At 63.4% G+C, this 50,290-nt stretch carries 28 protein-coding genes; 10 read left to right on the forward strand and 18 right to left on the reverse strand.

Annotated elements, in window-relative coordinates; all coding sequences use genetic code 11:
* The coding region (locus AC1RRC_RS32210) for a condensation domain-containing protein (RefSeq protein ID WP_493059937.1) at positions 1-3,375 on the reverse strand (3,375 nt) is incomplete at its 3' end.
* Between the two features lie 502 nt (positions 3,376-3,877).
* Between AC1RRC_RS32210 and AC1RRC_RS32215 the strand changes: the two genes are divergently transcribed.
* The 3 genes from AC1RRC_RS32215 to AC1RRC_RS32225 are packed head-to-tail and all read left to right on the forward strand — an operon-like array spanning position 3,878 to position 6,622.
* On the forward strand, positions 3,878-4,912 hold the full coding sequence (locus AC1RRC_RS32215) for a PLP-dependent cysteine synthase family protein (RefSeq protein ID WP_493059938.1): 1,035 nt from the start codon (positions 3,878-3,880) through the stop codon (positions 4,910-4,912).
* A 58-nt stretch (positions 4,913-4,970) separates the two neighbouring features.
* Positions 4,971-5,669, forward strand: coding sequence for a GNAT family N-acetyltransferase (locus AC1RRC_RS32220; protein ID WP_493059940.1), 699 nt, complete (start codon positions 4,971-4,973; stop codon positions 5,667-5,669).
* A complete protein-coding gene (locus AC1RRC_RS32225) occupies positions 5,666-6,622 on the forward strand; it encodes an amidohydrolase family protein (RefSeq protein WP_493059941.1) in 957 nt (318 codons plus the stop codon). Before AC1RRC_RS32220 ends, AC1RRC_RS32225 begins: the two co-directional genes overlap by 4 nt.
* Before the next feature lie 37 nt (positions 6,623-6,659).
* On the opposite strand, the gene AC1RRC_RS32230 is transcribed toward AC1RRC_RS32225, so the two are convergent.
* Genes AC1RRC_RS32230 through AC1RRC_RS32250 form a run of 5 tightly spaced genes read right to left on the reverse strand, consistent with a single transcriptional unit; the run spans position 6,660 to position 10,812 of the window.
* Entirely contained in the window at positions 6,660-7,148 is a 489-nt protein-coding gene (locus AC1RRC_RS32230; RefSeq protein WP_493059943.1) for a transcriptional regulator, read from the reverse strand.
* A 37-nt stretch (positions 7,149-7,185) separates the two neighbouring features.
* Positions 7,186-7,467 carry an acyl carrier protein gene (locus AC1RRC_RS32235; RefSeq protein WP_493059944.1) on the reverse strand — a complete coding sequence of 94 codons (282 nt, stop codon included), beginning with the start codon at positions 7,465-7,467 and terminating at the stop codon, positions 7,186-7,188.
* Positions 7,464-9,038: an AMP-binding protein gene (locus AC1RRC_RS32240; RefSeq protein WP_493059946.1), complete on the reverse strand. Its 1,575-nt coding sequence runs from the start codon at positions 9,036-9,038 to the stop codon at positions 7,464-7,466. The genes AC1RRC_RS32235 and AC1RRC_RS32240 overlap by 4 nt, the downstream gene beginning before the upstream one ends.
* Positions 9,035-9,772: an iron-containing redox enzyme family protein gene (locus AC1RRC_RS32245; protein ID WP_493059950.1), complete on the reverse strand. Its 738-nt coding sequence runs from the start codon at positions 9,770-9,772 to the stop codon at positions 9,035-9,037. Before AC1RRC_RS32245 ends, AC1RRC_RS32240 begins: the two co-directional genes overlap by 4 nt.
* A 53-nt stretch (positions 9,773-9,825) precedes the next feature.
* Positions 9,826-10,812: a tetratricopeptide repeat protein gene (locus AC1RRC_RS32250; protein WP_493059951.1), complete on the reverse strand. Its 987-nt coding sequence runs from the start codon at positions 10,810-10,812 to the stop codon at positions 9,826-9,828.
* A gap of 179 nt (positions 10,813-10,991) precedes the next feature.
* On the opposite strand from AC1RRC_RS32250, the gene AC1RRC_RS32255 reads away from it, so the two are divergent.
* The 3 genes from AC1RRC_RS32255 to AC1RRC_RS32265 all read left to right on the forward strand — a co-directional run bounded on the left by AC1RRC_RS32255 (position 10,992) and on the right by AC1RRC_RS32265 (position 13,596).
* Positions 10,992-11,432 (forward strand): FixH family protein, encoded by a 441-nt coding sequence (locus AC1RRC_RS32255; protein WP_493059953.1) that lies wholly within the window; start codon positions 10,992-10,994, stop codon positions 11,430-11,432.
* Between the two features lie 98 nt (positions 11,433-11,530).
* Positions 11,531-12,817, forward strand: a complete 1,287-nt coding sequence (locus AC1RRC_RS32260; RefSeq protein ID WP_493059955.1) for a cytochrome-c peroxidase — start codon at positions 11,531-11,533, stop codon at positions 12,815-12,817.
* Positions 12,818-12,861: 44 nt separating this feature from the next.
* Positions 12,862-13,596, forward strand: coding sequence for a hypothetical protein (locus tag AC1RRC_RS32265; protein ID WP_493059957.1), 735 nt, complete (start codon positions 12,862-12,864; stop codon positions 13,594-13,596).
* Between the two features lie 67 nt (positions 13,597-13,663).
* On the opposite strand, the gene AC1RRC_RS32270 is transcribed toward AC1RRC_RS32265, so the two are convergent.
* The 12 genes from AC1RRC_RS32270 to AC1RRC_RS32325 form a co-directional block, all read right to left on the reverse strand.
* Positions 13,664-14,473 (reverse strand): helix-turn-helix transcriptional regulator, encoded by an 810-nt coding sequence (locus tag AC1RRC_RS32270; RefSeq protein WP_493059958.1) that lies wholly within the window; start codon positions 14,471-14,473, stop codon positions 13,664-13,666.
* A gap of 666 nt (positions 14,474-15,139) precedes the next feature.
* Entirely contained in the window at positions 15,140-15,862 is a 723-nt protein-coding gene (locus AC1RRC_RS32275; protein WP_493059959.1) for a hypothetical protein, read from the reverse strand.
* A gap of 64 nt (positions 15,863-15,926) precedes the next feature.
* Positions 15,927-16,679, reverse strand: coding sequence for a thioesterase II family protein (locus tag AC1RRC_RS32280; RefSeq protein WP_493059960.1), 753 nt, complete (start codon positions 16,677-16,679; stop codon positions 15,927-15,929).
* Complete coding sequence (locus AC1RRC_RS32285; protein ID WP_493059961.1) at positions 16,676-18,346, reverse strand: cyclic peptide export ABC transporter; 1,671 nt, start codon at positions 18,344-18,346, stop codon at positions 16,676-16,678. Before AC1RRC_RS32285 ends, AC1RRC_RS32280 begins: the two co-directional genes overlap by 4 nt.
* A gap of 43 nt (positions 18,347-18,389) precedes the next feature.
* Positions 18,390-20,258 carry an asparagine synthase (glutamine-hydrolyzing) gene (asnB, locus tag AC1RRC_RS32290; protein ID WP_493059963.1) on the reverse strand — a complete coding sequence of 623 codons (1,869 nt, stop codon included), beginning with the start codon at positions 20,256-20,258 and terminating at the stop codon, positions 18,390-18,392.
* A 57-nt stretch (positions 20,259-20,315) separates the two neighbouring features.
* Positions 20,316-21,074 (reverse strand): cysteate racemase, encoded by a 759-nt coding sequence (gene cuyB, locus AC1RRC_RS32295; RefSeq protein ID WP_493059965.1) that lies wholly within the window; start codon positions 21,072-21,074, stop codon positions 20,316-20,318.
* 21 nt (positions 21,075-21,095) lie between these two features.
* Positions 21,096-22,277, reverse strand: coding sequence for a serine hydrolase domain-containing protein (locus tag AC1RRC_RS32300; RefSeq protein ID WP_493059966.1), 1,182 nt, complete (start codon positions 22,275-22,277; stop codon positions 21,096-21,098).
* A gap of 57 nt (positions 22,278-22,334) precedes the next feature.
* Positions 22,335-23,435: a glycosyltransferase gene (locus tag AC1RRC_RS32305; RefSeq protein WP_493059968.1), complete on the reverse strand. Its 1,101-nt coding sequence runs from the start codon at positions 23,433-23,435 to the stop codon at positions 22,335-22,337.
* A gap of 72 nt (positions 23,436-23,507) precedes the next feature.
* On the reverse strand, positions 23,508-24,878 hold the full coding sequence (locus AC1RRC_RS32310; RefSeq protein ID WP_493059971.1) for a TolC family protein: 1,371 nt from the start codon (positions 24,876-24,878) through the stop codon (positions 23,508-23,510).
* A complete protein-coding gene (locus tag AC1RRC_RS32315) occupies positions 24,871-26,139 on the reverse strand; it encodes an ABC transporter permease (protein ID WP_493059972.1) in 1,269 nt (422 codons plus the stop codon). The genes AC1RRC_RS32310 and AC1RRC_RS32315 overlap by 8 nt, the downstream gene beginning before the upstream one ends.
* On the reverse strand, positions 26,136-26,804 hold the full coding sequence (locus AC1RRC_RS32320) for an ABC transporter ATP-binding protein (RefSeq protein WP_493059973.1): 669 nt from the start codon (positions 26,802-26,804) through the stop codon (positions 26,136-26,138). The genes AC1RRC_RS32315 and AC1RRC_RS32320 overlap by 4 nt, the downstream gene beginning before the upstream one ends.
* Positions 26,801-27,937, reverse strand: a complete 1,137-nt coding sequence (locus tag AC1RRC_RS32325) for an efflux RND transporter periplasmic adaptor subunit (RefSeq protein ID WP_493059975.1) — start codon at positions 27,935-27,937, stop codon at positions 26,801-26,803. The genes AC1RRC_RS32320 and AC1RRC_RS32325 overlap by 4 nt, the downstream gene beginning before the upstream one ends.
* Before the next feature lie 217 nt (positions 27,938-28,154).
* Here AC1RRC_RS32325 and AC1RRC_RS32330 point away from each other — a divergent pair, with 217 nt between their 5' ends.
* The 4 genes from AC1RRC_RS32330 to AC1RRC_RS32345 form a co-directional block, all read left to right on the forward strand.
* Entirely contained in the window at positions 28,155-28,382 is a 228-nt protein-coding gene (locus AC1RRC_RS32330; RefSeq protein ID WP_493059977.1) for an MbtH family protein, read from the forward strand.
* A gap of 128 nt (positions 28,383-28,510) precedes the next feature.
* Positions 28,511-41,590 carry an amino acid adenylation domain-containing protein gene (locus AC1RRC_RS32335; RefSeq protein WP_493059979.1) on the forward strand — a complete coding sequence of 4,360 codons (13,080 nt, stop codon included), beginning with the start codon at positions 28,511-28,513 and terminating at the stop codon, positions 41,588-41,590.
* A gap of 25 nt (positions 41,591-41,615) precedes the next feature.
* Entirely contained in the window at positions 41,616-48,449 is a 6,834-nt protein-coding gene (locus AC1RRC_RS32340; RefSeq protein ID WP_493059980.1) for an amino acid adenylation domain-containing protein, read from the forward strand.
* A 105-nt stretch (positions 48,450-48,554) separates the two neighbouring features.
* A partial coding sequence (locus tag AC1RRC_RS32345) for a condensation domain-containing protein (protein ID WP_493059981.1) occupies positions 48,555-50,290 on the forward strand: 1,736 nt, incomplete at its 3' end.

Consider the following 50,290-nt stretch of genomic DNA (forward strand, 5'->3'; position numbering starts at 1 on the left):
GCCGGCGGGACAGGCGGGATCGGCGCCGATGGCCGCCAGCAGGCCGCTGAAATGGCCGGCCATGCGGGCAATGGTGGTGGCGTCGAACAGCGTCTGATCGTACTCGAATTTGGCTTTGAGCTGCTCACCTTGCTCGACGATGTCCACGGCCAGGTCGAATCTGGAAATGATGTGGTCCACTGGCATCAATTCCGCACGAACGCCGGGCATCGACAATTGCGTGTCCGGGGTATTGCGCAGATTGAGCATGACCTGGAACAACGGCGTATGGCCTGCGTGGCGCTCGGCATGCATTGCTTCGACCACCTGTTCGAACGGTACGTCCTGATGGGCATAGGCATCCAGCGTGGTGGCACGTACCTGTTCCAGCAAGGTGGAAAAAGGCAAATCCAAATCGACCTGTGAGCGCAGCACCAGCGTATTGAGGAAGAAGCCGATCAGGGCCTCAACATCGGCGTGGCCGCGGTTGGCGATGAAGGTGCCAATACTGATGTCGCTTTGTCCACTGTGGCGCGCCAGCATGATCTTGAAGGCTGCGCTCAGGACCATGAACAAAGTGGCCTGCGCTTGCCGGGCGACCTGGCGCAGCGGTGCTACGGTCGCTGCGGGAATAGTGATGGCCAGGCTCGCGCCCTGGTAGTTGCGGCGCGGCGGCCGTGGCCGGTCGGTCGGCAGCGTCAGAAGGGCTGGCGCCCCCTGAAGCCGGGTGTGCCAGTATGCCAGTTGGCGCTCCAACAGTTCGCCGTGCAACCATTGTCGTTGCCAGTGCGCATAGTCGGCGTACTGGATGGCCAATGCAGGCAGTGGCGATGGGCGACCTCGCAGATAAGCTTCATACAGGACCGATATCTCCCGGCCCAGTACGCTCATCGACCAGCCATCGGCCACGATGTGGTGAATCGTCAGCAATGCCACGTGTTCCTCCCCGCCCAGCCGCAGCAGACGCAGGCGCAAGAGCGGGCCGTTTTCCAGATCGAAAGGAGTTAGGGCTTCTTCCTGAATCAATCGGCGGACATGGTTTGTGCGTTCCGGCGCCGGCACCTGCGCCAGGTCTTGCAGGAACTGCGGCAATTCACTGTGGGGAGATACTATTTGCCGAGGCGTACCGTCGGCTACGGTGAAGGTGGTGCGCAGCGCTTCGTGGCGGCGCACGACTTCAGTAACAGCGCGCTGGAAGACGTCCACATCGAAAGCGCCTAGCAGGTGGACTGCGACGGGAATATTGTAATGGGGGGTGCCTGGTTCAAACTGTTCCAGGAACCACAGGCGTTGTTGGGAAAATGAAAGGGCTGGCGCGTCATCGCGTTGCGCCGGCGCCAGCACCGGCAGGGCGGCGCCGGCATGTTGCTGGCGGATCAGGTCGAGTTGATCCGCCAGCAATTCAATGGTGGGGGCTTCAAACAAGGTTCGTAGCGGCAACTCGACGCCATATTCTTGCCGGATGCGGGCCATCATTTGGGTGGCCAGCAGGGAGTGCCCGCCTAGCGTATGGAAGTCAGTTGTGACAGAGACGCTCTCGAGGTCAAACAATTGCCGCCAAATTTTCGCCAGTTGGTGCTCCGACGGTGTGCGCGGCGCAACCATGGACTGCTGCGCGCCGGCCGCGACGGCACGGTGGGATGCGTTCCATGCCCATTGCGCATTGAACGCATCCTGCAGGAACAGTTCGCGGCAGCGCAGGCGTTGCAGCTTGCCGCTGGACGTGCGGGGGATATGCCCGGCCTTGACCAGCACGATGGCGACCACATCGAAAACCTGATGATGTTCGGATAATTCGGCGCGCAGCCGCTCGGCCAAGCCATCGACTGCGGGTGTCTTGCGCGATTCGATCTCCTGAATGACGACCAGCCGCGATGCCGACTGTTCCTCCAGTGAGAAAACAGCGCAACCGCTGGAACGGAAGGCGGGATCAAGCCTCTCGATGGTGGCTTCGATGTCCTGCGGATAGACATTGCGGCCATTGAAAATCATCATTTCCTTGATGCGGCCGGTAACATACAACTCGCCATCGCGGATAAAGCCCAGGTCGCCGGTGCGCAGGTAGCGCTGCTGGCTGTCGGTGCCGGCCACCAGCACGCCGAAGGTATGCGCGCTTTCTTCCACACGGTTCCAGTAGCCCTGCGCGACAGACGGTCCGCACACCCAGATTTCGCCGACCGCGCCGTCGGCCAGTTGGATCAGGGTGTCGGGGTCGGCGATCAATACACGATGATCGGCGTCGGAGGTGCACCCTGTCGACACCAAGGGGATGATGTCGGCGGCATCGGTGGCGGCACTCACCTGATGGGCGTACAGCTTGCTGCGGCTAACCTCCAAGACTGGCGGAAAGTGGCCTGACGGCGTATTTTTTTGCGCCGTCACCAGCAAGGTCGATTCGGCCAGGCCATAGACTGGAATGCAGGCGTCGGGCCGGAAGCCGCAGGCGGCGAATGATTCGGTAAAGCGCTGTACGGTTCCGGGCCGAATTGGTTCGGCGCCGTTGAGCGCGAATTCAAGCGCACTCAGGTCCAGCGTGCGCTTTTGCTCATCGGTGATCTTGCCGACGCACAGCTCGTAGGCGAAGTTGGGGGCAGCCGTGCCGCGCGCGCGGTAATCGGACATCAGCTTGAGCCAGCGGTAAGGGCGCAGCAGGAAGGCGGACGGTGGCAACTGGATGCAGTGGCAGCCGGCATAGACCGGGTAGAGGATTTTACCGATCAGGCCCATGTCATGATGGGGCGGCAGCCAGGAGACCAGCGTTTGCTCCGGCTGCATGTCGAAGGTGGCGTGCAACAGACGCGCATTGGCCAGGATGTTGGCGTGGCTGACCATCACTCCCTTTGGGGTTCCCGTCGAGCCCGACGTGTATTGCAGGAAGGTGATGGCCGACGACGAGAGCGCTGGCTCTTGCCAGCGTTCGACGGCATCCGCCAGCACGTCCGACGCCAGCCAGTTCAGCGCACCTAAGTTGCCCGCTTCCGCATCGGCACGCCATTGCGCCATGCGATTGGCGATGCTGGACAGCGTCAGCGCGATGCGGGGCGAGGCATCGTGGGCGATCAGTTGCAGCCGCGGCAGGGTCTTGGTGTTTGCCGGCGGCAGGGCGGGGACGGCGATCACGCCGGCATAGACGCAGGCGAAGAATGCAACGATGTACTCCAGGCCTGGCGGATAGACGAGCAACACGCGATCGCCAGGCTGGGTATTGGCCTGTAGATGGGCGGCGATCGAGCGGGCGCGGCGATCAAGTTCGGCATAGGTCAGCATGCCGCTGACTTGTTCGCCATCTTCCAGGTAAGTGAACGCGGGCTGGCTGGCTGTGCCGGATTGCGCCGATGCGCGGTAGCGCGCCAGTTCCAACAGCGTCGAGAAATGATTGCGGGCATGCGTATCCATAATAAGCCTAAGAGAAATTAACGTTGTGGGAACGGCGTCCACGCTCCAGCGGCGCAGAAGCAGGGAACGGGAGCCCATGCCATCGGTGGCACAGGTGTGGTTCGCTGCGGGAATGAACAGGCCAGGTGCCAGGCCGGCAGCCTCCCATTCAATTTAACGATGGACGGAAAATGCGATGCACGGCGTGGGTTTGTCGGGCGTAGCTGGACATAAATACTCTGATAAAAGGGCTGAAAAATTCGGGGGTGGGAGCGGCGTCCGGATCAATTCCGGCGGGCTGCCCACGGCGACGCCGAATGTATCAGATGTGCGCCTCGGCAGGACCTGTACCTTAGGCCATTTGAGCTTGTGTGGCGGCCATCTTTGAACGAATGGACAGGTTCCCGCCAGGACCGGATCTGATACTGTGCAGCGACTTTACAGCGTCCGACCAGGCGTCCGTCCGAGTGCGTAACAGGCGGAGGAACGGCCGGCCTTCGACTCTCTTCTAAGGAATATACCTATGCGGGCGAACAAGATCGATCAGCTGATCGGCGGAACACCACTGATCCGACTCGGCAGTGTCTCCAATGACAGCAAACATATCAACGTCTTCGGCAAGCTCGAATCGATGAATCCCGGCTATAGCGTCAAAGACCGCAGCGCCTTGCACATGTTGGAGCAGGCCCGCATCGAACATCAGCTGCAGCCGGGAGCGACGATCGTCGAATCGAGCTCGGGCAACATGGGCCATGCGCTGGCGATGCTGTGCGCGGCGCACAAATACCGTTTCATTTGCGTGCTGGACCCCAAGACGCCGAAAAGTAACATTACCTTGATCAAGGCTTATGGCGGCGAGGTGGAACTGGTTCAGACACCGGATGAGAACGGCAGTTTTCAGAAGAAGCGCATCGCGCTGGCCAAGGCCATCGCGCAGCGCAATCCCAACTGTGTGAATCTGGACCAGTACAGCAATCCAGCGGCGATCGAGGCCCATTTCAAATATACCGGTCCGGAAATCTACGCCCAGACCGGCGGCAAGATCGACGTGCTGATCGGTTCGGCCAGCACCGGTAGTCATCTCAGCGGCACAGCCAAGTATTTGAAATCGGTCCATCCCGACGTGCATGTGATCGGCGTCGAGCCGCAGGGCTCGGTGGTGTTCGGTGGCGAGTTCACGCCCTTCCTGCAAAATGGCACGGGGCTGAGCTTCACACCACGCAATATGCTGCATTCGTACGTGGACCAGGTCATCAAGGTTGCCGACCTCGATGCGTTTGCCGCCTGCCGCCACCTGGCGCGCAGCGACGGCTTGCTGCTGGGTGGGTCGTCCGGTTCCGTGATCCATGCAGCCCAGGAGTACATCGCCAGTGTCAACGGCCCATGCAATATCGTGCTGGTGTTGCCGGATGGCGGCCTGAAATACCTGGAAACGATTTATGACGATCAATGGCTGATCAAGAACAACCTGGGGGCGCTAGTGCAGGTGGCCGATGGCCGCGCGGAAATCAGCCAGCTGATCGACCGCCTGAGCGACCCGATGGCCGTACTTAACTAACAAAAAACGATGTCGCGCTGATCGGCGCGTGATGATGAATGGAAGAGAAACTGCAACAATGAATATGATTCGAAGCGTCGTGCAAGAGGAAGTCCGGTTCGCTGCGCCGGACGCGGGGGCGGGGGCGGGGGCGGGGGCGGGGGCGGGAGCGGGAGCGGACAGCTATATCGCCTATCGGTGGTCCCATGCTGTGGACCCGGAGTTGGCCGCGCAAATCATCACCCTGATGCGTGAGACCACGGAAAATGCACCCATCATCGGCTTCGGCAAGTCCATTGCCGACGCGGAAGCGGAGAAATATATTGCCGAGCTACGGGATAATCTGGCGGCCGGCAAGTGTCGCCTCCTGTGCATTTACCACAGTTCCGGCGAGTTGATCGGCCTGTGCACCTTGCGGCGCAATCTCAATCCGAACAACCGCCATATCTGCGATCTGGCCAAAGGCATGATCGCGGAGCGGCACCGCGGCGGGATGGTGCTGCCGTGCGCCTTCCTGGAAATCGTCGCGCGCTGCGAACTCGATGGCGTCGACTTGCTGACGCTCGATGTGCGGGCCGGCACGCCGGCGCATCGTACCTGGACCAAATTCGGTTTCGAAAGCTATGGCATGCTGCCTGACTATGCGCGCGCCGATGGCCAGGTCCATGCCGGTCATTACATGATGCAAAAGACGAGCGATCTCAGGGCGCGCGTGCTGGCACTGTTTGAAGGCAAGGGCGTGGCGCGGGCGGATAAGGCGGCGGGCGCCGCAGCATGAGCGACGCTGCTTCCGTTTATTCGGGCGAGATCATCGATGGGCATTGCCACATCGCGTCGACCCGTTTCACGCCAGAAGCCTTCCTGGAAGGCTTTTGCCGCAACATCCAGGTGAAGATGCAAGCCAGCGGCGTCAACAAGTCGCTGGCGGCCCTGCTGGACAGCTATATGGGCCAGAACCAGGATCATCAGGGCGATGCCCTGGTGCGCGAAATGGATAGCGCGGGCCTGAGCCGCGCGGTGCTATTGTTGCCTGACTTTACTTATACATTGAAGTGTCCTTTGACGATCGAGGAGATGTTCGCCGAACATGCCGCGATCCTGCAGCGCCACGCCGGCCGCTTCTTCGTATTTGCCGGTGTCGATCCCCGCTGGGGAAGCGATGGAGTGCGCTTGTTCGAACGCGGCGTCAAGGAATACGGTTTCAAGGGCTTGAAGCTGTATCCTCCTTGCGGCTACAGTCCCAGCGACCGTTCCCTGTATCCGTATTATGAGATTTGCCGCGAGCACAAGCTGCCGGTGCTATTGCATATCGGCCCCACCAGTCCATGCCTGGACTTCGCTTACGCCGCGCCTTATCTGATCGATGGCGCGGCGCGCGATTTCCCCGACGTGAATTTCATCCTGGCCCATGGCGCGGTTCATTTTGTCGACGATTGCGTTGCGCTGTGCGGGTATCGGCCCAATCTCTATCTCGATACCAGCGCGTTTCTTTCCTCGACCCATCCGGGCGGCTGGCAAGCGGCGTTGGCCGAGCTGTTCAAGAAGAATATCAACCACAAGATCCTGTTTGGCACCGACTGGCCGGTGTTCCGGTTTTCCGGCGGCCACAGGAAGGTCATGGCCAGCTTCCTGGCCGCCGACGGACCGCTCAGCCAAGTTTCCGCCGTCCAGCGTCAATGGTTGATGTCAGCCAATATGCTGCGTTTACTGGGGGAGGCGGGCAGGCCGTAAGGCTTGCTGCGCGCCAGCCCCGCCTGCTCGTCCGATTTCAGCCGCCGAGCAGGCTGAGCGCGATCTCCGTACTCGGCAGCACGGGATCAAACGAATGCCGTGTGGTCTTGTATGGAAAGATCTGGTTACCGAGTATGGTACGGCAGATCGTGTCGATGCAAAACGGCGCGCCGTCGTCCCAGTGCCGGACCGAGACGCGGTGATCCGAATACTCGAGCGGCACGCAAGGCAGATACTGCAATCCCAACAGTTTTGCCGCATGCACGCGGTGATTGCCATCCATAACGATGCCATGGTCGGCCACCACGGGGATCGGCGTGGTCCAGACCTGGGCTGCGCCGATCAAGGCCACCAAACGTTCCACATGGTCCGGGTCGACATGTTCCGAGGGACGGAAAAAAGCCAGCGGCTTGATGCTCACTTGATAATTGCGGGTTGCTATATTCTGCGCCGGAGTAATTGGCTCCAGCCGGCCCGGCGCCGCTGCTGGCGGCGGTGTTCGGCGTGTCCGCTTGTACGTTTCCATGAAAGTAAACCTTTGTAAAAAAACGGCTGGACCGGCTCTAACCGGCTGTCGCCACCGTGCTTCCCTCCCGGGCAGCAGCAATCAGTTGCAAGGCGTCGCCCACGGTGACCAGATCGGCAATCGCCTCCACGTTGGCCGACAGGTCGATTGCAAAGTGTTCCTCGCACAAAGTCACCAGCGACACCAGTGAAATGGAATCAAGTGCCAGATCGCCAGCGATGGTGGTGTCATTGCCGATGGTGGCCGCATCGACCTGGATCGAGATGACCTGGTTGATCAGGTGGACGAAGTCGGGCAGCAGCAGGGAAGGGGCGCTCATGCTGCCTGCTCCATGGTGGAGTGGCCTAGACCGATGCCATGTTGCAGGAACGCGCGATGGATGGATTTACGGTTCAGCTTCATGTTTTTTGTACGGAAGTCGTTGGCAATACTGAATTGCAGCGTTGTAAATTCAACCCGTTTAACTTGCTGGAACACCGGCAAATCCGCATTGATCGCTTCGATGTGCTGGCGAATGGCGGTGCAGGCGGCGTTATCCCCGGCCACGGAGGTGGAAATCAAGGCGGTAATGCCTGGCAAGCCATCACCACCCAGCACCACTGCCACCTCGACGGCTGGATGGGACTGGATCTGCGCTTCGATGGGTTCCGGATGGAATTTCTCGCCGGCCTTGGTGAGGATGGCATCTTTTTTGCGCCCGACGATCGTCAGATAGCCTTCATCGTCGAAACAGGCGATATCGCCGGTCGCCACCGAATTGGGGCCGACAAAGGTGCTGCGGACATCATCGTCGGCGGCATCGAAGTAGCCGAGCGAAAGCAAGGCATTGCGGGTAATGATGACTTCACCTTCCTCGCTGAGGCTGACGCTGCCGGGTTCTGCCGGCATACCGACCGTGCCGACTTTAACCCAGCCGGGTTTGTTCCAGGCGACCATGCCGGCTTCCGTGATGCCGAAGGCTTCGAACAGCTGGACGCCATGTTGCCAAAAGAAGTCCAGGGTGTGGCGCTTGATGGGCGCCATTCCCGTGATCAGGTAACGAATGCCTCCGCCCAGCAAGCCAGACAGGCGTGCGCCGATGTCGACTGGGGCGGCGTCCTGGCCGGGTTTGGGTAAAGGTACGCTTTGCGCCATCGCTTGCAGCGACTCATAGAAGACTGGCGGGGCGATGATGTAACTGGGGCGATATTTCTTGAGCCCGATGAACAGGCGCGGGAAGGGCAGATAAACGAAGTCGATGCCGTGGTAAAGACAGAAGTAATACGCCATTCGTTGCTGGTAGTTTGCAAACGGCAGGAAGGTCAGCATGCGCTCGTCCACTTCGACACCGAAGGCGCTGCCGTACAGGTTCAGCAGGTTTTCCGTGCCTGGGGCACTGATGATGAGGCCCTTGGTTTTGCCGGTCGTGCCGGAGCTGAAGACCATCGAATGGGTGCCCGGCGCATGGCCGACGTGCCCCTGGTCCAGCGCTGCTTTGCCTGCCGGCGGATCCATCTCGTCATATGCCAGCACATGCGGATGGTGCAGGGCGTCCGGGTCGACGAAAGCAGGGTCGACGGCGAGCAGTTGCAAGCGATGCCGCTGCACGGCTTCCTTCAGCGTGCCGGCCAGGCGCTCCTGCGGGAAGGCGACGGAGACGCATTGCAGGGCTGCAATCGCCAAATCCCATACTATCCAGTGATAGGAATTGGGGGCCAGGATGCCGATCCGCCCGCCAGGCTGTACGCCCATCTGCCGCAGCCGGGCAACCAGCGCTCGCGTGTCGTGATGCAGCTCGTCGAAACTGCGGACTGTTTCCTTGCCGTCATCGGCGACGAAGGACAGGGTCGCGCTCGCACCTGCCAGGCGCGGCAGGATGTCTTGCAAACGCATGTTGGTGTTCACGCTCATGCCGCCTCGCTGATGGCCGACTCGTCCGCTTTCATGGCCCAGTACCGCTGAGCGACACTTTCATACATGCCCCAGAACAGCTGGCAGGTGTGCGTCACGGCGGTCAGTGCTTGCTGTTGCATCTCTTCCGTCACGCACAGGTCCGCGACGAGGGCGATGCCTTCGCGCACATGGCCCTCGTCTTCCTTTTGGTGCACGGAGAAGAAACGGGTGCTCTCTTCACTCAGGCCATACACCTTGCCAAGGATGGAGTGGCGTGCTTCGCCGGCGCGGGTTTCCAGGCTCTGGCCTTCGCTGGCGATCATGACGGCGGCGGCGCCGATGTGGTAGGTGCCAACACCTTTGACATTGCGCAGGCGATAGTGAATCAGTTCCAGCGTTTGTGGCGAGGGCTGGTGCGCATCGCGCTCTTCATCGGAAATGCCTTGGGCCCGCAGGAAGTCTTCCATCAAGTGCACATGGTTCTTGGTTTTGGACAGGCGTCCCGTTTCCTCCTCAAACAGATTGAAGAGCAGGCGGCGCTTATGCATCGGAATCGGGCACAGGAAGAACAGGTGCTCGACATATTCCAGGAAATAGCGGGTAATCTGATAGCCTTCCAGGCTGATCATCTTCAGCAGTTTCCAGTTGCGCTCTTCGCGGAACAACTCTGCGAATATCGGGTGATCCAGCGTCAATTGCGCTTCAAGAACCTTGCGAAGCTCAAGCGCAAATGCTTCTTTTTCCATCAACATAGCTTCAATTCCTCAGTGGGTGTGGACTACTTGGGAGGGGCGCTCAGGGGCCTTCAGCGGGCGTCCCTGAGCTGTTTCAGTTGTGCTTCCGCATCGTCGCGCAACTTCTTGCTCAGCGCTGGCGGCAGGGACAACGCTTTGGTATAGGCGCTGATAGCCTTGGATTCGGATTTGATGGCTTGCAGCGCCTGCCCCATCCGGTAGTAGATAAAGGAACGCGGCTCCAGCGCGGCGGCCTTTTCGAAAAGAGCCAGCGATTCGCGGTTCTCGCCCTGTTCCTGCAGAACACGCGCCAAGCCATACGGCCCCAGTTCACTGTCAGGAAAGCGCGTTTGCAGCGTACGGTAGACCCTTCCGGCGTCGCTGTACTTTTTGTTTTGCATGTAAAACTGGCCGATGCTCCACCAGCCATCGCGCTGCTGGTCCGCCATTGTTTCCGAATCCGGCTGCGCCAGCGCCACCAGGACCGCCTCGGCCTTGCTGACATCTTCGTTCTTGACATCGATCAAGGCCAGCATCAGCTTTGCTGCTTCGGGGTGGAGCTTGCCAGTGTCGGCCGCCAATGCCTGGGCTTTCCCGCTACTGCCGCCCACGATGCCTGGTGCACTCAGGTAATACTGTTGCAGGGAGAATCTCGCTGACAGGTTTTTGGGGTCGAGGTCGACGGCGGTGCGGAAGGCATCACGTATCCTGCCCGCGTAACCCATTGCCGAAAAGATGCCGGCATTGATGGCTTTGGTGCCCAGCGCGTTGCCGAGCGCTTCATGGCAGAGGGACTGCCTGGGATGGCTGGCAACGCATTGCTCGGCCAGTTTGATCGCTTCGTCCAGGCGATTCTCGGCCGCCATGCCCAGCAAGGCATCGACTTTGGCGCGCAGGGCAACGGGGTCTCGTGCATTCAGGGCGAGTGCTGCATCAGCCTGGCGCTCGACATCCTGGAATCGTTTTGCTTTCAACGCTGCAGCATAGTCGTTGGCGTGGACGCTTGGCACACCAAGCAGCAGGCAGGTCGCTAGCGCAATGCTGGCGGGCTTGTTCATGAGTCGACATTCCTCTTAAATAAACGGGGGTGCGGCTTTGTCGAAGGCAAAGGCACTACGCACCGAGAAAATGATACAGAGGTCCGCGCCGTCTGCCACCTGTCCCCTCGCACAGCTAGGGAAGGCGGGCGATAGCGTTTACCATCCTGGACAGACTACTTTTTTATAAGGCAAATTTTATGTTCAGAAATATTTGGGGCGCGACCCTGGCGATGGCCAGCCTGTTCATATTGTCAGGCTGCATGGCGCACACGGAACCACCGGCCGGTTTGAATTTGTCGCTGGACCGGTCGAGCGCCCAAAAGATCTATGGTGTCGCGCTGCAGCCGTTGGCCCAGCCGGTAGCTGTCAACAAAATCCATTCCTGGAGCGTCAAACTGACGACGCCGGACGGCAAGCCAGTAGACGATGCCCGCATTGCCGTCGACGGCGGCATGCCGCAGCACGGGCATGGTTTGCCGACTCAACCCCAAGTGACCAAGGCGAATGGGGATGGCCAGTACCTGTTGGAGGGTATGAAGTTCAGCATGACAGGCTGGTGGGAGATTAAACTCGATATTCAATCGAGCCGGGGCAAAGACCAAATCACGTTCAATACCGTGGTCCCGAAAGCGCCCTGAGCGCGGCTGTTCATCGGTCGGTGAGGCGCAACCGGTGTTGCGCTTTGTCCTGTAACCAGTCCGGCGATGTTGCCGGCTGTCGTATATGTCGAGGGTTTATGGGGTTCAAAACATCCCTCCGGAGCCGGCTGCGCTGGCCGCTGCTGGTTGGAATACTGTTTGTTGGTAGTGCTGTACCGCTGGTTGCGGCCCGCGGCTTCGACCTGTTTGGCTGGGGGGACCGCTGGAACAAGGATGAACGCGCGGTTTTGGCCTCGCTGCAACTGAACAAGCTGGAGCCGGCGCCCGCAGACCCGAGCAATGCGGTCGAGGGACAGGCAGGCGCTGCCGCATTAGGTAAACGAATCTTTTTCGACAAACGTTTCAGTGCGAACGGCGCCGTCTCTTGTGCCAGTTGTCACGATCCTTCCAAGCAATTCCAGGATGGCCGTCCCCTCGGTGTTGGCATGGGCACGGGCACCCGGCGTTCGATGCCGGTGGTCGATGCCGGCCGCAGCCCCTTCCTGTTTTGGGATGGACGCAAGGACAGCCTGTGGGCCCAAGCCCTTGGGCCGCTGGAGGATCCGAACGAACACGGTACTAACCGGCTGCGCTTTGCGCAACTGCTGCGTCAGCATTACCGCACGGAGTACGAAAATGTCTTTGGCAATATGCCGGATTTGAGCCAGTTGCCTCAGAATGCGGGGCCGCTGGGGACGGCGTCCGAGCGCTCTGCCTGGAATGCCTTGGATGAAGCGCGGCGCCAGGCTGTGTCCACGGTATTTGCCAACGGCGGCAAAGCCTTGGCCGCGTATGAAAAAACACTTTCCTATGGCGAATCGCGGCTGGACCGTTATGTGAAGGCCGCGCTGAACGACGATGCCGCGGCGTCCGCCATGCTCAACGCGCAGGAGAAGCGCGGCTTGCGTTTGTTCATCAACAAGGCGCAATGCGTTACGTGCCATAACGGCCCCTTGCTGACCGATCAGCATTTTCATAATACTGGAGTGGCGCCGCGAGACCGCAGGCAGCCGGACCTGGGGCGCCAGCAGGCTGTATCCGTGGTGAAGGCGGACGAGTTCAATTGCTTGGGTAAATACAGCGCGGCCCCCGCGCAATGCAACGAATTGCGCTTCATCGCCAGCAACGACCCTGCCTTGCTCGGCGCATTCAAGACCCCGGGTTTGCGGAACGTCGCATTGCGGCCACCGTATATGCATGCCGGGACGCTGGAGTCGTTGACCGATGTGGTGCGGCACTATGCCGCAGCGCCGGCAGCCGTGGTTGGCAAGAATGAACGTGCGCCGCTGCGTTTATCGGAGCAGGAGGTCGCCGACCTGGTGGCTTTCCTGGGAACCTTGTCCGGCCCGGTCCTGGAAAACGGCCGCGAGCTTGAGCCACGATAGCTGCACAGTTGCGCAGAGTGGCGGCGCATGATTATATTGAGTTTATGAATAAATTAATTTCCCCCCTGTTAGCCTGCCTGCTGTCAGGCGTAATCTCTCCCGCTTGTGCCGATGAGGCTATCCCCACGGTCACGGTCAGCAGTGTCAAGAACCCCGAGCTTCGTTCCTATCGCACCTTGATGGCGGGCCTGGATGCGTTTGAAAAAAATCATGGACTTGCACCCGCTGCAGCGGAGTTGCGCTTCCGCCTGATTGGCAAGAGCAAGCGTGCGCGCGCCGGGCTGAATAGCCTGAGCCTGAAGATCGAGGCGGCGGAATTGAATATTCCGGTCGCACTGGCGCCTGACGGCAGCTTTACCCTGCCTCGTGACCAAGCCGCCTTGGATGCCGATGCCAAGCTGGTATTGAACCGGAGTAATGGGCAGTTCGAAGGCTTGCCTCAGGTACGCACTCCCGGCTTGCCTGCCAATGTCATGCGCCTTGGCGATTTGCGGCTAGAATGCAAGGTGCTGATCGCTGCCGTCAAGCATGAACTGGGCATCGTCGCCCGCGCCACGATCACCACCTTGTTGGGCGGCGCCGATTGGTGCGAGGCCAAGTCAGGCGATTTCTGGCACGCCTCACCCGGTACGCTGGATGGTGCGATGATCGTATCCGGCAGCCGCCGTGCCGCTTTGCCGGTAAAGGACGAGAGCTTCTTGCCGCCCTTGGCGGATCAAAGCTGGCCGGATGATGCGTTGATCGAGTTCGATATTGATGCAGAGGCGCCGCCGGGCTGACGGCGGATCATCGCCGCACGCATCACGCTATTCCGGGGCGCGGCGATTGCCGTGCCGGCCGGTACGGTTACGTCTTCGTCACCAAGCTGATTTCCTTGCTCATGCCTGGCGCGTTGCCGGCAATGTTCATGCGTCCGCTGGTTGCGACCGAGACCGCCTGTACGCGGTTCGTGACCTTGAACTTCGTATAGATATTGGCCAAGTGAAATTTGACAGTGCGTTCGGAGATCGACAGGATTTTGCCGATTTCCCATGAGGTTTTGCCCTTGATCGCCCACTGCATCACTTTGGATTCCTTGCTGGTCAAGTCTGCGAAACTTGGCATGTCCTCCGCGAAAGCGGGGTCGTTCAGCAAACTCAGATGCAGATGACCGACCACCACATCGATCATGGCCAGGTGCCGTTCCACAAAGGGCGCATCGTGGCATTGTAGCAATAGCGCCGTGGTACCTCTCTCTGCATTGCGCGGCTGATGGGAAATGCTTGCGCCGATACCCTGTCCAGCCGCCGGCGCCACTTTGGGGCCAATAGTGCCGCCATTCCATGCAAAAGGGGCCGGTGTCCAATAGAACGCATGTTGGAGAACGTCTTCCAGGTTGTGTTGCGCCAGGTATTGTTCAATGCTGAAATTTTCCTTGCCGGAATAATGAGGCGTTATTGAGCTGTCGCCCGCATCAATAAATTCATGGCGAAAAGTATTTACCCCATTGGCCAACGTGCGTTCGTGGAGTAACACGCAATGATTGAAGGGAATTATCTTCCGCAGCGAACTGAAAATATTAGATAAGCAACCTTCACTGATAGGATTGTCGGCCAGTTCAGCTGTAATTTTCAGTAACTCGCTTAATTCCTCAATTGTAATGGAGATATTATTCATGGACAAAATTTCCTAAATTTAGCTTAAAACTGTTCCAGTAAAGCAATTGTCTTATTAGTAACTGAAATTGTCGTAGACAATGACGTCCTTAATCCGCTGGTTTGGGCGAAAAGTGAATTTCTTGTTTTAAAAACCCTGAAACTTCCTCCGGGCGCAGCGGTCGCTTCGCGTATCAGCCACTTTGAATGCGGGGTTGCTCTCGCGAGGGGATGACGAAACTTTTTCTCTGCATTTGCCGCTGAATAGTGCTACTTCCCGCAACGGCTGGCTACCGTTGCACAGCCAAGCCGACTTGCTGCAATGGCGGCTTCGCCGTATAAATACTGTGTCATAGGGATGACTCCCCAAGTCACAATGTGAATTAATTATTAAGTAGTTAATGGTACTACATACTTGCATTTTGAAAACTATCAAAAAGTCACACTTGCTCAAATTTTTTATGCATCGGCGTAACTTTTTTCTCTTTTCTTCTGGCAATGGCGAGGCATGGGAATGCGGACATGGAATAAACCGCACCGGTACCTGCTCCAGCTGGCCGATAGCGGCAGGTTGAGCGTGAAGTTGGGACCGGAATAAATCTTTTCCTGGTTTTCAATGGCCGCCAGGTTGAAATAACCCCGCCGAAAAATAAAGTAGTGTCGTATCTTGTGGCGAGTGTGCGCGCCGTTATACCTTCACCCACCCGGCATCGGCGGGCGGACATTTCACTGTCCTGCGTTCATCGCGCTTGCCCATCGCGGCAGATGTACCGCTGGCGGGTGGGACGATGTGGCAAGTGACGCTGCTGGCGCGCGTGCGCCGGTAAATGGTGATGCCGTCCAGCGAGACGTAGCGGTGCAGGACGAAGCCGGAAGACTCCTGCCGTCCGGCGGCGGCGATGCCGCGCTCCAGGCGCGCCTGGAACGAATCAGGCCGATCTTCGGGAACGGCTGGCGCCGAACCGCGCAGTTCGCGGTCGATCTTGCTGATATCGCGTCTGATCTGATCGAAGCGGATGCCGCCATCAGGTTGGCCCTGCGGCGTGGTGAGGTCTGATGGGGCCGCCGGCGCTGGCTCGCTGACCGCAGTGACGGGCGCGCTTTCCGGGATTTCGGCGGCAGCCGTGGCGGGCGCGGCCTGTGTGCGGGGCAATGCCGTCGACTGTTGACGGTCAGGCTGCTTCTTGTGTATGGACTTGGTTGCCTGGCGCTGCGGCAGCAGCGCCAGGACCTGGACCACCACCGTCTGCGGCGCGCGGCCGGGCCGCTGCTGATGCCAACAGAAAGTAAACAACGCACCATGCGCGGCAACGAGCAGGGCGAACAGCACCGCGCGCCGGCCTGTTCGGCGGGGCGGTTGTACGCCGGCCAGGCATTGGCGCCCTGCCGCATGCAAGCCATGATCGTTCATACGGCCTCTCCCGGAATGTGCCTTTCGAATTCGTCCAGCCGATCTGCCGGCGCTCTCCTGCACCCTAACTGCAAGATCCCTTCAAGGGGCTCAGCGCTGCATTCAGGCAGGCAATCACGGCGTCCTGCTGCGGTTGAATGAAAAAGTGATCGCCGTCAAACCATTCGATGTGGCATGGCGCGGTGGTTTCGTTTTTCCATCCATGAACCTGCTGTGAAACCAGGTCATCGCTTCGTCCCGCCAATACCGTGATCGGGATGGCCAGTGGCGGCGCTGGATGGTACCGGTAGTCGGCAACGAGGCGGAAATCCGCGCGGATGGTGGGCAACATCAGCGCCATCAACTCCTGGTGCATCAGTACCGCGGACGGCGTGCCGTTATACTCTTTCAGGACGTCGATCAGCGCATGGTCTGGAAGCTCATGCAGCCGGCGCATGGGGCGGCGGTTCTGAGGCGCCGCACAACCGGAGATAAATAAATGCTCCGGCACGGGCAAATGGCGGGCTTTGCAGTATCGCGCCAATTCAAACGCAACCAGGCCGCCGAGACTGTGGCCGAAAAATGCGAACGGCAGCCCCCTTTCGCGCGCAATAACCTGGGCAAGGTCTGCAACCAGTGCGGGCAGGGTGGCATAGCAGGATTCCATCATACGCCTGCCGCGTCCCGGCAGTTCGACTGCGCAAATCTCGACCAATGGGTCGATTCCGGACTCCCAGGGCAGGAAGGCCGTGGCGCTGCCGCCCGCGTAGGAAAAGCAGTACAGGCGCTTTTGCCGGGGCGGGCCGGACTTGGTCATCAGCCATGGGTTGGTAATCATGCCGCCTCCTGCGATGCGGCGGCGTGGGCACCGTCGATATGCCCGGCCGGGGCATGGGTCCGTCCATCCTTCAAATGGCCATCCTCGAGCCGGATGATCCGGTCGGCAAAGCTGAAATAGGCGTCGTCATGGGTGATCACGATGACCGTCTTGCCGCGCGCCTTCAAGTCCGGCAGCAGCTTGGTGTAGAAGACACGCTTGAATGCCGGATCCTGGTCGGCCGCCCATTCATCGAACAGGTACACTGCGCGATCCTCGATGTAGGACGATACCAGCGCGAGGCGCTTGCGCTGGCCGGTCGACAAGTCGACCGTCGAAAACTGGCCGTCGACAAGTTTGACCTTGTGCGACATCTGCAGCAATTCGATATAGGCGTGTGCGCGGGCGCTGACATTGTCCTGCTCGCTGGTGAGCAATTGCTCGAACAAGTGGAAATCGGCAAACACGGCGGAGAAATACTGCCGGTAGTCGTCCCGGTTGGCGTCGGTCACCGGGATTCCGTTCAATTTCAGGATGCCCTGTTCAGCCTCGTAGAGGCCCAGCAGGACCATGGCGAGCGTGGTTTTTCCTGAACCGTTGCCGCCTACAATGAAGACAGTCTCTCCTTGGGTGATCGTCAGGTCGAGCGGGCCGATCATGAATTGGCTGTCCTCCGTGGCGGCAGCATAGTGATGGCCTACGCCGCACAATTCCAGCCGCAGCGGCGCGTCGCCAAATGGATTCATTCCCGGCACGCGCGGCGCGGCCGCCGGCAGGCTGTGGTTCAATTGTTCCGTCTTGTCCAGGGCAATGGCAGCCTGGCGCAGGACCGGCAGCACATTCATCAATTCGATGATGGGCCGTATCATATAAAGCAGGACCAGGGTGATGGTGACGAGGACGCCGGGCGCTTGCGGCATCGCCAGCGGCACAACGAACAGCAAGGCGCCGATGACCAGGTAGAAGATGCTGGTCCCCACATTCTGGACCCAGGTATAGGCCGACAGGGATTTGACGACCAGGTCCTTGAAGTGACGCGTGCTGGGCGTGATGACGCCGTCGATAAACGTGGTGCCGCGCGATGCGTTGAGCTGCAATTCCTTACTGCCCTCGATCAGGCTGCGGAAATGCTCGTACACGATATCCATTTGGTCCCGGATTTTGCGCAGCTGCGCCAGCGGACGGCGCTCGGCAAGCGCGTAACCCATCACGGAGACGACCAGGCACAGCGTGAACATGATGAAGAGCTGCCACGACAGCCAGGCCATATAGCCCATGCAAACCAGGATGATGATCACGTTGCCAAAGGCGAGCGGCAGCAGTTGGAATGCATTCATGAAGGTGTCGACATCCCGCGTGAGAATCACGTATAGGCCATCCTTGCCGAGCGACTGCAGTTTTTTCAGAGGCGTTGCCAATAATTTGCGGCATAGCGTTGTACGCAATTTGAAAATCGCTTCCTGGGTCACATGCAGCAAAGAAATTTCAGAACAGGATTTTGCTGCGAGGTGCAGGAGGCTGGCGCCGAAAAACATCAGCGCCAGCGTAGTGTGGTCGCCGGAGCCGCCAACCGCTTTACCAATGATGGCAACCAGGGCGGCGCCACTGACGCCGGAAATCAGGCTGGCGATCGAGGCAAGCAAGAGCAAACGTGCAGACTGGCGATAGAGAAACTTAATCAGGTTCATCGTGTGGTGGTGTTGTGGAGATAAAGGTGCGCGGCGCGCAATCTCACGCCATGTAATCGGGCATATCAAACGCTTCAAGAAAAATCCCGAATGTCAGGACCGTCATCAGCAAGTCGCTGTCAAATGGCAAATTGAGCTTGAAGTTCGGACGGGAATAAATCTTTTTCAGTTTTTCAATGGTCGTCGGGTTGAAATACCCCTGCCGCCGGATCCTTTCCGAGGACAGCATGTCGTTGATCCATTCGATGTTCTGCGCCAGCAGGGGGGGGCTGCCCGGCGCCACGAAAGCAAATTTCTCGCGGTCGCAAATGGCGGCGGGAAGGTATCGCCTCGCCGCCTGCTTGACAATGTACTTTTCAATCATGCCGTTGAGTTTCAGTCGTGGCGGCAGCCGCTTGGCAAACTCAATCAAGCGGATGTCGAGGAATGGATAGCGGGCTTCGATCGAGTTGGCGTAGGAAACGCGGTCGCCGTGGTCCGCCACCAGGTGGTCCGATAGCCGCAGCTTGAAATCGACATACGAGCGCTGGTGGATCGGATGCCGGCCGGCGAGCCTGGCTTTATTGACGACATTGGCGCGGACGGCGTTAAATTCAGGAAAACGTTCCGCCGCGGCCGCGCTATACAAGCTGAGCTTGGATTCCTTGAGCGCGGCGTAATTGGTCTCATACAGGAAATGACGGTTACCCCACAAGAGGTGGCGTTCCTCTTCTTCCAGCATGTCGGAAAAGTCGTCGCCCCGGGCTTGCGCCGCCCGCATCACATCGAACCGGTAGCCGACATAGCCGGCAAACAGCTCGTCCGATCCCTCGCCGGTAAGCACGACTTTCACGCCGCTGTCCCGCACGCATTCCGACAGGGCCAGCGAGCACGTGTTGTACGATTCCTTGAGCGGGGTTTCCGCGTGATAGACCGCTTTCTTGATGCGGTCGGCGACCTGTGCCCAGTCAAAAGGGATCTCGTGGTGATGGGTGGCGATTTCGCGGTTGAACGCGTGCTGGAACTGGCGCTCGTCGATATCCTGGTCGGCAAACACAACCGAGAACGAATGCCGCGCACGGTCCGGCGCAACGTTGTGGGTAATGGCGCCGATCAGCGACGAGTCAAGCCCGCCGCTCAGGTAAAAACCGACAGGCACGTCGGCATTGAGCCGGTCGGTCACGGCGCGCCGCAGGATTTCGTCGAATTCCTCAATGTACTCGTCGTCGCTGCATGGCTTCAGCGTGGCGGTCGGGTAGTCGAGGTCCCAATATTCATGCTCTTTGAGGTAGCCGTCCGGGCGTGCCAACAGGTAGTGTCCCGGACGTATCGAGTGTATGCCCTTGAACATGGTGACCGGGCTGACCACCCCGGGGAACGTGAGTACCTGGTCGAGCCCCTGCATGTCAACGGATTTGCTGACCAGTGGATGGGCGAGTATCGCCTTGATCTCGGAGCCGAAAATCAAGGTGTTGTTGGCGACGGTGTAAAACAGCGGACAAATGCCGACATGATCCCGCGCCAGCAGCAGGCGTTTCCTGTCATCGTCGAAGATCGCCAGCGCGAATTGCCCGTTTAACTTGTCGATGAACTCGACGCCGTATTCCTGATAGAGCGGAATCAGCACTTCAACGTCGCATTCCGTCTTGAATACATGGCCTTTGAGCTGCAAGTCGCGGCGCAATTCCTTGTAGTTGTAGATTTCGCCGTTGCAGATGGCGACAACCGATTTGTTCTCGCTGAAGAAGGGCTGGTTGCCGTTTGCCAGGTCGATGATGGACAGCCGGCGGAATGCCAGGCCGGCTTCATTCTTGATGCAATAGCCTGCGTCGTCGGGGCCGCGATGAATCAATTGGTCGGCCATGCGCACCAGGACGTCGGTCGTCACGGGCGCACGATGGCTCAGATTAAAGGTGCCTGCTATTCCGCACATAAGGATGTCTTGTTTGTTGATTGAAATCTGGACAAAGGAGGGCCGCCGGGGCACGGCTCATGCATATCGTGTGATTTCATGCAGCCGGGGCGCGTTGGCGGCCGTGAGCGCCAGGCAGGTTTGCGCCAGTACGGTCACCGGATCAATGATCTGGAAGTTTTCCCAGGTGGGGGAAGGGATCGCGAATGACAGTTCGGTGCAGCCAAGGATCAGGTGCTGGATGCCTGTTCTTTTGCGCAGGCCATGGGCCACGCCGGCCAGCATTTCACGGGGCGCATCGGCCGGGGTCAGGCCGGTGGCCTTGATGCCGGACTCGGCGCAGAAGATGGCCGACGAAACCAGCGCCTGCTCGTCATCGGACGGCACGACAACCTCAATCCCTGTCCCGTAAAAATAGCGCTGGTACAGGCCTGACTTCACCGTTGCCGTGGTGGCAAGAAGACCGATCTTCTGCCCTTTCAGACCTATCGCGCTGGCATGCCGGGCCACGTTGTCGACCATGTTGATCAGTGGCAGACGCACCTTGCCGGCAATTTCATCAAAATGGATGTGCGCGGTGTTACACACGATCACGCCATAATCCGCGCCCAACGATGCCAGTTTTTGCAGCGATTCGGTGAGCAGCGGAACGGGGGTCGTGGTTTGATTCAGGTACGAATCGACGCGACTGGGAATCTGGGGGTTGGAATACAGGATGAACGGCACATGGTCCGCATCCTTGCGCGCATTGGTGTTCAGGGAGATCAGTTTTTGCGCGAAGTAAAGTCCGGCCACAGGCCCCATCCCTCCGAGGATACCGATATTTGGGTAAGTCATGACGTCAAACTTCCTTGTGTCTCAAGGGCAGATGTCGAGCGTGTCGCACAGCAGGCTGTCAAGGCCGTCACGCAGCAGGGAAAAGCGGTACACCTGGTGCGGACCGGGAAAGACATCCGCGCCGAGCGGCTCCGCCAGCGACTGTCCCTTGTCGCTGTTGGTAAACATGACGAAACCATCGCCCGTGCGAGGAGAGGCCATGACAAACGCCTTGTAGCCGGCGTTGTTTCCCCAATGCCAAAGAAACACATCGCCGCGGTTCCCCTCCAGGCCCCATCCCTGTCCCCAGCTCAGGTCCAGCTTGGCGCTGACCGGTATCGGCGACTCGACGATCTGCTGCAGGGTGCGTTCGTCCTTCAACAGGGCCGCCAGGAATCGCCCATAGTCGCCGGCGCTGGTATAGAGCGAGAAGGCCGCCACGGCTTCGCGAAACGGGAAGGGCGTCAGGACATCGCCATAAAAGGTTGTTCCAGGCACGATGAATTTTTCTAATTCCGCTTTGCGCGTATAGGCACTGTGCGTCATGCCCAATGGCGCAAACACGGTGCGCTGCATGTAGTCACCGAGTTTTTCGCCCGTGACTGCTTCCACGGCGCGTTGCAGCAAGACGTAGCCTTCGCCGGAGTATTGCCACTTGCTCCCCGGCTTGCCAGCGAAGGCCAGCGGACCGTCGGACCAGTTCGGCAAGCCGGACGTATGATTGAGTGCCATGCGGACCGTCACGTCACGCAGCTTCGGATCGGCGACCTGGTCGACCGGGGACTCGGCAAGGTGGGCGAAATGGCGGTGCGCGTAACCTTGGGGAAGGTATTTGAGCACCGGCGCATCCAAGTCCATTTTTCCTTGCTGCACCAGTTTCAAGACGGCGTAGGCGAACACGGGCTTGCTGAGGGACGCCGCTTCGAACACGCTGTCGTTCGGCGACGCGATCGGCCAGTTGCAGCCATGGGCGGCATCGACGGCCTGCAGTTCGCGGTTCCGGACCACGGCCACGGCGACATCGCAGACGCCGTACCGGTCGAGCAGGTGCTGCACGCGGGCATGCAGCGCGGCCTGTTGCGGCGCGGCGCCCGGCAATGCCAGCGCGGTGTCGCGCTCCGGCACGGCGACGCAGCCGGCGCACGCCAGGGCGGTGGCGAACCAAAGACAGGTCCTGACGCCCCGCAATGAGGAAAGCGAAATGGAGGATATTGCTCGGAACATGGTTTCAGCAGCTTTCTGGTCGAAATTTACGTGGAGTGCAATCGTGGGCCGGCGTGCTCAGGGCGCCAGCGGCGCGGCCTTGGCGAGCGGCGGCGGCGCGGTGTCCGCCAGCAGGTTCCATATGCGGAAGCGATAGCGTTCCGGCGCCAGCGCGTAGCGCGCATATTGCAGCACCGCGTAAGGGCTCAGGACGACACCAGTCAGGAAGGCGCGCCAGCGGTACGAGGCGATCGTGTTCGCCAACAAGGTCATGATGAAATAGAACTCAAAGTACACGAAGATGAAGTAGTCCATCCGCCGGGCACTGGTCAGCTTGGTTTGGGTGACGTGGTCATGGCAGGCGATCCATTCGGCGAAGTGGGGCAGGTTGCCTTTGAAGACGTTCGGCCGCAGCGGGTTTTGCATGTGAACGATCGATGGTTTGAGCGTGGCGTATTGCCGGAACGCGCGCCACGACGAAGTCCAGTATGGCTCCGCGAACAGCCGGAAGTTCCATTCCGGCGGCAAGGCAGTGTAATGGCCGGCGCAATGGATGGAGATCGCTTCCTGGTCCGGGTTGTAGATGGTGGCGCGATGCCGGTGCAGCCAGTCGGCCAGCGCGGTGGGGACATCGCGTTCACGCATCTGCTTCAAGTCCAGCAACAGCACGCCGCCGTTGATGGGTTCGTTCGCTGCGCTGAACTGGATCGTGAATTCGTTGTTGTAGTTGCGCAGGCAGACATCATCGGATGGAACCAGGCAGGCCGCGGCGCCCAGCCAGTTGCCGCGCAAGTCGGTCTCCCACAGCTTGGCAATGTCATCCACCACCAGGATGTCGGAATCAAGGAACAGCGCACGGTCAAGGTGGGAGAGAATCTGTGCAAACCGGACCCTGAGCGTGAACAGCTCGAGCCGCCGTTGATCCGGGTCGGTGGCTGTCAGCGGGCAGTCGATGATTTCCGTTTCGACTTCCACCGTGTCGGAGGCGCTGGCGCGTTCCAGCAGCGCGCGGCTGGCCGGATTGAGTCCATGCGAAATGAAGGAAATCCTCAACCGGTAGACCTCGTTGTTGCGCGACTGCGCAAAAGCCGTGATCAACGAATGCATGGCAATGCCGGTCATCCATGCGTGTCCGTCGTCGGTTTGAAAGACGATGTTGATAGAAGGTTTGGACGACATGAGTGCTATCTCCCTGAAATAGAGCAGTTTGGATTCGGTATGGCCCCCCGGGCGCCGGCAGGAACAGGCATATCACGGCTCCTTGACGGTTCGGGTCGGGAATAAAACGGCCAGTTGGGCCAGCACGGCATCGAGTTGCGCGGCGTGCAACTCGTCGCGTGCGTCGAGTTCCTGTTCAATCCGTTCTTCCATGGCGCCGCTGCTGATCGTGTTCGCCTTCCATTGCTGGCGCGTCATCTCCGCCTGGGCGGTGGCCAGTTCCAGCCGTGAGCGCAGCAGGTCGATGCGGGTGTCGGCCGCGCGGGCGTTCAGTTCGCGGCGCCGCTTTTGCTGCTCGCGTTCCGCCGCGGCCAAGTCCGCATGCAGTGTTTGCTTGCGGTATTCGGCCTCGGCTTCGGAAACCCGCCGCGACGCCAATCCGTGGTCGAACAAGTTGATCGACACTTGCACGCCCAGGTTGAACTGGCGGTAGGAGAAGTTCGACAGGCTGTCGCGCATCGACGTGTCGCTGCGGCCAATGCCGGAATAGTTGCTGTATAAGGTGACCTGGGGTCCCAGTGCCGCGCGATTGAGCGCGATGCGTTCGCGCGCCGCCGCCACCTTCAGCGTTTCATACTGGTTGTCCAGCGTCTGGTTGCTCAGCTGGCGCACCTGCTCCAGGTCGGCCTCGACCGGACCGGCGAAGGCGCAGCGCTGTTCCGTCGCCGCTTCGTCTGGGATCATGTTCTGGGTGGACTCCCGGTAGCCGGCATTGGCCAGCTCAAGGTCTTCCTGCCGCGAGCGCCATGCGGACTGCTTTTCCGCCACGTTCAGCAGTGCCACGCGCTCTTCGATGGGCGCGATGCGGCCGTCGCGCAGGCGCTGACCGGCGACCTCGGCGGCCGCCTGGGCTCGCCGCAGCTGCCGCGTGGCGGACGACACCTGCATACATGCGCGGCGCAGCTTGAAGTAGGCGGACGATACGTCGAGCGCCACCTGTTGCAGCGCCACTTGGCGCGCCAGGTGCGCCGCCTGCAGGGTCAGTTCATCCTGCGCCAATTGTGCTTGCAAGCGGCCACCGGTGTACAGCTGGTAGCGGGCGCTGAGCGTGGCGGCATTCTGGTAGCGCGGCACGGTCTGCGTCACCGCCACCTTTGACGTCGTGTTCAGCTGTGGAATCTCCACCGACGCATTGACGCCGGTGAAGGTGTCGTGGTTTTCGATCCGGTCGGCGTTATAGGACAAATCCAGTGTTGGATAGAATTGCGCCCGGGCCTGCGCCACGCGGGCCGCCGCCATATCCACTTCCGCCGTCGCGATACGCACCGACAGGCGCGCCGACGTGGCTGCTTCATAGGCCTGTGTAAAGGTTTTTCCCTGGGCGGGGCGGTCGGCGGCGGCGCCCGCCGTGCACAGGGTCGCCAATACCGCGCCGGCAAGGCGCCTGGTTACCATCTTATTCATAACGCAGCGCCTCCACCGGGCGCAGGTGCGCCGCGCGATAGGCCGGATACAGGCCGGCCGCAAGGCCCACGCCTATGGCCACCAGCAGTGACACGCCGTTGAACAGCATGCCCGGTTCCAGTGGAACGTTGGCAATCCCGGCGATGGCCGCGCTGGCGCCGGCGCCCAGCAGCAGCCCCAGCACGCCGCCGAACAGGCTGATAAAGCCGGCTTCAATCAGGAATTGCAGCAGGATGTCGCGCTCGCTGCCGCCCATTGCTTTGCGCACGCCGATTTCACGCGTGCGTTCCAATACCGCAGTGCTCATGATGTTAAGGATTCCAAGGCCGGCGACGAATAAAGAGACCGAAGCGGCAACGATGCCGATGATGGCGACGCCGTCGAGAATGTTGTCGGCTGTGTGCGTGTATTGCTCCATGGTGTCAGTCCGGTAAGCGTAAGCGCCGCGGTGCCGGCGCTTGATGAAGTCGGCGGCCATCTGCGCGGCCACGGCGGCCGACACGCCATCGCGGACCTGGCCCTGCAGCACGTTGATCTGGTCGTTGTCGAGCATAGCCTGCATGCGGGTATAGGGCACCAGGACCCGCCCATTGGCATCCTGGCCGGAGCCTATGCTGGTCAGCAACGACCGGTCCTTGTTGGCAAGTACGCCGATCACCTCGAACGTGCGGTTGTCCAGGCGCAACTCGCGGCCGATCGGATCTACTGCCGGGCCGAACAGTTCATCACGGACCTTGGCCCCGATGATCGCGACCGGTCTCGCACGGTTGACGTCGAGCGGCGTGAGAGGGCGACCCAGGACCACATGGTCGTTGTTAATGGCGGTGTAGTGTTCATTCACGCCCTCGAGTTGCACCTGGCTGTAGTGCCGTCCGACCCGCGCGGCATGGCCGGCGCCCTGCGGGTCCAGCACCATCGGACTGATACGCGTGAACGCCGTGCAGCAGCTCGAGTTACGCAGGGCTTCGTAGTCGGCGTTGTCGATGCCGGTCCCGCTGCGCTGCTCCTGGTGCGGCGTCACCAGCTTCTGGTCGCGCGAAATCCATACCGAACGCAGGCCGAACGTCTGCAGCTCGGAGAAAATCATTTGCCGTCCGCCATGCGTGACCACGTCGATCAGGGTGACTGCGGCGATGCCGATCGCAATACCGCAGACGCTCAGCGCCGTGCGGAACTTGCGGTCGCCCAGGCTGTACCAGGCCTGCAGGCCAATATCCAGGCACAGCTGCCAGCGTTGGGGATTGATCGGTCCGGTCGTCATGCGGCCTCGCTGATACGGCCGTCACGCAGCCGGATTATGCGCTGAGCATGGGCCGCCACGTCATCCTCGTGCGTGACCATCAGGATGGTCTTGCCCTGCCGGTGCAGTTCGCCGAAGAGCTTCATGATCTCTTCGCTGGAATGGGAGTCGAGGCTGCCGGTCGGTTCGTCCGCAATGATGATGTCGGGATCGTTCGTCACCGCGCGGGCGATGGCTACCCGCTGCTGCTGGCCACCGGACAGGCGCGACGGCACGTGATCGTAGCGGTCGGCCAGCCCCACGCGCTCGAGCGAGGCCATGGCGCGCCGCCGCCGTTCGGCCGGCGGTATGCAGCCGTAGACCATCGGCAGCTCGACGTTGCGTAGCGCGTCCAGGCGCGGCACCAGGTTGAACAGCTGGAATACAAAGCCGAACTTGCGGTTGCGCAGGCCGGCAAGCGCGCGCGAGTCGAGCTGGTCGATCCGGTTTCCCTCGAGCTCGTATGCGCCGCTGTCCAGCGTATCCAGGCAGCCCAGCACGTTCATCAGCGTCGATTTGCCGGAGCCGGACGGACCCATGATCGCGACAAATTCGCCTTCGGAAATCTCCACCGATACGTTGCGCAGGATTTCGATGTCGTTGGCGCCACTTCGGTAGCGTTTGCACGCCTCGGTCAAGCGGATCATGGAGCGCCTGCCGTGCGCGCCGCCACGGTATTGACGGCGGGCGTTTTCGTTGCCGGCGCTTGCGCCACCCGGGCGCGTTCGCCCTCCCTGAGCTGGCGGCCGCCAGCCAGCACCACGACCTGTCCCGGTACCACCCCGGTCTGGATTTCCACGAACCGGTCCCCCGTCGCGCCGGTCGTGACCGGTACCGGACGCAAGGCGCCCTGGCTGTCCAGTGTCCAGACGGCGGTTTTATTCTTGTCGGTGGACAGCGCCTCCAGAGGCAGGCGCGGTACCGGCGCCTGCGAGCCTACCGGGACCCGCACTTCGACTTGCTGGTTGGGACGCAGCCGCAGCTTCGGCGAGGTGAGGCTGACCCAGACCGCCGTGTAGCCGGTGTTGCCTTCCTTCCGCACCGCGGGTTCGATACGCACGATGCGTTCCTCCGCCAGCTGTTCCGGCGCACCGGGAAGCGATACACGCACCGGCATGTCCACGCGCAAATCCTGGGCGTCGTCCTGCTCCATCCGCGCAATGATCTGCTGGTTGGCGGTGTCCGACACGGTGATGACGGGCTGGCCCGATACCGCCACTTCGCCAGGCTGCACGCTGACATCGGTTACCACGCCGGCGATCGGAGAGCGCAGCGCCGACTGCTGCAATTGCGCCCGCGTATGAGCGGCGCCGGCCGCGGCCTTCTGCCGCTGGATGCGTGCCAGCGCCAGGTTTTCCTCGGCGCGCAGCACCTGTTCGCGTGACACGGCGCCTGCCGCATGGTCGGCGCGCAGGCCCGCTAGGGCGCGTTCCTGGTGCGCGATGCCGGCCTCGGCCTCGCGTACCGCCGTTTCATCGGCGGACAGCCGCAATTCGGTGTCGCGGCTGTCGAGCCGCAACAGTTCTTGCCCTTGCACCACGACGCTGCCGACCAGCACGGTGACGGCCTGGACCCGTCCCCCGGCGGTCACACCGAGCCGTACATCGTGCGTGCTGCCGACCCTGCCCGTGGCCCGGATGTAGGACGTGACGGGGCCGGTGTCGACCTCGACCGTGGCCAACTCGGGAAGCGGGTGGTGGGGCGCCAAGGTGCCCAATAATGCAGCGGCAGCACCCAGCGCGGCAGCCGCCAGCGTGGCGCGCAGCCAGAACTTCTTCATGATTTCCCTTGTTTGTAAATGGGCAATGAATTCGCCTGGTGCGGAGATTCGGCACGGTTTGTCTTGCGCAGGCAGTCAATTGCAGAATGATAGTCGCAGAATTTTCGCTGATACGATATTTAAATAATAGCCGCATTGTACACGAAATTATGACAATGTTGTAGAATGGAAAACATTGTGAGATATCAGTATGTGTTTATTTAATCAAGGAAATGTCATGGCGGACGAGGCGGGCAGCCCAGATTATTGCGGGGTTGTGAACGACGAAGGGCAGTATTCGATATGGCCGGCGGGGCACAGCCTGCCTGCTGGCTGGCGCGAAGCGGGCGTGCAGGGTTCCAGGGCGGAGTGCCTGGCCCACATCGAGGCGGTGTGGGTCGACATGCGTCCGCTGAGCCTACGACAGGGCATGGAAGGCGCGCCGTCTTCCCCTTTTTCCCATTAACGGATTGCTGATGGTATCCATGCGGCCCCGGGCGTTTGCCCGGGGTATTTGACGTCCGGGCACGGTATCGCGGGCCGTCCGTCAGCACCATATTCCCCCAGTGGTTGATTCAATAGTTAGGTCTGGTTATGTCCAACGTTCCCGAATTTAAAGATCTGCTCGATCTGCTGAGTTATCGCGCCGCACAGGCGCCGCAGGAGACCGCATACGTCTTCCTGCCGGACGGTGAAGGGGTGCCTGAAAAGGTGACCTACAGCGAACTCGACGCCAAAGCAAGATGTGTCGCAGCGCATTTGCAGGGCGGCCGGAACCCGCGGTCGCAGCCGGTCCTGCTGCTGCTTCAGCCGGGGATGGACTACATCAGCGCCTTCTTCGGGTGCCTGTACGCGGGGGCCATTCCGGTACCGGCCTATCCGCCCACCAGCGCCCGGCACCTGGCGCGCTTGCAGGCCATCGTCGACGACGCGGGCGCGCATGCGGCCATCACGGCCGGCGCGGACTTGCAGCGGATTGAAAAACTGCGCGACCGCGCACCCCGGCTTTCCATCACCGATTGGTATGTGCTCGATGCGCTGCCGCCGCAGCCGGGGCAATGGCGCGATCCCGGCATTGCCGGCGACACGCTCGCGTTCCTGCAATACACGTCGGGCTCCACCGGCAACCCAAAAGGGGTCATGGTCAGCCATGGCAATTTGCTGCACAACCTGGCGCTCATCGGCGGCGCCATCGGGATGCGGGAATCGGACGTGACCGTCTCGTGGCTGCCCCCATATCACGACTTCGGCCTGATCGGTGCCATACTCTATCCCCTATATGCGGGCCATCGCTGCATCCTGATGCGCCCCGCATCGTTCCTGCTCACGCCGTACCGGTGGCTGAAGGCCATCAGTGAATATCGCGGCACCATCGCCTGTGCACCCAACTTCGCCTACGACCTGTGCGTGCGTTCGGTGACGCCGGAGCAAAAGGCGACCCTGGACCTGGGCAGCTGGCGCATCGTTTCCAACGGCGCCGAGCCGGTTAGGCTGGAAACCCTGCGCAACTTGCGCGACACCTTCGCAGACTGCGGCTTGCTGCCGCAATCGATTGTGCCGGGTTACGGGCTGGCGGAATCCACGCTGCTGGTATCGGCCGTGCAAGGGACGCAGCCCGGCCGGCTGGCAACCCACCTGCATGTTTCAAAGGCTGCGTTACAACGGCAATGCATCGAACCGGGCGCCGACGGGGACGATACGGTGCCGCTGGTTAGTGTCGGCAGGATTCTGCCGCACTACCGGGTTGCCATGGTCGACCCGGACACCTTGCAGCGCTGCGCCGACAACCGTGTCGGGGAATTGTGGGTGCAGGGGCCATGTGTCGCCCAAGGGTACTGGAACCGTCCGGAAGCGACGCAGTCGGTCTTCCTCGCCCATATCGCAGGGGACGGCGACGGACCGTACCTGCGGACCGGCGACCTTGGTTTCCTGCACGAAGGCGAGCTGTACATATGCGGACGGCTGAAAGACTTAATCATCGTCAACGGCCGGAATATTTACCCGCAGGATGTCGAGAATGCCTCGTTCACGTCACACGGCAGCCTGCGGACCGACGGGGCCATCGCCTTCGGCGCGATGGACGGACAGGGAGAACGGCTGGTGGTGGTCCAGGAAATGGATTTCCGGCAGGCTGCTGACGAAATGCTGTTTGGCACGATCGCCAATGCGATCGCGGAACAGGCCGGCCTGCCGCCGGACACCATCGTCCTGGTCAAAGCGGGCCAGATTCCCCGCACGTCCAGCGGCAAGGTGCAGCGCCAGCTGTGCAAGGCGATGTTCGGGCGCGGCGAGTTGCCAGTCCTGGCCCGCTGGGACCGGCCGCTGCGGCCGCCTGCCGGCGTGGCCCCATCCCATGCGCCAGCGCCGGCCGGCCGTGGCGCCGGCGCGCTGGCGGCCCTGCTGGGCGACAAGCTCGCGCAGCGGCTCGGACTTTCACCGGCGGTGATCGACCCTGCGCAGCCGTTTGCCGCCTACGGGCTCGATTCGATCGCGGCCGTACAACTGGCGGGGGAGCTGTCGGACGCACTGCAATGCGCCATTGCCCCGACTGTCTTCTGGGAGCACCCGTCGATCGCACAGCTGGCGCGGTTCCTGTCCGGCGAACCGGCCGTGCCGGCGCACGCGGGGGCGCCTGCGGCGCCGCAGGCGGGCGCTGATGAACCGATCGCCATCATCGGCATGAGTTGCCGGTTCCCTGGCGCCAACGATATCGACTCGTTCTGGAAGCTGCTGCAGCAGGGCGCAACGGCGACCGGCGCCCCCGCGCCCGCACGCGTGGCGGCACAGACCTTCATGCGCTCAGAACACGGCGCGCCCCATGTCAACATGGCGGGCTTTCTTGACCAGGTCGACCAGTTCGACGCGCAGTTCTTCGGTATTTCTCCGCTGGAAGCGGCCAGCGTCGATCCGCAACAGCGCCTGGTGCTGGAAGTCGCTTGGGAAGCGCTGGAAGACGCCGGCATCGCGGCGGCCCGCATCGCGGGCACCCACACCGGCGTATTTGTCGGCATCTCCACCCACGACTACGAAGCCCTGCAGGCCGCCGCGCAAGGGCCGACGCTGTATGGCGCTGCGGGCAGCGCCGCCAGCATCGCGGCCAACCGACTGTCTTACCTGCTGGACCTGCACGGGCCCAGTGTCGCCGTCGACACCGCGTGCTCGTCCTCGCTGGTGGCGGTACACCTGGCTTGCCAGAGCCTGCGCTGCGGTGAATCAGCGCTGGCGCTCGCGGGCGGGGTCAATCTCATCCTGTCACCCAACCTTGGCATTGCGTTCGCCGGTGCCGGCATGCTGTCCCCGGATGGCCTGTGCAAGTCCTTCGACGCTGCCGCCGACGGTTACGTACGTGGCGAAGGCTGCGGAATCGTGGCGCTCAAGCGGTTGTCGGACGCGCTGCGCGATGGCGACCCGATCCGCTCCGTTATCCGTGGTTCCGCCATCGGACAGGATGGTCGCAGCAACGGTCTGACCGCGCCCAATGGCGCCGCCCAGGCAGACGTGGTGCGCCGTGCGCTCGACGATGCCGGCGTACCGGCGGCCAGCATCGGCTACCTGGAAGCGCATGGCACCGGAACCGCGCTGGGCGACCCGATCGAATTGCGTGCCTTGACGGATGTCCTGCTGCCCGGCCGCGCCGACGGCCAGCACTGCTACATCGGCACGGTCAAGACCAACATCGGACACCTGGAGGCTGCGGCCGGCATCGCCGGCCTGATCAAGGCTTCGCTCGCCGTGCAGCATGCGGCGGTGCCGGCGAACCTGCACTACCGTACGCCAACCCCGCATTGCCCGCTGGAGGGCATGCCGCTGGCCATCCCGACCCGCCTGCAGCCCTGGCTTCACGCGAGGCCGCGGCGCGCCGGCGTCAGCTCGTTCGGATTCGGCGGCGCGCTGGCGCACGCCGTGTTGCAACAGGCGCCGCAAGCAGCGCCGACGGACGCCGGCTGGCCATGGCAGCTGCTGTCCTTGTCGGCGAAAACCGAAGCGGCATTGGACGCGTCCGCAGACAGGCTGGCAGCCGGCATCAAAGCGTGCGCCGGCGTCAGTCTGGCCGACATTGCCTACACGCACCAAACCGGGCGCAACGCGTTTGCATGGCGCGGCATGCTGGTCTGCGGCGGTGCCGACGCCAGCGACGCCGCCGCGCACCTGCTGGCCACGCGTGCGCCGGGCCGCTTCCTGGCGGCGCAGATGCCTGCGCGGGTACCGCCGGTGTACTTCCTGTTTCCCGGCCAAGGGGCGCAGGAGCCGGGCATGGCACGGGAGCTGTACCAGCATTTGCCGCTGTTCCGGGAAACCGTCGATCAATGCGCGGCGATCGTACAGTGCCAGAGTGGCATTGACATGCACCACCTGCTGGGGCTGGCCGAGGCCGACGAGGGACTATCCGCCGCGCTGCTTCAGCAAACCCGGCATGCCCAGCTTGCGCTGTTCATCGTGGAATACGCGCTGGCGCAGCTGTGGATGCGTTGCGGAATCCAGCCCGCGGCCATGATCGGACACAGTTTGGGCGAATACGTGGCGGCATGCCTGGCCGGCGTGTTCTCACTGGACGATGCCCTGGCCCTGGTCGCGGCGCGCGGCGCACTGATGCAGCAGCTTCCCGGCGGCGTGATGCTGAGCGTCAGCCTGGGCGAGGCGCAGGTCGCACGTTACCTGGACCACGGCATTGCGCTGGCGGCTGTCAACGGCCGCCAGCGCTGCGTCGTGTCCGGTGCGCAAGAGGCCGTGCTGGCCCTGGAGCAGACACTGAGCGGGGAGGGCGTACCGCACCGCCGCCTGGCCACGTCGCACGCCTTCCATTCGCACATGATGGACCCGGCGCTCGATCCATTCGCCCGGATCGTGGCCGGCTTCACGCTGCGCGCGCCAACATTCGGCTTCCTGTCCAACCTCACCGGCACCTGGATTACAGAAAGCGAAGCGACTTCCCCGGCCTACTGGGTGCGCCATTTGCGCGAGCCGGTCCGCTTCGCGCAAGGCCTGGATACCCTGGCGGAACGCAGCGGCACCGACCAGGCGGTGCTGCTGGAAGTGGGACCGGGCCGGGCGCTTGCCACGTTGGCCCGGCAGTACGCCAACGCCACCGGCCGCCGCTGGTCGACGTTGCCATCGCCGGGCGCGGAACCGGCCGGCGCTTCGCAGCTGGCGCAATACCTGGCCACGCTCGGCCAGCTGTGGCTGACGGGGCAGGACATCGACTGGACGGCGGTCTATGCCGGCCAGGCACGGCGCCGGGTGCACCTGCCGACCTACCCGTTCGAACGCGAGCGGCATTGGATCGAAGCCGCTCCTGCCGCCGTTTCAACCGGCGTGCGGGAGCTGGATGCGCCGCCGCCATCGATGGAGCCGGTGCCGTCCATCGCCGCCGTGGAGCGCGAGATCTGTGCCATCGTGGCCGAACTGTTACGCATCGACCCTGGCAAAATCAGTGCGCAGACGCCGCTGCTGGAACTGGGGGCCGATTCGCTGATCCTGGTCCAGGCCATCGGCAGGATCAAGAAGCAGTTCGGGATCACTGTCACGATCCGCCAGCTGTTCGAGGAATTGACGACGATTTCCGCACTGGCCGCATTCATCGGCTCGCAGACCGGCGTTGCGTCGCCGGCGCCATCCGCCACAGCGACCGCCACAGCCGCTCCCGGACCAGGCGATGCGGGCGTCGTCCCGTCCTCTGTCCCCGCCCAACATGCGGCGGCCTCGCCGCTCGAACGCATCATTGTGCAGCAGATCGAGGGGCTGGCGCAGTTGACGCGTCAGACCACCCAGGTGCTGTTGCAGCAGCTCGATGCCTTGAAGCAGGATGGCCACGCGCCGGTGGCGCGAGTCGCTGAGCGCAACAAAGCCGTATCCAGGCCGGCGCAATTCGATCCGTATGCGCAATTGACACCGCGGCAGGCGGCATATCTCCGGCAGTTCGTGCAGCGCTTTGCCGCGCGCACCCGGAACTCGAAGGAGTTGACGGTCCGGCACAAGCCGGTACACGCCGACTACCGGGCGCAGGCGGGCTTCCGCTTCTCCGCCAGCGACCCGGTGCTGCCGCTCACGCTGCATGAACTGTTCTACCCGATCGTCTCGGAACGCGCCGAGGGTTCCCGCATCCAGGACGTTGACGGCAACGAATACGTCGACCTGACGATGGGCTTTGGCGTGCATTTGTTCGGCCACGGTCCCGATTTCATCCAGCAGGCGCTGCAGCGCCAGATGCAGTTGGGCATGCAGATTGGTCCGCAGTCGCCACTCGCCGGTGAAGTCGCCCAACTGGTGCATGAATTGACCGGCATGGAACGGGTAGCATTCTGTAACTCAGGAACGGAAGCGGTGATCCTGGCGCTGCGCCTTGCGCGCACCGCGACCGGCCGCGGCAAGTTTGTCATGTTTAACGGGTCTTACCATGGCTGGTCGGATGGATCGCTGGTGGGCGTGGACATTGAACAAGGCGGCGATGGCGCTGCCGCGCCGCTGATGCCGGGATTGACGCCGGGGATTGAACAGCATGCGCTGGTGCTGGAATATGGCGAGGCGGAATCGCTCGACATCATCCGCCGTCATGGGCATGAACTGGCGGCGGTGCTGGTCGAACCCGTGCAGGGACGCCACCCAGAGCTGCAGCCGCGCGAGTTCCTGCAACAGTTGCGCGCGCTGACCAGTGAACTGGGCATCACTCTGATTTTCGACGAGATGATCACCGGCTTCCGTCTGCATCCGGGCGGCGCGCAAGCCATCTTCGGCGTCAGCGCGGACATCGCTACCTATGGCAAGGCGGCCGGCGGCGGCATGCCGCTGGGCATGGTGGCGGGACAGGCCCGCTACCTCGATGCGGTCGACGGCGGACGCCGCAACAGCGCGGATGGACGCGCTTCCGTCGCTGCGACCTTCTTTGCCGGCACGTTCAGCAAGCATCCGCTGACGATGGCGGCGGCGCGCGCCGTGCTCGGCATGATGAAGCAGGAAGGACCTGCGTTGCAGGAACGGCTGACACAGCGTACCACCGCCCTGGTCGGCCGCATCAACGCGCTGTTCGCGCGCGAGCAGCTGTCCATGCACCTGGTGCAGTGCGGCTCCCTGTTCCGGCTGAACACCACGGGCAATCTCGATCTCTTCTGTTACCACCTGGTCGCACACGGCCTGTACGTATGGGAAGGACGCAACATGTTCCTTTCCACCGCCCACAGCGATGCCGACCTCGACTTGATTTACAACGCTTTTGAAGCCAGCGTGCAAGACCTGCGGGACGGCGGCTTCCTGCCGCCGCCTCCGCCGGGCGGCAAGGCCCGTGAACACGGCCTGGCACTGACGCCGGCCCAACAAGGCATCTGGCTCGAGTGCCGGCTCAATGCCGAATCCTCGCTGGCCTACCACACCCATGTCGGCTTGCGGTTGACCGGACCGGTCAACGCGACGCTGTTGCAAAGCGCCTTGCAGCAGGTCGTCAAGCGCCATGACGCGTTGCGCACCGTGATCGATGCCGGCGGCGAACGGCAGCGGATTCTGCCCGGGCTGGACGTCGACCTACCGGTGGTGTCGTGCGCGCATTCCGGCGACCCGGCGGCCGAGGTCCGGCGCTGGCTGGCCGACGACAGCCAGCGTCCGTTCGACCTCGAGCGCGGGCCATTGCTGCGGGCCGCCCTGTTGCACGAGGGCGAGCAGCGGTACCTGCTGTCGCTCACTGTGCATCACGTCGTCAGCGACGGGATTTCCGATGCCTTACTGGTCAGTGAACTGGCGGATATGTACAGCGCACTGTGCAGGAATGCGCCGCCGGCGCTGCCGGCCGCCGAACCGTTGCCGGACTACGTGGCACAACGTCTGGCGTATCTGGACAGCGAGCAGTTCCGCCAGGACGAGGCGTACTGGATGGCCAGGTTTGCCGAGCTGCCCGCGCCGCTGGCGCTGCCGACCGACCGTCCGCTGCACCGCCAATCGTCACTGCGCGCGGCGCGCAGGCACCTCACGATCGGCGACGCCCGCTACCAGCAATTGCTGCAATTGGGCCATCAGTACGGTTGCACGCTGTTCATGACACTGATGGCAGCCACTTCGGTGCTGTTGCAGCGGCTGACCCAGCAGGACGACCTGGTCATCGGCATTCCTGTCGCGGTTGGACGGCCTGACGCAACCCACCTGGTGGGCTGCACCCTGAACGTGGTGCCGGTTCGCTGCCGGCCCCGGGCGGAAACCCGTTTTTCCGATTATCTCGCCGAGATGAAAACGTCCCTGGTGGCGGCCTATCTCCATGCGGATTATCCGTTTACGCTGCTGACGCGCAAGCTTGGCCAGCACCATGACCTGCACCGCAGGCTGCTGGCGCCCGTCATCTTCAACCTGGACCGCGCACTGGACATGCCCGGTTTCGGCGGTCTGGAGACGGCGTTGGCGGAAAGCCCGATGAGCTACGGGCTGGACGACCTGTCGATCGACATCACGCAGTTGCCGGGGCAACTGGCCGTGAAGTTCCAATACAGTACCGACCTGTTCGACGCTGCGACGATCGAGAGGATGGCCGGGCATTTCGAACGGCTGCTGGATGAGGTCATGGCAGATCCGGAACGCCCGATCGGCGCGCTGGCGGTGCTGGGCGAACAGGAGCGGCAGCGTATGCTGGTGGAGTGGAATGCCACGTCCCGGCAGTATGGGGGACCGCGGACCATCCAGGCATGGTTCGAAGCGCAGGTGGAACGCGCGGGACAGCAGGTGGCGCTGGTGTTTGAGGGCAGCGAGCTGACCTACGCGGCGCTCAACACCCGGGCCAACCGGCTGGCGCACCGCCTGCGCGAACTGGGCGTGGGACCGGATGTGTTGGTGGGGATTTGCGCCGAGCGTTCGCTGGAAATGGTGGTGAGCCTACTGGGCGTGCTGAAGGCCGGCGGTGCTTACCTGCCGCTGGATCCGGGCTACCCGGCACAGCGCTTGGCCTACATGCTGGAGGACGCCAAACCGGCGGTGCTGCTGACGCAGTCGCATCTGCTGGCGGCCTTGCCGTCGGCGGGCCGGACCACGCTGTGCCTGGACGACGAGGCGGCGTGGGCGGACCGCGACGGCGGCAACCCGGCGCCACTGGCGCGGCCGGAACACCTGGCCTACGTGATTTACACCTCGGGCTCGACCGGACGCCCCAAGGGCGCGGGGATTCCACAGGCGGGCATTGTCAACCGACTGCAATGGATGCAGGAACAGTATGGTTTGCAGGCGGGCGAGCGCGTGCTGCAGAAGACGCCGTTCAGCTTCGACGTGTCGGTATGGGAGTTTTTCTGGCCGCTGACGACGGGGGCGACCCTGGTGGTGGCCAAGCCTGGGGGGCACCAGGACGTGACGTACCTGGCGCGACTGATCGAAACGCAAGGGGTCACGACAGTGCACTTTGTACCGCCCATGCTGGAAGTGTTCCTGGCAACGGCGGAGCTGCACCGCTGCGCGCCGTTGCGGCGCGTGGTGTGCAGCGGACAGGTGTTACCGCCTGAGCTGCAGCAACGTTTCCTGGCGCAGTTGCCAGGCGTGGAATTGCATAATTTGTACGGGCCGACGGAGGCGTCGGTCGATGTCAGCCACTGGCGGTGCGGAACGGACACGCCATCGGCCAGTGTGCCGATCGGCCAGCCGATCGCCAACATGCAGCTCTACGTGCTGGACCGGCAATTGCAGCCGGTGCCGGTGGGCGTGACCGGGGAGTTGCACATTGCCGGGATCGGTCTGGCGCGGGGATACCTGGGGCGCGGCGGGTTGACGGCCGAGCGGTTCATCCCGAATCCGTTTGGCGCGGCCGGCAGCCGCATGTACAAGACCGGTGACCTGGTGCGGTATTTGCCGTGCGGGGCGATCGAATACCTTGGGCGCATGGATGACCAGGTGAAGATCCGGGGCTTGCGGATCGAGCTGGGGGAAGTGGAAGCGGCGCTGAAGGCGCAGGCCGGCGTGCGCGACGCGCTGGTGCTGGCGCGCGAGGACGTGCCTGGCGAAAAGCGGCTGGTGGGGTATGTGCTGGCGCAGGACAGCGCGCCCGACATGGAGGAGCTGCGCCTGACGCTGGCCCGGACGTTGCCGGAATACATGGTCCCGGAGCACGTCATCAGCCTGGCGCAGTATCCATTGAGCCCCAATGGCAAGATTGACCGTAAGGCCTTGCCCGCACCCGTCGTGGCGCCTGCCGAAGGCGGGTACGTTTCCCCGCGCAGCCAGAGCGAGGCAACGCTGGCCCGCATCTGGGCAGAGGTGCTCGGACAGGACGGGATCGGCGTGCACGACAATTTCTTCGCGCTTGGCGGCCAGTCCTTGCTGGCGGTCCGGCTCATCGAGCGCATCCGGGCCGAAGGCATGCAGGCCGATGCCCGTCAGCTGTATGCCGCCCCGACAGTGGCGGCGCTGGCGCTGGCCGTGGACGGCGGACTGCGGGAGGCCGACGTGCCGCCGAACGGCATTCCCGACGGCAGCCAGTCGCTTTCTCCCGAGATGCTGACCCTGGCGCCGCTCACGGCGAATGAAGTGGCGCACATTGTCCAGGCAGTTCCGGGCGGCGCGCCGAATATACAGGACATCTATCCATTGACGCCGCTGCAGGAAGGCATCTGGTTCCACCACCTGGTCAGCCAGGAGAGCGACGCCTACGTGATGGGCACGGTGCTGGCGCTGGACACGCGCGAACGCCTCGATGCCTTCGTCGCGGCGCTGCAGGTGGTCATCGGGCGGCACGACATCCTGCGCACGGCGGTGCTGTGGGAGGGCCTGGCGGCGCCCGTGCAGGTGGTATGCCGGCATGCGCCGATGGCGCTGGAGGAAATCACAGCCGACGCCGGACAGGACGACCTGGCCGGGCTGCTGCGCGACCGCCACGCGTCCGGGCTTTACCGCCTGGACATCCGTTCCGCACCGCTGATGCGTGGCTTCGCCGTCTTCGACCAGGCCCAGGGGCGCTGGCTGCTGCAGGTCCTGGTGCATCACCTGGTCTGCGATCATGCGGCGCTGGAGTTACTGATGGAGGAAATCCGCGTGATCCTGGACGGCCACGCCCGGCAACTGCCGCAGGCGCTGCCGTTCCGCAATTTCGTGGCCCAGGTGCGCCGTGGCATGCGGGACGCGGAGCACCAGGCGTTCTTCAGCAGAATGCTGGCCGGCGTGGACAGTTCCACCGCGCCGTTCGGCCTGCTTGATGTCCAGGGCGACGGCTCGGCGGTCACGGAGGTGCGTCGCACCATCGACCCGCTGCTGGCGGGCCGGATCCGCGAGCAGGCACGCCGCCACCATGCCAGCGCCGCCAGCCTGATGCATCTTGCCTGGGCCCGGGTACTGGCCAAGGTGTCGAACCAGCACGATGTGGTGTTCGGCACCGTCCTGCTGGGACGGATGCAGGGGAGAGCGGGCGGCGACCGCATGTTGGGCCTGTTCACCAATACCCTGCCGATACGTATCACGATCGGCGCGGAAGGCGTGGCGGACTGCCTGCGCGCCACCCATGCCTTGCTCAGTGAACTGTTCGCGCACGAGCAGGCCCCGCTGGCGCTTGCACAACGCTGCTGCGCCGTGGCGCCGGGCGTGCCGCTGTTTTCAGCGCTGCTAAACTACCGCCACACCCCCGGCGGCAGCGCCACCACGGGTTGGGACGGGGTAAGCGTGCTGAGCGAGGACGAGCGGACCAACTATCCTGTCGCGATGTCGGTCGATGATTTCGGCGCCGGGTTTGAACTGGTGGCGCAGGTGGTGGACGCGGCGCAGGCAGGCGCTTTGTGCGACTACCTGCACACCACGCTGGAGCGGCTGGTCGACGCGCTGGAGCAGGCGCCCGGCACCGCCCTCGAACGCGTCGACATCCTGCCCGCCGCCGGGCGGGAACGCCTGCTGGTGGAGTGGAATGCCACGTCCCGGCAGCATGGGGGGCCGCGCATGGTCCATGCACTGTTTGAAGCCCAGGCGGAACGCGCCGGGCAGCGGGTGGCACTGGCGGCTGACGGCGGCGAACTGACCTACGCGGCGCTCAACACGCGGGCCAACCGGCTGGCGCACCGCCTGCGCGAGCTGGGCGTGGGACCGGATGTGCTGGTGGGAATGTACGCCGAGCGTTCGCTGGCGATGGTGGTGGGCCTGTTGGCCGTGCTGAAGGCTGGCGGCGCCTACCTGCCGCTGGACCCTGCCTACCCGGCGCAGCGCCTGGCTTATATGCTGGACGACGCCAGGCCGGCGGTGCTGCTGACGCAGTCGCACTTGCTGGCGGCCTTGCCGCAGGTGGGCATGGCCACGCTGTGCCTGGACGACGGGGCGGCGTGGGCGGACCGCGACAGCGGCAATCCGGCGCCGCTGGCGCGGTCGGATCACCTGGCGTATGTCATCTATACGTCCGGCTCCACCGGGCGCCCAAAAGGAGTGGCTGTGGGCCACGCGGCCGTGGTGAACTTCCTGCACAGCATGGCGGAAGCGCCGGGCATGGGCGCGACGGACGTACTGCTGAACGTGACGTCGCCGTCGTTTGACATCGCGGCACTGGAATTGTTCCTGCCGCTGGCCTGCGGCGCGCGGACCGTGCTGACCAGTCGCGAACAGGCCGCCGACCCCTTGCGGCTGGCGGCCCTGATCGAGACGCACGGCGTCACCGTCATGCAGGCGACCCCGTCGACCTGGCGCATGCTGGTCGATGCGGGGCAGCCGGTACGGCTGGCGGGGCTGAAGGTACTGTGCGGCGGCGAAGCGCTGCCGCACAGCCTTGCGGCGGCACTGCTGGAACAGACCCAGGCCATCTGGAACCTGTACGGCCCCACGGAAACCACGATCTGGTCGGCGCTTCATTGCATCACGCCGCAGGCGGGACGGCCGCTGGTCGGCCGTCCGATCGCCAACACCCGCATCTATATTGTGGACGGGGATTTCGAGCCGGTTCCGGCCGGGGTTGCGGGAGAACTCTGCATTGCCGGTGACGGCCTGTCGCGCGGCTACCTGGGCCGCCCGGACCTGACCGCCGAGCGCTTCGTCCCTGATCCGTTCGCGGCGGGCGGTGCGCGCATGTACCGCACAGGCGACCTCGCGCGCTTCACCACCGACGGCAACATCGAATACCTAGGGCGGATCGACAACCAAGTCAAGTTGCACGGTTTCCGGATCGAGTTAGGCGAGATCGAGGCGGCGCTGTGCGCCCAGCCCGGCGTGCGCGAAGCGCTGGTGCTGGTCCGCGAAGAGGCTGCCGGCAACAGGCGGCTGGTCGCCTACGTGGTGCCGCACGGCGCGCAAGGGACATCGGAGGACACCATCGGCGCCTGGCGCGCCGCGCTGGCGTTGACGCTGCCCGAGTACATGGTGCCGCGCCACTATGTGGTGCTGCCGCGTTTCCCGCTGACCCCGAACGGCAAGATCGACCGCAACGCATTGCCGGCGCCGGACAACCTGCGCAGCGATGCCGGCTATGCCGCGCCGCGCGACGCGACGGAAGAAACCCTGGCGGCCATTTGTGCGGACCTACTGCAGCTCGGCAAGGTGGGCATCCATGACAATTTCTTCGCCCTTGGCGGCCATTCGTTGCTGGCCACGCAGATGACGTCGCGCATCCGCAAGGAGTTCGGCGTCAACCTGCCGGTGCGGGCGCTGTTCGAAACCGCCACGGTGGCTGAACTGGCCGAGCGTGTCGGCAATTTGCTGAAGCTGCTGCACGAGCCCGCCGTAACGGGGAACGGCGGCCTGGAAGAGATCGAATTTTGACGTTAGACATTGGCAGAACAAAATTATGAACCTGGAAAAATTCCTTGTAGCACTTAAAGACTTGGGCGTGACGCTCACCGTGCAGGATGGCAAGCTGCGCAGCCAGGGCGTCAAAGGCGCGTTGACGCCGGAACTGCAGGCCACCATCCGCGAGCACAAAGACGAGATCATCGAACTGCTCTCGAACGTCTTTGGCATGTGGGAGCACGCGCTGGAGATCGAGCGCGCCGACCGGAACCGGCCGCTGCCACTGTCGTTTGCCCAGCAGCGCCTGTGGTTCATCGACCAGTTCGAGCCGGGAAGTTCCGCCTACAACATGGCCTCGGCCGTACGGCTGAGCGGCGAGCTCGATGTTGCCGCGCTGATGGCCGCGTTGAACGAGATCGTCAGGCGCCATGAAGTATTGCGCACCACGTTTGCCGCGCACGATGGCACCCCCATGCAGGTCATCGCGCCATCCCTGGCGCTCCCGATTCCTATCAAGGACCTGTCGGACACGCCGCATGGCGAGCAGGAGGCCCAGGTGCAGTGGCTGGCGCTCGATGAGTCCCGCACGCCGTTCGACTTGCAGGCCGGACCATTGATTCGTGCCCGCTTGGTCAAGCTGGCCGCCGAGGAACACTTGCTGCTGTTCACCATCCACCATATCGTGGCCGACGGCTGGTCCATGGGCATCCTGGTGCAGGAGCTGGCGGCGCTGTACCGTGCCGACCCGCAGCGCGCGCCGCTGGCCGAACTTGCCATCCAGTATGCGGACTTTGCCAGCTGGCAGGGCACCCGCTTCGATGCAGAGGCGCTGCGCACGCAGCTGCGCTATTGGACCAACAAGCTGGAAGGCGCGCCGACCTTGCTGGCGTTGCCCACCGACCGTCCGCGCCCCGCCGTGCGCAGGCAGGCGGGGGCCACGCACCGGTTCCCCATTGCCGCCGCGACGACCGCGGGACTGTACGCGTTGAGCAGCAGCGCGCAGGCCACCCTGTTCATGACCCTGGCGGCCGCCTTCAACGTGCTGCTGGCCCGCTACACGGGCCAGGACGATATCTGCCTTGGCACGGCCATCGCCAACCGCAACCGTACCGACCTGGAGCCGCTGATCGGCCTGTTTGCCAACACGCTGGTGCTGCGCACCCGGATCGAGGGCAACCCGAGCTTCAGCGACGTGCTGCGACAGGTGCGCGGCACGGCGTTCGAAGCCTATACCCACCAGGACTTGCCGTTCGAGCAGTTGATCGACGCCTTGAAGGTACCGCGCAGCACCAGCCATGCCCCGCTGTTCCAGGTCAGCTTCGTGCTGCAGAACACGCCGATGGGGGCGCTCGAACTGCCGGGCCTGCGGCTGCAACCGGTCGAGATTGCCGGGACTTCAGCCAAATTCGACCTGGCGCTGACCGTCACGGAAGGGGCCGGGACATTGGACGCGGCGCTGGAATATGACGTCGACCTGTTCGACCGCGCCACGATCGAGCGCATGGCCGCGCATTTCACCCGTCTGCTGGACGGTATCGTGGCCCGGCCCGACAGCCCGGTACATGATTTGCCGCTGATGGACGCCGCAGAAACCGGGCGGCTGGTCGCGCTGGGCAGGCCCCGCGTTGCCGGCACCGCCGGCACCGCCGATGGCGCCGATGCAGCCTTGGCCTGGACCATCCACCGCGCCTTCGAAGCGCAGGCCGCCCGGACCCCCGGCCACGTGGCGTTGACCTGCGGCGATGAACAGGTCAGCTACGCCGAGCTGAATGCCCGCGCCAACCGGCTGGCGTATTTTCTGCTCGGCCAGGGCGTCGGTCCGGAAAGCCTGGTGGCGCTGTTCGTCGACAGGAGTGTCGACATGGTGGTCGCCTTGCTGGCGGTCCTCAAGGCGGGCGGTGCCTATCTGCCGCTCGACCCCGGCTATCCGCAGGACCGCCTTGCCTTCATGCTGGACGACGCCCGGCCGGCGCTGCTGTTGACGCAACAGCCGCTGGCGCACCGCCTGCCGGACCTTGGCGCCTGCGCCGCGCCGGTGGCCACGTACTGCCTGGACACCCAGGCGGCAGAATGGGAGGCATTGTCCACGGATAATCCCGACAGCGGCGTCGCGTCCGCCAACCTGGCCTACGTCATCTATACCTCCGGTTCCAGCGGCAAGCCCAAGGGCGTCGCGTTGCAGCACGACAATGTCCTGCGCCTGTTTGTGCAGACCGACGCCTGGTTCGGCTTCGATGCCGAGGATACCTGGAGCCTGTTCCACTCCTACGCCTTCGACTTTTCAGTGTGGGAAATGTGGGGCGCCCTGCTGCACGGCGGGCGGCTGGTCATCGTGCCGCTCGACGTGGCGCGTTCGCCGCAAGCGTTTTACGCCATGCTGGCGCGCGAAAAAGTCACTGTGCTGAACCAGACGCCGTCGGCCTTCCAGCAATTGATGGAAACCGCCCTGCAGCAGGACGCTGCACGTGCACTGTCGCTGCGGCATGTGATTTTCGGAGGCGAAGCCCTCAACCGCGCGGCGCTCGAACCGTGGTTCGCGGTGCACGGCTACGACCGTCCCGCGCTCGTCAACATGTACGGGATCACTGAAACCACCGTGCACGTGACATACCAGCGCCTGCAGGCCGCGATGCCGGCGCCGCGCTCGGTGGGCACACCGATTCCCGACCTGGGCGTGTATATCCTCGATGCCCGGTTGAATCCGGTTCCGGTCGGGGTGGCGGGCGAAATCCACGTGGCGGGCAGGGGTTTGGCGCGCGCCTACCTGAACCGTCCGGGCCTGACCGCCGAGCGGTTTATCCCGGACCCGTTTACCGGTGTGCCGGGCAGCCGTCTTTACAAATCGGGCGACCTGGCGCGCTACCTGCCGGATGGCGACATCGAATACCTGGGGCGTGCCGACAGCCAGGTGAAGCTGCGCGGATTCAGGATCGAGACCGGCGAGATCGAAGCCGCGCTGACCGGCCTGCCCGGCATCCGCGAGGCGCTGGTGCTGACGCGGCAAGACCATGGCGGGGAAACGACCCTGGTCGCCTACGTGGTGGCCGAGCGCGCCAATGGCGAAAGTAACCATGGCGGCGCGGCCGATGCGGGCCTCACCGCCGAGGTTGCGGATTTCCTGTGCAGGGATGCCGGCCGGGAACCCTGGTCGCCGGCCGGCCTGCGCCAGGCATTATTGGCGTACCTGCCCGACTACATGGTGCCGGCGCATTTTTGCCTGCTCGACGCTTTCCCGCTGACGGGCAACGGCAAGGTGGACCGCAAGGCATTGCCGGCGCCGGACGTGCAGCGCGCGGCGGGCGCGTACATGGCGCCCCGCACGCCTGTCGAACAGGCCGTGGCGCACATCTGGTGCGCGGTCCTCAAGCTCGACCAGGTCGGTGTGGAAGACAATTTCTTCGAGGTCGGCGGCCATTCGCTGCGCGCCACCATCGTCCTGGCGCACGTGAACCGGACGTTCGGCATCGATCTCGGGGTGCGCGCCCTGTTCGACGCGCCCACGGTCGCGGCACTGGCGCGGCAGGTGGAACAGGCGCAGCGGGGCAATGAACCCGGACGCGAATCTGGCACCGAAGCCGCGCGGGCCACCATCGGGCGGGTGGCGCCGGCCGCCGCCTATGCCATTTCGGCCGCGCAGCAGCGGATGTGGCTGTTGCACAAGCTAGACCCGCACAACACCGCGCACCATGGCTTGGCCTTGCTCGAACTGCCATCGGACATGGAGCGCGCGTCGGTCGAGCGCGCGATCAGCGCCATCGTCGAGCGGCACGAAGTCCTGCGCACCGTGTTCAGGGAAGGCGACGACGGTTTACCGCTGCAGGTGATCGAACCGGCGCGGCCGGTATCGCTGCAAGTAACCGCGCTGGCCTCGGACCAGCCGCTGCAGGCCCATATCAGGCAATTTGTGGCGCGCCCGTTCGATTTCGAACACGGGCCGCTGTTCCGCGCCGAGCTGCTCCACACGTGGGACGGCCGCTGGCTGCTGCTGTCATGCATGCACGAGGTGGTCGCGGACGGCAGCTCGACCGCCGTGCTGCAGCATGAAGTGCAGGAACTGTTGCGGGCCGACCTGCAGGGGCGCGCCCCGCGGCTGCCGGCGTTGCCGGTCCAATACAAGGACTTCGCCGCCTGGCAGAACGCCCTGTTGGGCGCGGAATCCGGCGATGCCGGCCGCCAGTACTGGCATGAACAGCTCGGCGCCACGATCCCCCGGCTGCAATTGCCGTTCGACGCCGCGCTGACGCCGTCGACGTCGAACCAGGGCGCCCGCTATCACTTCAGTGTTGCCGGGGAGACCTGGAACGGGCTGAAGTCGCTGTGCCGGGCCCGCAGCGTCACGCCGTTCATGTTCCTGCAAGCTTCGCTGTCGGTGCTGCTGTCGCGCCTGACCGGGCAGCGCGACATCGCGATGGTCACGCCGGTGGCGGGCCGCGATGCGGCCGAACTGCAACCGCTGATCGGTTTTTTCCTGAACACGCTGCTGCTGCGCACCCAGGTGGAGCCAGACGAGAGTTTCGCCGGTCTGCTGGAGCGGACCAGGGAAATGACGCTGCAAGCCCTGCAGTATCAGCACTATCCGTTCGAGCAATTGATCGAAGAGCTAAACCTGGCGCGCCCGGCCAACCAGTTCCCCGTGACGCCGGTGATGTTCAACGTGCTGAGCTTCCGCGACCAGGACACGCCGTACCGCGCGCCGCCGGCGGGGCATTGCCCGCTGGACCAGGACATGAAGATCGAACTGGAGCTGACCGCCCAGGAGCACGCCGATGCGCTGGCGCTCCAGTGCGATTACCGCAGCGCCCTGTTCAAGCCGGAAACCATCGAATACCTGATGCGGCAGTGGCAGGCGCTGATTGCACAGGCCGTGCTGGCGCCGCAGACCGGCGTCGCCGCCTTCGACCTGTTTGCCACGCCGCAGGCGCTGTCGCTGCAGTCACCTTACCTGCGCTTTGCCAGCGCGCTGCCGGCGCCCGCCGCGCCGGTGCCGGTCCTGGCGCGGCTGCACCAGGTGAGCTGCGCCACGCCCGATGCGGTGGCGCTCGAATGGCAGGGGCGGCAATGGTCGTATGCGCGCCTGGCCGCCGAGAGCAACCGCGTGGCGCGCCAGCTGCACGACCTGGGCATGGCGCGCGGCGAGGTTGTCGGTCTGCTGCTCGACGATCCGCTGGCCCACGTTGCGGCCGTCATCGGCACGATGAAGGCGGGCGGGGTGTTCGTCACGTTCGACGCCGCCGACCCGGCGGCCCGGCTGCAGGTGCTGGCCGAAGCGGCGGCGCCAGGCTGGTGGATCGTGGAAGCGTCTGCGGCCGATGCCATTGCCGGCATCGCGCACCAACTGGCCGAACCGCCGCGCGGCATTTGGATCGGGGACGCCGCGCCGCCGCCCGGATTTGCCGTGCTGGGCCAGTGTGCGGACGCCATCGACGTGCCGATCGCGCCGCAGGATCCGTGCTACATCTTCTTCACGTCGGGTTCAACCGGCAAGCCCAAGCCCATCCTGGGACAGGTGCAGAGCCTGGCGCACTTCATCGCCTGGGAGATCGACGCCTTCCAGCTGGATGCCACGTGCCGTGTCAGCCAGTTGACCGCGCCGACCTTTGACGCCTTCCTGCGCGACCTGTTCGTTCCGCTGTGCGCGGGCGGAACGTTGTGCCTGCCGCCGGCGCACCGCATCGCGCCCGACCAGCTGCTGCAATGGCTGGAACAGGCCGGCGTGACGCTGGTGCACTGCGTACCGTCGGTAGTGCGCAACATGCTGGCCTACCTGCGGCAGGAACCGGCATCGGCGCAGGGCGCGCGCCTGCCGGCGCTGCAGCGTATCTGCCTGTCCGGCGAAGTGGTGCTGCCGGCGACGGTGCAGGCGTGGCGCGACTGCTTCGGGCCGCGCATCGACCTGGTGAATTTCTATGGTGCCTCGGAAACCACCATGATCCGCTGCCATCACCGGATCACCGATGCCGATATCGCGCGCGGCTTCATGCCGGTCGGCAAGCCCATCGCCGATACCCTGGTGATCGTGCTCGATGCCGCCGGTCAGCCGTGCCCGGCGGGCACGCCGGGGGAAATCTTCATTCGTTCGCCATTCTTCAGCCTTGGCTACTACCGCAGCCCGGCGCTGACGGCGGCGGTGTTCATGCCGAACCCGCTGCGTCCTGGCACTGCCGAGCGGGTCTACCGCACCGGCGACATGGGCCTGTTCCTGCCGGACGGCAGCTTGCGTTTCCTGGGCCGCCGCGACAACCAGGTCAAGGTCAACGGGGTGCGCATCGAAATCGGCGAGATTGAAAATGCCCTGCTCAGTCATCCGCAGGTGGTGGAAGCGGCCGTCGTGCCGCACACCTCGAATGACGGCGCCACAACCCTGCACGCCTACGTCGTCACGAGCGGGGAACTGGCGGTGCCGTTGCGCGGCTTCCTGGCCGAACGCATGTCGGCCACCTCGATACCGCACAGCTTTACCGAACTCGAGTCGCTGCCGATGACGGGCAGCGGCAAGGTGGACCGCAAGGCGCTGAGCCAGCGCGAGCTGCCGGCGGGCGGCATGTCCGGCGCGGCCTATGTCGCGCCGGCAAATGCGACGGAAAATACCCTCATCGGCCTGTACGAGGACGTCCTCAAGCGCAGCAATGTCGGCGTGCATGACGATTTCTTCATGCTGGGCGGGCATTCGCTGCGCGCGCTGCTGCTGCTGTCGCGCATCCGCAATGCGTTCGGGGTCGAAGTGGCGTTGCGCATCCTGTTCGAGTCGCCGACGGTGGCGCAACTCGGGAAAGTCATCGATGGCCTGCTTGCCGCCACGGCGCAGCAGGACAGTGAAATGGAAAGCCTGCTGTCGGAAGTGCAAAGCGAACTGGCGTCCCTGATCGGGGCGGCCGGCCAGGACCAGCCATGAACTGACCCGCAACAAACCTGCGGCCGGTGCAATACGCCGCCGCAGAACTACCGCTCGGGAAAGCTCGGCAGAGCTTTCCCGCCCCCCTCTTTTATTCGCAGAGTTATGAAACCAGAAGAATTCGTCAATTTCTACAGCCGTCTATCGTTCAAGGAACAGGAGCTTGCCAGGCAACTGTTGGCCAGGAAGGGGATTGATTTTTCTTCGTTGCCGATCACGAAGCGGCCGCGCGACATGCCCCGGCTGGACATGTCCTTTGCACAGCAGAGGTTGTGGCTGCTGGACCGGCTCGATGGCGGATCGGCGGTTTACAACATCGCCCTGGCGATGCGCCTCACCGGGCAGCTCGATGCCGGTGCGCTTGGGCGCGCCCTGAACGACGTGATTGCGCGGCACGAAGTGCTGCGCACCACCTTTGCCATGGCCGGCGACACGCCGGTACAGGTGGTGGCCGCCAGGCTGGAACTGGAGCTGCCGGTGACCGACCTGCGCAACTGGCCCGAATCCGGGCGCGAGGCACGGGCCGCGCAGCTGGCGCAAAGCGCCGCGGCGGCCCCGTTCGACCTGGCCGCCGGCCCGCTGGTGCGCGCCAACCTGGTGTGCCTGGCCGACGACGAGCACATTGTCCTGTTCACGCTGCACCACGTGGTGTCCGACGGCTGGTCCGCAGGTGTGCTGTTCAACGAAGTCGCCGCGCTCTATGACGCGCATGTGCGCGGCGCGCCGTCGCCATTGCCGCCATTGCCGCCATTGCCGATCCAGTATGCCGATTATGCGCACTGGCAGCGGCAATGGCTGTCGGGTGACGTGCTGGACCGGCAACTGGCTTACTGGACCCGGCAATTGGCAGACGCGCCGGCGGTCCTGGCACTGCCGGCCGACCGTCCCCGTCCCAGGGTGCAAAGCCACTGTGGCGCCACGCTGCGGTTCGAGGTGCCTGGCGCCACGCTGGCCGGCTTGACCACGCTGGGCCGGCAGGCTTCCGCGACACTGTTCATGGTGCTGGCGTCGGCGTTTTATGTCTTGCTGGCGCGTTACAGCGGCCAACGCGACATTTGCATCGGCACGCCGGTGGCCAACCGCAACCGCCCGGAACTCGAGCCGCTGATCGGCTGCTTCGTCAATACGCTGGTGCTGCGCAGCGACGTCGACCTCGGCGCGTCGTTCCGGGCATTGCTGGAACAGGTGCGCGCCACGGCGCTGCTGGCCTATGCCCACCAGGACGTGCCTTTTGAGCAGCTGGTCGAAAACCTGAAGCTGGAGCGCCATGTCGGCCATGCGCCACTGTTCCAGGTGATGCTGGTGCTGCAAAACATGTCCCAGGGCGCGCTGGAAGTGCCGGGCCTGAGCATGCGGCCCATGGCGACCGACAACGCGACCGCCAAGTTCGACCTGATGCTCACGCTGATCGAGGAATCGGGACGGCTGGAAGCGGCTTTCGAATACTGCACTGACCTGTTCGACGCCGCGACGATCGAGCGCATGAGCGTGCATTTCAAGCGGCTGCTGGAAGAAATCGTGGCCGATCCGGAGCGTCCGGTCGGCGCGCTGGAGATGCTGCCGGCGGCGGAGCGGGAACAGGTGCTGCATGGCTGGAACGCCACGGACAGGGCATACCCGCAGGGCCATTGCCTGCACGGCCTGTTCGAGGCGCAGGTGGCGCGCGCGGGAGGCCAGGTGGCGCTGGTGTATGAGGGAAGCGAGTTGACGTACGAGGCGCTCAACACGCGCGCCAACCGGCTGGCGCACCGCCTGCGCGAGCTGGGCGTGGGGCCGGACGTGCTGGTGGGGATTTGCGCCGAGCGCTCGCTGGAGATGGTGGTGGGCCTGCTGGGCGTGCT

It is taken from the genome of Pseudoduganella sp. GW821-FHT12E03 (genome assembly GCF_058807115.1).

Excerpts from the sequence above, each read along its gene's own strand:
- AC1RRC_RS32215 (WP_493059938.1), top strand. The coding sequence starts at position 3,878 with ATGCGGGCGAACAAGATCGATCAGCTGATCGGCGGAACACCACTGATC.
- AC1RRC_RS32265 (WP_493059957.1), top strand. The coding sequence starts at position 12,862 with ATGAATAAATTAATTTCCCCCCTGTTAGCCTGCCTGCTGTCAGGCGTA.
- AC1RRC_RS32330 (WP_493059977.1), top strand. The coding sequence starts at position 28,155 with ATGGCGGACGAGGCGGGCAGCCCAGATTATTGCGGGGTTGTGAACGAC.
- AC1RRC_RS32260 (WP_493059955.1), top strand. The coding sequence starts at position 11,531 with ATGGGGTTCAAAACATCCCTCCGGAGCCGGCTGCGCTGGCCGCTGCTG.
- AC1RRC_RS32315 (WP_493059972.1), bottom strand. The coding sequence starts at position 26,139 with ATGACGACCGGACCGATCAATCCCCAACGCTGGCAGCTGTGCCTGGAT.
- AC1RRC_RS32280 (WP_493059960.1), bottom strand. The coding sequence starts at position 16,679 with ATGATTACCAACCCATGGCTGATGACCAAGTCCGGCCCGCCCCGGCAA.
- AC1RRC_RS32270 (WP_493059958.1), bottom strand. The coding sequence starts at position 14,473 with ATGAATAATATCTCCATTACAATTGAGGAATTAAGCGAGTTACTGAAA.
- AC1RRC_RS32275 (WP_493059959.1), bottom strand. The coding sequence starts at position 15,862 with ATGAACGATCATGGCTTGCATGCGGCAGGGCGCCAATGCCTGGCCGGC.
- AC1RRC_RS32250 (WP_493059951.1), bottom strand. The coding sequence starts at position 10,812 with ATGAACAAGCCCGCCAGCATTGCGCTAGCGACCTGCCTGCTGCTTGGT.
- AC1RRC_RS32340 (WP_493059980.1), top strand. The coding sequence starts at position 41,616 with ATGAACCTGGAAAAATTCCTTGTAGCACTTAAAGACTTGGGCGTGACG.
- AC1RRC_RS32285 (WP_493059961.1), bottom strand. The coding sequence starts at position 18,346 with ATGAACCTGATTAAGTTTCTCTATCGCCAGTCTGCACGTTTGCTCTTG.
- AC1RRC_RS32220 (WP_493059940.1), top strand. The coding sequence starts at position 4,971 with ATGAATATGATTCGAAGCGTCGTGCAAGAGGAAGTCCGGTTCGCTGCG.
- AC1RRC_RS32255 (WP_493059953.1), top strand. The coding sequence starts at position 10,992 with ATGTTCAGAAATATTTGGGGCGCGACCCTGGCGATGGCCAGCCTGTTC.
- AC1RRC_RS32335 (WP_493059979.1), top strand. The coding sequence starts at position 28,511 with ATGTCCAACGTTCCCGAATTTAAAGATCTGCTCGATCTGCTGAGTTAT.
- AC1RRC_RS32305 (WP_493059968.1), bottom strand. The coding sequence starts at position 23,435 with ATGTCGTCCAAACCTTCTATCAACATCGTCTTTCAAACCGACGACGGA.
- AC1RRC_RS32225 (WP_493059941.1), top strand. The coding sequence starts at position 5,666 with ATGAGCGACGCTGCTTCCGTTTATTCGGGCGAGATCATCGATGGGCAT.
- asnB (WP_493059963.1), bottom strand. The coding sequence starts at position 20,258 with ATGTGCGGAATAGCAGGCACCTTTAATCTGAGCCATCGTGCGCCCGTG.
- cuyB (WP_493059965.1), bottom strand. The coding sequence starts at position 21,074 with ATGACTTACCCAAATATCGGTATCCTCGGAGGGATGGGGCCTGTGGCC.
- AC1RRC_RS32245 (WP_493059950.1), bottom strand. The coding sequence starts at position 9,772 with ATGTTGATGGAAAAAGAAGCATTTGCGCTTGAGCTTCGCAAGGTTCTT.
- AC1RRC_RS32235 (WP_493059944.1), bottom strand. The coding sequence starts at position 7,467 with ATGAGCGCCCCTTCCCTGCTGCTGCCCGACTTCGTCCACCTGATCAAC.
- AC1RRC_RS32240 (WP_493059946.1), bottom strand. The coding sequence starts at position 9,038 with ATGAGCGTGAACACCAACATGCGTTTGCAAGACATCCTGCCGCGCCTG.
- AC1RRC_RS32325 (WP_493059975.1), bottom strand. The coding sequence starts at position 27,937 with ATGAAGAAGTTCTGGCTGCGCGCCACGCTGGCGGCTGCCGCGCTGGGT.
- AC1RRC_RS32300 (WP_493059966.1), bottom strand. The coding sequence starts at position 22,277 with ATGTTCCGAGCAATATCCTCCATTTCGCTTTCCTCATTGCGGGGCGTC.
- AC1RRC_RS32310 (WP_493059971.1), bottom strand. The coding sequence starts at position 24,878 with ATGAATAAGATGGTAACCAGGCGCCTTGCCGGCGCGGTATTGGCGACC.
- AC1RRC_RS32230 (WP_493059943.1), bottom strand. The coding sequence starts at position 7,148 with ATGGAAACGTACAAGCGGACACGCCGAACACCGCCGCCAGCAGCGGCG.
- AC1RRC_RS32320 (WP_493059973.1), bottom strand. The coding sequence starts at position 26,804 with ATGATCCGCTTGACCGAGGCGTGCAAACGCTACCGAAGTGGCGCCAAC.